Source organism: Polymorphobacter sp. (assembly GCF_051860865.1).
In the GTDB taxonomy this organism is placed as follows: domain Bacteria; phylum Pseudomonadota; class Alphaproteobacteria; order Sphingomonadales; family Sphingomonadaceae; genus Sandarakinorhabdus.
In genome coordinates, this window is the sequence record NZ_JBIMKZ010000008.1 from 1 (window position 1) to 54,333 (window position 54,333).

General features: G+C 68.4%; 60 protein-coding genes and 1 pseudogene (1 of these 61 only partly in view). 31 read left to right on the plus strand and 30 right to left on the minus strand.

What is annotated here, in order from left to right:
* On the minus strand, positions 1-456 hold a 456-nt coding region (locus ACTIFJ_RS02600), incomplete at its 3' end, for a cytochrome b/b6 domain-containing protein (RefSeq protein ID WP_439532525.1).
* Between the two features lie 146 nt (positions 457-602).
* Between ACTIFJ_RS02600 and gltX the strand changes: the two genes are divergently transcribed.
* The 9 genes and pseudogenes from gltX to ACTIFJ_RS02645 all read left to right on the plus strand — a co-directional run.
* Complete coding sequence (gene gltX, locus ACTIFJ_RS02605) at positions 603-1,937, plus strand: glutamate--tRNA ligase (RefSeq protein WP_439532526.1); 1,335 nt, start codon at positions 603-605, stop codon at positions 1,935-1,937.
* A gap of 93 nt (positions 1,938-2,030) precedes the next feature.
* Complete coding sequence (locus ACTIFJ_RS02610; RefSeq protein WP_439532527.1) at positions 2,031-2,402, plus strand: hypothetical protein; 372 nt, start codon at positions 2,031-2,033, stop codon at positions 2,400-2,402.
* Positions 2,399-3,331, plus strand: coding sequence for a bifunctional diaminohydroxyphosphoribosylaminopyrimidine deaminase/5-amino-6-(5-phosphoribosylamino)uracil reductase RibD (gene ribD / locus ACTIFJ_RS02615; RefSeq protein ID WP_439532528.1), 933 nt, complete (start codon positions 2,399-2,401; stop codon positions 3,329-3,331). The genes ACTIFJ_RS02610 and ribD overlap by 4 nt, the downstream gene beginning before the upstream one ends.
* Before the next feature lie 10 nt (positions 3,332-3,341).
* Entirely contained in the window at positions 3,342-3,944 is a 603-nt protein-coding gene (locus tag ACTIFJ_RS02620; protein WP_439532529.1) for a riboflavin synthase, read from the plus strand.
* Positions 3,945-3,998: 54 nt separating this feature from the next.
* Complete coding sequence (ribB, locus tag ACTIFJ_RS02625; RefSeq protein WP_439532530.1) at positions 3,999-5,276, plus strand: 3,4-dihydroxy-2-butanone-4-phosphate synthase; 1,278 nt, start codon at positions 3,999-4,001, stop codon at positions 5,274-5,276.
* A 32-nt stretch (positions 5,277-5,308) separates the two neighbouring features.
* Positions 5,309-5,728 (plus strand): 6,7-dimethyl-8-ribityllumazine synthase, encoded by a 420-nt coding sequence (locus tag ACTIFJ_RS02630; RefSeq protein ID WP_439532531.1) that lies wholly within the window; start codon positions 5,309-5,311, stop codon positions 5,726-5,728.
* An 88-nt stretch (positions 5,729-5,816) separates the two neighbouring features.
* Positions 5,817-8,012, plus strand: a complete 2,196-nt coding sequence (locus tag ACTIFJ_RS02635; RefSeq protein ID WP_439532532.1) for an ATP-binding protein — start codon at positions 5,817-5,819, stop codon at positions 8,010-8,012.
* Positions 8,013-8,081: 69 nt separating this feature from the next.
* Positions 8,082-8,726, plus strand: coding sequence for a response regulator (locus ACTIFJ_RS02640; protein WP_439532533.1), 645 nt, complete (start codon positions 8,082-8,084; stop codon positions 8,724-8,726).
* A gap of 516 nt (positions 8,727-9,242) precedes the next feature.
* A pseudogene (locus tag ACTIFJ_RS02645) lies at positions 9,243-9,353 on the plus strand (PEPxxWA-CTERM sorting domain-containing protein); the annotation flags it as partial.
* 17 nt (positions 9,354-9,370) lie between these two features.
* Here ACTIFJ_RS02645 and ACTIFJ_RS02650 read toward each other — a convergent pair.
* Entirely contained in the window at positions 9,371-10,045 is a 675-nt protein-coding gene (locus ACTIFJ_RS02650) for a hypothetical protein (RefSeq protein WP_439532534.1), read from the minus strand.
* Positions 10,046-10,152: 107 nt separating this feature from the next.
* On the opposite strand from ACTIFJ_RS02650, the gene ACTIFJ_RS02655 reads away from it, so the two are divergent.
* From ACTIFJ_RS02655 to mmsB, 6 genes are all read left to right on the plus strand, one after another.
* Complete coding sequence (locus tag ACTIFJ_RS02655; protein WP_439532535.1) at positions 10,153-10,941, plus strand: hypothetical protein; 789 nt, start codon at positions 10,153-10,155, stop codon at positions 10,939-10,941.
* 77 nt (positions 10,942-11,018) lie between these two features.
* A complete protein-coding gene (locus ACTIFJ_RS02660) occupies positions 11,019-11,549 on the plus strand; it encodes a methanogen output domain 1-containing protein (RefSeq protein WP_439532536.1) in 531 nt (176 codons plus the stop codon).
* Positions 11,546-12,565 carry a histidine kinase dimerization/phosphoacceptor domain -containing protein gene (locus ACTIFJ_RS02665; RefSeq protein ID WP_439532537.1) on the plus strand — a complete coding sequence of 340 codons (1,020 nt, stop codon included), beginning with the start codon at positions 11,546-11,548 and terminating at the stop codon, positions 12,563-12,565. The genes ACTIFJ_RS02660 and ACTIFJ_RS02665 overlap by 4 nt, the downstream gene beginning before the upstream one ends.
* A 107-nt stretch (positions 12,566-12,672) precedes the next feature.
* Positions 12,673-13,065, plus strand: coding sequence for a response regulator (locus ACTIFJ_RS02670; protein ID WP_439532538.1), 393 nt, complete (start codon positions 12,673-12,675; stop codon positions 13,063-13,065).
* Between the two features lie 138 nt (positions 13,066-13,203).
* Entirely contained in the window at positions 13,204-14,703 is a 1,500-nt protein-coding gene (locus ACTIFJ_RS02675) for a CoA-acylating methylmalonate-semialdehyde dehydrogenase (RefSeq protein ID WP_439532539.1), read from the plus strand.
* Between the two features lie 9 nt (positions 14,704-14,712).
* The gene (mmsB, locus tag ACTIFJ_RS02680) at positions 14,713-15,600 is read left to right on the plus strand and encodes a 3-hydroxyisobutyrate dehydrogenase (protein ID WP_439532540.1); all 888 of its coding nucleotides are present in this window, start codon (positions 14,713-14,715) and stop codon (positions 15,598-15,600) included.
* 43 nt (positions 15,601-15,643) lie between these two features.
* On the opposite strand, the gene ACTIFJ_RS02685 is transcribed toward mmsB, so the two are convergent.
* The 6 genes from ACTIFJ_RS02685 to ACTIFJ_RS02710 form a co-directional block, all read right to left on the minus strand.
* Complete coding sequence (locus ACTIFJ_RS02685) at positions 15,644-16,138, minus strand: fasciclin domain-containing protein (protein WP_439532585.1); 495 nt, start codon at positions 16,136-16,138, stop codon at positions 15,644-15,646.
* A gap of 275 nt (positions 16,139-16,413) precedes the next feature.
* Complete coding sequence (locus ACTIFJ_RS02690) at positions 16,414-17,217, minus strand: anti-sigma factor (RefSeq protein WP_439532541.1); 804 nt, start codon at positions 17,215-17,217, stop codon at positions 16,414-16,416.
* The gene (locus ACTIFJ_RS02695; RefSeq protein ID WP_439532542.1) at positions 17,217-17,759 is read right to left on the minus strand and encodes a sigma-70 family RNA polymerase sigma factor; all 543 of its coding nucleotides are present in this window, start codon (positions 17,757-17,759) and stop codon (positions 17,217-17,219) included. The genes ACTIFJ_RS02690 and ACTIFJ_RS02695 overlap by 1 nt, the downstream gene beginning before the upstream one ends.
* A gap of 10 nt (positions 17,760-17,769) precedes the next feature.
* Positions 17,770-18,528 (minus strand): ABC transporter ATP-binding protein, encoded by a 759-nt coding sequence (locus tag ACTIFJ_RS02700; RefSeq protein WP_439532543.1) that lies wholly within the window; start codon positions 18,526-18,528, stop codon positions 17,770-17,772.
* Complete coding sequence (locus tag ACTIFJ_RS02705; protein ID WP_439532544.1) at positions 18,528-19,319, minus strand: MlaE family ABC transporter permease; 792 nt, start codon at positions 19,317-19,319, stop codon at positions 18,528-18,530. Before ACTIFJ_RS02705 ends, ACTIFJ_RS02700 begins: the two co-directional genes overlap by 1 nt.
* A gap of 7 nt (positions 19,320-19,326) precedes the next feature.
* A complete protein-coding gene (locus ACTIFJ_RS02710) occupies positions 19,327-20,361 on the minus strand; it encodes an alanine racemase (RefSeq protein ID WP_439532545.1) in 1,035 nt (344 codons plus the stop codon).
* Positions 20,362-20,493: 132 nt separating this feature from the next.
* Between ACTIFJ_RS02710 and ACTIFJ_RS02715 the strand changes: the two genes are divergently transcribed.
* Positions 20,494-20,712: a hypothetical protein gene (locus tag ACTIFJ_RS02715; protein ID WP_439532546.1), complete on the plus strand. Its 219-nt coding sequence runs from the start codon at positions 20,494-20,496 to the stop codon at positions 20,710-20,712.
* A 6-nt stretch (positions 20,713-20,718) separates the two neighbouring features.
* Here the strand turns inward: ACTIFJ_RS02715 and ACTIFJ_RS02720 are convergent, their stop codons facing one another.
* The 4 genes from ACTIFJ_RS02720 to ACTIFJ_RS02735 are packed head-to-tail and all read right to left on the minus strand — an operon-like array spanning position 20,719 to position 25,425.
* Positions 20,719-21,654 (minus strand): ribose-phosphate pyrophosphokinase, encoded by a 936-nt coding sequence (locus ACTIFJ_RS02720; protein WP_439532547.1) that lies wholly within the window; start codon positions 21,652-21,654, stop codon positions 20,719-20,721.
* Between the two features lie 51 nt (positions 21,655-21,705).
* Entirely contained in the window at positions 21,706-22,134 is a 429-nt protein-coding gene (mutT, locus tag ACTIFJ_RS02725) for an 8-oxo-dGTP diphosphatase MutT (RefSeq protein WP_439532548.1), read from the minus strand.
* On the minus strand, positions 22,134-23,558 hold the full coding sequence (locus ACTIFJ_RS02730; protein ID WP_439532549.1) for a M48 family metalloprotease: 1,425 nt from the start codon (positions 23,556-23,558) through the stop codon (positions 22,134-22,136). Before ACTIFJ_RS02730 ends, mutT begins: the two co-directional genes overlap by 1 nt.
* Positions 23,559-23,580: 22 nt before the next feature.
* The gene (locus ACTIFJ_RS02735) at positions 23,581-25,425 is read right to left on the minus strand and encodes an ABCB family ABC transporter ATP-binding protein/permease (RefSeq protein WP_439532550.1); all 1,845 of its coding nucleotides are present in this window, start codon (positions 25,423-25,425) and stop codon (positions 23,581-23,583) included.
* Positions 25,426-25,526: 101 nt separating this feature from the next.
* Between ACTIFJ_RS02735 and ACTIFJ_RS02740 the strand changes: the two genes are divergently transcribed.
* Together ACTIFJ_RS02740 and ACTIFJ_RS02745 are read left to right on the plus strand one after the other, a co-directional pair.
* Positions 25,527-27,725 carry a ribonuclease R family protein gene (locus ACTIFJ_RS02740; RefSeq protein WP_439532551.1) on the plus strand — a complete coding sequence of 733 codons (2,199 nt, stop codon included), beginning with the start codon at positions 25,527-25,529 and terminating at the stop codon, positions 27,723-27,725.
* Positions 27,726-27,779: 54 nt separating this feature from the next.
* Positions 27,780-28,730 carry a glutathione S-transferase family protein gene (locus ACTIFJ_RS02745; protein ID WP_439532552.1) on the plus strand — a complete coding sequence of 317 codons (951 nt, stop codon included), beginning with the start codon at positions 27,780-27,782 and terminating at the stop codon, positions 28,728-28,730.
* 24 nt (positions 28,731-28,754) lie between these two features.
* On the opposite strand, the gene ACTIFJ_RS02750 is transcribed toward ACTIFJ_RS02745, so the two are convergent.
* Positions 28,755-29,159, minus strand: a complete 405-nt coding sequence (locus tag ACTIFJ_RS02750; protein WP_439532553.1) for a host attachment family protein — start codon at positions 29,157-29,159, stop codon at positions 28,755-28,757.
* Between the two features lie 166 nt (positions 29,160-29,325).
* Between ACTIFJ_RS02750 and ACTIFJ_RS02755 the strand changes: the two genes are divergently transcribed.
* Entirely contained in the window at positions 29,326-29,991 is a 666-nt protein-coding gene (locus tag ACTIFJ_RS02755) for a DUF2490 domain-containing protein (RefSeq protein WP_439532554.1), read from the plus strand.
* A gap of 10 nt (positions 29,992-30,001) precedes the next feature.
* Here the strand turns inward: ACTIFJ_RS02755 and ssb are convergent, their stop codons facing one another.
* The 4 genes from ssb to ACTIFJ_RS02775 all read right to left on the minus strand — a co-directional run bounded on the left by ssb (position 30,002) and on the right by ACTIFJ_RS02775 (position 33,578).
* Positions 30,002-30,499, minus strand: a complete 498-nt coding sequence (gene ssb / locus ACTIFJ_RS02760) for a single-stranded DNA-binding protein (protein ID WP_439532555.1) — start codon at positions 30,497-30,499, stop codon at positions 30,002-30,004.
* A 66-nt stretch (positions 30,500-30,565) separates the two neighbouring features.
* The gene (locus ACTIFJ_RS02765) at positions 30,566-31,930 is read right to left on the minus strand and encodes a DNA recombination protein RmuC (RefSeq protein WP_439532556.1); all 1,365 of its coding nucleotides are present in this window, start codon (positions 31,928-31,930) and stop codon (positions 30,566-30,568) included.
* A gap of 329 nt (positions 31,931-32,259) precedes the next feature.
* The gene (locus tag ACTIFJ_RS02770) at positions 32,260-32,718 is read right to left on the minus strand and encodes a nucleoside deaminase (protein WP_439532557.1); all 459 of its coding nucleotides are present in this window, start codon (positions 32,716-32,718) and stop codon (positions 32,260-32,262) included.
* The gene (locus ACTIFJ_RS02775) at positions 32,715-33,578 is read right to left on the minus strand and encodes a polysaccharide deacetylase family protein (RefSeq protein WP_439532558.1); all 864 of its coding nucleotides are present in this window, start codon (positions 33,576-33,578) and stop codon (positions 32,715-32,717) included. Before ACTIFJ_RS02775 ends, ACTIFJ_RS02770 begins: the two co-directional genes overlap by 4 nt.
* A gap of 66 nt (positions 33,579-33,644) precedes the next feature.
* On the opposite strand from ACTIFJ_RS02775, the gene ACTIFJ_RS02780 reads away from it, so the two are divergent.
* Positions 33,645-34,142, plus strand: a complete 498-nt coding sequence (locus tag ACTIFJ_RS02780) for an NUDIX hydrolase (protein WP_439532559.1) — start codon at positions 33,645-33,647, stop codon at positions 34,140-34,142.
* Positions 34,143-34,306: 164 nt separating this feature from the next.
* Here ACTIFJ_RS02780 and ACTIFJ_RS02785 read toward each other — a convergent pair whose 3' ends face one another.
* Together ACTIFJ_RS02785 and ACTIFJ_RS02790 are read right to left on the minus strand one after the other, a co-directional pair.
* Complete coding sequence (locus ACTIFJ_RS02785; RefSeq protein WP_439532560.1) at positions 34,307-34,846, minus strand: J domain-containing protein; 540 nt, start codon at positions 34,844-34,846, stop codon at positions 34,307-34,309.
* A gap of 50 nt (positions 34,847-34,896) precedes the next feature.
* Positions 34,897-35,247: a DUF4870 family protein gene (locus ACTIFJ_RS02790; protein WP_439532561.1), complete on the minus strand. Its 351-nt coding sequence runs from the start codon at positions 35,245-35,247 to the stop codon at positions 34,897-34,899.
* 93 nt (positions 35,248-35,340) lie between these two features.
* On the opposite strand from ACTIFJ_RS02790, the gene ACTIFJ_RS02795 reads away from it, so the two are divergent.
* The 3 genes from ACTIFJ_RS02795 (at position 35,341) to ACTIFJ_RS02805 (ending at position 38,683) form a co-directional block, all read left to right on the plus strand.
* Complete coding sequence (locus ACTIFJ_RS02795; RefSeq protein WP_439532562.1) at positions 35,341-36,582, plus strand: MFS transporter; 1,242 nt, start codon at positions 35,341-35,343, stop codon at positions 36,580-36,582.
* An 86-nt stretch (positions 36,583-36,668) separates the two neighbouring features.
* Complete coding sequence (gene gmd / locus ACTIFJ_RS02800; protein WP_439532563.1) at positions 36,669-37,748, plus strand: GDP-mannose 4,6-dehydratase; 1,080 nt, start codon at positions 36,669-36,671, stop codon at positions 37,746-37,748.
* Positions 37,748-38,683 (plus strand): GDP-L-fucose synthase family protein, encoded by a 936-nt coding sequence (locus tag ACTIFJ_RS02805; RefSeq protein ID WP_439532564.1) that lies wholly within the window; start codon positions 37,748-37,750, stop codon positions 38,681-38,683. Before gmd ends, ACTIFJ_RS02805 begins: the two co-directional genes overlap by 1 nt.
* Before the next feature lie 130 nt (positions 38,684-38,813).
* On the opposite strand, the gene ACTIFJ_RS02810 is transcribed toward ACTIFJ_RS02805, so the two are convergent.
* The 10 genes from ACTIFJ_RS02810 to ACTIFJ_RS02855 all read right to left on the minus strand — a co-directional run bounded on the left by ACTIFJ_RS02810 (position 38,814) and on the right by ACTIFJ_RS02855 (position 45,138).
* Complete coding sequence (locus ACTIFJ_RS02810) at positions 38,814-39,566, minus strand: glycosyltransferase family 2 protein (RefSeq protein WP_439532565.1); 753 nt, start codon at positions 39,564-39,566, stop codon at positions 38,814-38,816.
* Entirely contained in the window at positions 39,563-41,308 is a 1,746-nt protein-coding gene (locus ACTIFJ_RS02815; protein WP_439532566.1) for a carbamoyltransferase family protein, read from the minus strand. The genes ACTIFJ_RS02810 and ACTIFJ_RS02815 overlap by 4 nt, the downstream gene beginning before the upstream one ends.
* Before the next feature lie 15 nt (positions 41,309-41,323).
* A complete protein-coding gene (locus ACTIFJ_RS02820; protein WP_439532567.1) occupies positions 41,324-41,824 on the minus strand; it encodes a glycosyltransferase in 501 nt (166 codons plus the stop codon).
* On the minus strand, positions 41,821-42,261 hold the full coding sequence (pssD, locus tag ACTIFJ_RS02825) for a PssD/Cps14F family polysaccharide biosynthesis glycosyltransferase (protein WP_439532568.1): 441 nt from the start codon (positions 42,259-42,261) through the stop codon (positions 41,821-41,823). The genes ACTIFJ_RS02820 and pssD overlap by 4 nt, the downstream gene beginning before the upstream one ends.
* Positions 42,262-42,312: 51 nt before the next feature.
* Complete coding sequence (locus ACTIFJ_RS02830) at positions 42,313-42,456, minus strand: hypothetical protein (protein WP_439532569.1); 144 nt, start codon at positions 42,454-42,456, stop codon at positions 42,313-42,315.
* A gap of 61 nt (positions 42,457-42,517) precedes the next feature.
* The gene (locus ACTIFJ_RS02835; protein ID WP_439532570.1) at positions 42,518-43,015 is read right to left on the minus strand and encodes a glycosyltransferase; all 498 of its coding nucleotides are present in this window, start codon (positions 43,013-43,015) and stop codon (positions 42,518-42,520) included.
* Positions 43,012-43,458 carry a UDP-N-acetylglucosamine--LPS N-acetylglucosamine transferase gene (locus tag ACTIFJ_RS02840; protein WP_439532571.1) on the minus strand — a complete coding sequence of 149 codons (447 nt, stop codon included), beginning with the start codon at positions 43,456-43,458 and terminating at the stop codon, positions 43,012-43,014. The genes ACTIFJ_RS02835 and ACTIFJ_RS02840 overlap by 4 nt, the downstream gene beginning before the upstream one ends.
* Positions 43,455-43,670, minus strand: a complete 216-nt coding sequence (locus ACTIFJ_RS02845) for a DUF1289 domain-containing protein (RefSeq protein WP_439532572.1) — start codon at positions 43,668-43,670, stop codon at positions 43,455-43,457. Before ACTIFJ_RS02845 ends, ACTIFJ_RS02840 begins: the two co-directional genes overlap by 4 nt.
* A 46-nt stretch (positions 43,671-43,716) precedes the next feature.
* A complete protein-coding gene (locus ACTIFJ_RS02850) occupies positions 43,717-44,154 on the minus strand; it encodes an ABA4-like family protein (RefSeq protein WP_439532573.1) in 438 nt (145 codons plus the stop codon).
* A gap of 18 nt (positions 44,155-44,172) precedes the next feature.
* Positions 44,173-45,138, minus strand: coding sequence for a D-alanyl-D-alanine carboxypeptidase family protein (locus tag ACTIFJ_RS02855; protein ID WP_439532574.1), 966 nt, complete (start codon positions 45,136-45,138; stop codon positions 44,173-44,175).
* 140 nt (positions 45,139-45,278) lie between these two features.
* Between ACTIFJ_RS02855 and ACTIFJ_RS02860 the strand changes: the two genes are divergently transcribed.
* The 5 genes from ACTIFJ_RS02860 to ACTIFJ_RS02880 all read left to right on the plus strand — a co-directional run bounded on the left by ACTIFJ_RS02860 (position 45,279) and on the right by ACTIFJ_RS02880 (position 49,951).
* The gene (locus tag ACTIFJ_RS02860; protein ID WP_439532575.1) at positions 45,279-46,856 is read left to right on the plus strand and encodes a peptide chain release factor 3; all 1,578 of its coding nucleotides are present in this window, start codon (positions 45,279-45,281) and stop codon (positions 46,854-46,856) included.
* Between the two features lie 77 nt (positions 46,857-46,933).
* Complete coding sequence (locus ACTIFJ_RS02865) at positions 46,934-48,289, plus strand: S41 family peptidase (RefSeq protein WP_439532576.1); 1,356 nt, start codon at positions 46,934-46,936, stop codon at positions 48,287-48,289.
* Positions 48,290-48,379: 90 nt separating this feature from the next.
* A complete protein-coding gene (locus ACTIFJ_RS02870; RefSeq protein WP_439532577.1) occupies positions 48,380-48,961 on the plus strand; it encodes a YqaA family protein in 582 nt (193 codons plus the stop codon).
* Positions 48,951-49,418: a disulfide bond formation protein B gene (locus ACTIFJ_RS02875; RefSeq protein ID WP_439532578.1), complete on the plus strand. Its 468-nt coding sequence runs from the start codon at positions 48,951-48,953 to the stop codon at positions 49,416-49,418. Before ACTIFJ_RS02870 ends, ACTIFJ_RS02875 begins: the two co-directional genes overlap by 11 nt.
* Before the next feature lie 44 nt (positions 49,419-49,462).
* Complete coding sequence (locus tag ACTIFJ_RS02880) at positions 49,463-49,951, plus strand: demethoxyubiquinone hydroxylase family protein (protein WP_439532586.1); 489 nt, start codon at positions 49,463-49,465, stop codon at positions 49,949-49,951.
* 146 nt (positions 49,952-50,097) lie between these two features.
* Here ACTIFJ_RS02880 and ACTIFJ_RS02885 read toward each other — a convergent pair whose 3' ends face one another.
* Entirely contained in the window at positions 50,098-50,232 is a 135-nt protein-coding gene (locus ACTIFJ_RS02885; protein WP_439532579.1) for an entericidin A/B family lipoprotein, read from the minus strand.
* A gap of 97 nt (positions 50,233-50,329) precedes the next feature.
* Here ACTIFJ_RS02885 and ACTIFJ_RS02890 point away from each other — a divergent pair, with 97 nt between their 5' ends.
* The 3 genes from ACTIFJ_RS02890 to ACTIFJ_RS02900 all read left to right on the plus strand — a co-directional run.
* Positions 50,330-53,092: a bifunctional [glutamine synthetase] adenylyltransferase/[glutamine synthetase]-adenylyl-L-tyrosine phosphorylase gene (locus ACTIFJ_RS02890; RefSeq protein WP_439532580.1), complete on the plus strand. Its 2,763-nt coding sequence runs from the start codon at positions 50,330-50,332 to the stop codon at positions 53,090-53,092.
* An 11-nt stretch (positions 53,093-53,103) separates the two neighbouring features.
* Positions 53,104-53,574, plus strand: a complete 471-nt coding sequence (locus tag ACTIFJ_RS02895) for a peroxiredoxin (RefSeq protein WP_439532581.1) — start codon at positions 53,104-53,106, stop codon at positions 53,572-53,574.
* 411 nt (positions 53,575-53,985) lie between these two features.
* A protein-coding gene (locus ACTIFJ_RS02900) for a peptidoglycan DD-metalloendopeptidase family protein (protein ID WP_439532582.1) crosses the window boundary here: on the plus strand, positions 53,986-54,333 show its beginning. The gene runs 864 nt beyond the window's last position; the window shows 348 of its 1,212 coding nt (coding positions 1-348); its start codon is at positions 53,986-53,988; its stop codon lies beyond the right edge, outside the window.

Here is a 54,333-nt window from a genome sequence, read left to right on the forward strand (position 1 = left end):
CTCGCCCACCAGCCCCTCCTCGTCCTCGCCGTGCCGGTCGCCGTCGCGGTGTCGCCCACCGGCCCCGGCAATAACAGCCGCGTCCCCGCCGGTGACAGGCACCGCAAGCCCCGACACCGCCGCCGGCACCGCCTGCAACGTCGTGCCCCCGTCCATCAGCACGCCCGTCGTCGCCACGCCAACCAGGCACAGCCCGATGCCCAGCAGCAGCACGCGGCTGATCGCCGGATGGGTTGCGATCGTCCCCAGCTTCAGGTCGCGGAACTGCGGATAATAGCGCTGCAGTCCAAGCGGTCGCGCGCCCAGCAGCGCCATCAGCAGCCGCACGACGATCAGCGCCACCACAGTATAGCCGAGCAGCTGATGGATTGGTTCGAGGTCGTCGGTCAGGTAAGTCGCCGTCGCCAGCACGGCGGTTACCACATGCCAGAGCCGCAATTGCTTCATCGGTTGCATCAACCGGAGCCTTTATATCCTGCCGGATGGCTGCAGGCCCGCGTCGGCGAAAATTCGCCGCTCTCGGGACCATCGCGCCTGAACCTGTCGCGGGCCTGTCAGACGGCCCCCTTCTCCCCCGCGCCCATCCCGGCTAAGCCCGGCCGATGATCGTCACCAGGTTTGCCCCCAGCCCGACCGGCCGGCTCCATGCCGGCAATGTCCGCACCGCGCTGGTCAACTGGCTGCTGGCCAGGAAGGCGGGCGGCCGATTCCTGTTGCGGCTCGACGACACCGACATTGCCCGTTCCAGCGAGGCCGCTGCCGGGGCGATCCGGGACGATCTTGCCTGGCTCGGGCTGGTCCCGGACGGCGAGGCCCGCCAGTCGGACCGGTTCGACCGCTACGAGGCCGTGCTTGCCGGCCTTGCCGCCGAGGGCCGCGCCTACCGCGCCTATGAGACGCCCGAGGAGCTCGAACTCAAGCGCCGGGTCCAGCAGGCGCGCGGCCTGCCGCCGCTGTATGACCGCGCCGCGCTGGCGTTGACCGAGGCGGACCATGAGCAATTCGCCGCCGAGGGCCGCGCCCCGCACTGGCGGTTCCGGCTCGATCATCAGAGCCCGATCGAATGGAAGGACGGCGTCCGCGGCCCCTGTCGTTTCGATCCGGCCCAATTGTCGGATCCGGTCATCCGCCGCGCCGATGGCAGCTGGCTTTATATGCTGCCCTCGGTCATCGACGACCGGGACATGGGCGTTACCGACATCGTCCGCGGCGAGGATCATGTCACCAATTCGGCGGTGCAGTTGCAGATGTTCGCAGCACTGGGCGCTGCGCCACCGCGCCTCGCCCATCTGGCGCTGCTCACCGGCGCCGACGCGGCGCTGTCGAAGCGGATCGGCTCGGCCGGCGTCGGCGACTGGCAGGCGGACGGCATCGAGCCCCTGGCCGTCGCCGCGCTGCTCGCCCGCCTCGGCACCTCGCGGCCAGTCGAGCCGGTCGCCAGCCTCGACGCGCTGGTCGAGAGCTTCGACCTCGGAGATTTCGGCCGCGCCCCGGCCCGTTTCGATTCCGACGATCTCGCCAGCCTCAGCCAGCGCATCCTCCACATCCTGCCCTGGGACACGGTCGCCGACCGCCTGCCGAACGCCACCCCTGCCCTCTGGCACGCTGTCCAGGGCAATATTTTGCGCGTGTCGGACGTGGACATCTGGCAGCAGGTCATCGCCGGCCCCATCACATTGCAATGTGATGCCGATGACCAGGAGTATTTCGAAACTGCCCGAACGACCCTGGCCGGGCTGGACTGGGATGCAGAGATCTGGAGCCGTTGGATCGCCGCTTTGAAGCCGCTCACCGGCCGAAAGGGCAAGCCGCTGTTTCTGCCGCTCAGGCGGGCGCTGACCGGGCTCGATCATGGCCCGGAAATGGCGGCGCTGCTGCCGCTGATCGGCCGCGATGCGGCGCTTGACCGCCTGTCAACAATTGACCGGAAGTCGTAGGGAAAAGCCTGTCCAAAACTGTCCGATTCGTGTCCGAAATGCGCCGTCGCCGCACCGCTGGCGTCCCGCCGCGTGCCGATATAGGATCAAATCATGTCCTTTCTGAACCCCTCCGCTGCCGATCGACGCAGCCGCTACCTCAAGGTCGGCGGCGCCTCGATCGCCATCACCGCACTGGTCATCTATGGCTTCCTCACCGAGCACAAGACTGGCTATCTCGGCCCCGATCCCAAGCTGATCTACGCCGAAAGCTGGCCGGAAACCCGCACGAGGGAAGATGCCATCGCCGACACCCAGGCGACAATAAGGGCCCGAGAACAAAAGCTTGCGGAAGCCCGCGCCTATATCGCCACCCTGTCGGGCCAGGCCCGGATCGATGCCCAGGCGCAATATGATGCCTATGTCGATGGCGGCGGCGCCCGCAAGGAAATCCCCTATGTCCCCGCCGAACCGCCGGTGATGTGAGCAGCGATCATGCCCGCTGGATGGGCGCCGCCCTCGCGCTCGCCAGCCGCGCCGTCGGCAGCACCCACCCCAACCCCCCGGTCGGCTGCATAATCATCCAAAATAACAAGGTGATAGGTCGCGGCCACACCCAGCCCGGCGGCCGCCCCCACGCCGAAGCCATGGCCCTTCAAGGCATTAATGCCCAAGGCGCCACCGCCTATGTCACCCTCGAACCCTGCGCCCATCAAAGCCCCCGGGGGCCGGCCTGTACCGATGCGCTGATCGAAGCCGGGGTCGGCACCGTGGTGATCGCCTGCCAGGACCCCGATCCGCGAACCAATGGCGCCGGCATGGCGCGGATGCAAGCAGCTGGAATTACGGTGATTTCCGGCGTGCGCGCGGCCGAAGCGCGAGCTCTGATGCCGGGCTTCATGGCCAGTCGGCCGCACATCATCCTCAAGCTGGCGATGAGCCTCGATGGCAGCCTGGCGCTGGCCAACGGCACCAGCCAGTGGATCACCGGAAAACGCGCCCGAATTCATGCCCATATCGAGCGGGCAAGGGCCGATATGGTCCTCGTCGGCAGCGGCACGCTCGCCGCCGACCAACCCCGACTCGATGTCCGCATTCCCGGCCTCGACCGGCATCCGACGCCGGCCCTGCTCGGCAAGGGCCCGGCGCCTGATGGCTGGGCGCACTTCGAAAGCCTTGAAAAACTGGCACAATCCTCGGCCCATTCGATTCTCGTCGAAGGCGGCGCCGGGGTGGCGGCGAGCCTGTTGGCGGCCGACATGGTCGACCGGCTGCTAATCTATCGGGCGCCGATCCTGATGGGCGGCAGGGGAATTTCGCTCGGGCTAACGACGATTCCGCATGACCGCTGGATACCGGGCCGGATCATCGACCTGGGGCCGGATCGGCTTGAGACCTTCACCCGCAACCGCTAGGGCAGTCCGCATGGTCACCGGCATCATTACCGACATCGGCGAGATCACCGCCATCACCGATCGCGGCGATCTTCATATCGAAATTTCAACCGCTTACGACATGGATAGCGTGGCGGTCGGCGCCTCCATCGCCTGCTCCGGCGTCTGCCTGACCGTCGTGGAAAAAGCCCCCGGCCGCTTCCGCGTCGATGTGTCGGCCGAGACCTTGCGGCACACCGCCAAAGGCCAATGGGTGGTCGGCCGCCAGCTGAATCTCGAAAGGGCATTGAAAGTAGGCGATGAATTGGGCGGTCATATCGTCACCGGCCATGTCGATGCGGTGGGGGTGATCACCGATAAGTCGGCGGAAGGGGCGAGCACCCGATTCGGCATCCGGGTGCCAGCCAGCATCGCGCCGTTCATTGCGCCCAAGGGGTCGGTGGCGCTCGACGGGGTGTCGCTGACGGTCAATGATGTGGTGGATGCCATTGAAGGAACTGTGTTTTTCATCAATGTCATCCCGCACACCGGGCAATGGACGACCTTTGGTGCCAAGGCGGTCGGCGACGAGCTGAACATCGAGATCGATGTGCTGGCGCGCTATCTGGCACGGATGCGACAGCTGGTCGATTGACATTTTAATGTGACGAGGCGAGATGCGGATCACATTCTGATGTGAGACGACGTGATGACCTTGATCGAACGGGTACGGACATTGGTGGCGACGGGGGAGGAAACCCGCTCGGGGCTGGCGCGGGCGGCGGGGCTGCACGCCAATTCGCTGCGCGCCCTCGATGACCATGACTGGAACCCGACGGCCGAGACGCTGCGCAAGCTCGAGGACTATCTCGACAGCCGCGACCAGGGGCCGGCGCTGTCGCCGATCGAGGAGATCATCGACGAGGCGCGCAACGGCCGGATGTTCATCCTCGTTGACGACGAGGACCGCGAGAATGAGGGCGACCTGGTGATCCCGGCGCAAATGGCGACGCCCGATGCGGTCAACTTCATGGCCCGGCACGGGCGCGGGCTGATCTGCCTGTCGCTGTCCTCGGCGCGGGTGAAGCAGCTCGGCCTGCCGCTGATGGCGCAGCACAATGGCACCCGCCATGCGACGGCGTTCACCGTGTCGATCGAGGCAAAGGATGGCGTCACCACCGGGATTTCCGCCGCCGACCGGGCGCGGACGATCGCGGTCGCCATCGACGGCTCCAAGGGCGCCGAGGAAATCGTGTCGCCCGGCCATGTCTTCCCATTGGTGGCGCGCGACGGCGGCGTGCTGGTCCGCGCCGGCCATACCGAGGCTGCGGTCGATGTCTCGCGCCTCGCCGGGCTCAACCCGTCCGGCGTGATCTGCGAGATCATGAACGACGACGGCACCATGGCGCGGCTGCCCGACCTGATCCTGTTCGCGCGGCGCCACGGCATGAAGATCGGCACCATCCGCGACCTGATCGCCTACCGCCATGCCCATGACCGGCTGGTGAAGTGCATCGCCGAGGTCGACATCGAGAGTCATATCGGCGGGCGCTGGACGGCGCGGACCTATGTCAACACCGCCGAATATGCCGAGCATGTGGTGCTGCAGAAGGGCCATATCGAGCCGGGCACGCCGACGCTGGTGCGCGTCCATGCGATGTCGATTTTCTCCGACCTGTTCCTGGAGGCCAATGACCGGGCCGGGCAGTTGCAGCGCTCGATGCAGGCGATTGCCGATGCGGGCGCCGGGATCATCGTCATCATCCGCGACGGCGGCGTCGATGCCATCTCGCGGCGGATGCAGGCCGGGGCGCGCGGCGAGCCGATGGACCTGCGCGACTATGGGATCGGCGCCCAGATCCTCGTCGATCTTGGCGTGTCCGACATGATCCTGCTTTCCAACACCCACCGCAATCTTGTTGGGCTCAACGGCTATGGGCTGCGGGTGATTGGCGAACAGGCAATCCCGGCCTATGGGCAGGCCTGACCTTTCCCGCATCCGCAGAACGAGGCTTCGCCATGACCCATATTCTGATCGTTGAAGCCCGTTTCTATACCGAGATTGCCGATGCCCAGCTCGAAGGCGCGGTCGCCGTGCTCAAGGCCGCCGGCGCCAGCCATGAGCGGATCAGCGTGCCGGGCGCACTGGAAATTCCCGCCGCCATCTCGCTGGCGCACGAGACCGAGCGCTTCGACGGCTATGTGGCGCTGGGCTGCGTGATCCGCGGCGAGACCTACCATTTCGAGGTGGTCGCCGGCGAAAGCGCGCGCGGGCTGATGGCGCTGTCCCTCGACGGGATGGCGATCGGCAACGGCATCCTGACCGTGGAAAACGAGGCGCAGGCCTGGGCGCGGGCGCGCCGCAGCGAGAAGGACAAGGGCGGCGAGGCGGCAACGGCAGCGCTGGCGATGATCGCGCTGCGCGAGACGCTCGGCTGAGACCTGCAGCCGCCGGCGGGGGCCGGCGGCGAGGTTCGGGTGGTGGGCGCGACGGCGCGCCACCGATGTGTCCGAGCAGGGGGTGGGTGTGACCGGTCGACCGACGATCGCCTTTGTGGTGGGCCTGCTGACGCTGGTGCTGCTGCTGGTCGGCACCGCGCAGCTGGCGCGCCGGCTGCCGAGCCATGGCCTGTCATTCCGGTCCGAGGCCGCGGGCCCGCTGTTCATCGACCAGGTGGCGGGGCGCGACGACCTCCGCGTTCCGCTGCAAGTGATCGCCATCGGCGCGCCGGCGACCGGCGGCGAGATTGTGCCGACCGGCCGCGTCGACGCCGTGCGCCGCGGCGAGCGGCTGATCACCGCCGATGCGCTGGCCAGCCAGGACCGGCTTGCCGCCATGGCCGAGACCGGCCCGCTGGGCTTCCGGCTGCGCGACGCCGACGGCCGGCCGGTGTTCCTGCTGCGCGACCGCACGCCGACGCCGCTGGGCTGGCCGTTCTGGACGGCGGCGCTGGCCGGGCTGGCCGGCGCGCTGACCGCGCTGTGGGTGCTGGTGCTGCGGCCGCGCGACCCGGCGGCGCGGGCCATTGCCCTGGCGGGGATGGCGCTGTGCATCGCCGCGCTGCCGTTCGCCGTGCTGCAGAATGGCGAGATGATCGTCGGCGGCCGGCTGTGGCGGGCGCTGGTGACGACCAACTGGGTCGGCGCCCATGCCTTCGGGGCGGGGCTGATCGGATTCTTCGCCTGGTTTCCCCAGCCTTTGGGCAGCGCCGGGGGGCGGCGCGCGGGGCTGGCCGGGCTGGCCGGAGTGGGGCTGCTGGTGCTGGTGGCCGGCCAGCGCGGCTGGCTCGACTATGCCGGTATGGGGGTTCTGGTGTTCGCGGACTTCCTGGCCATCGTCGCGCTGGTGGCGGTGCAGTGGCGGCGGTCTCGCGGCAACCCGCTCGGCCGGGCGGCGTTGCGGTTGGTCGGCAGCGCGACGGTGGCCAGCCTGGCGCTGTTCGTGCTGATCACCTATCTGCCGCCGTTGGTGGGGGCCTCGGCGACATGGGCCGATCCGCTGGCGTTCGTGCTGATGCTGCCGCCGTTCGGGGCGATCGCCATCGGCGTCACCCGCGGCTGGATGCTCGACCTCGACCGCTGGGCCTGGCGGCTGCTGGCGTCGGCGCTGTCCCTGTTCCTGATCATCGGCGTCGACCTGGTGCTGGTGATGGCCGCACGGCTGGCGCCGGACACCGCGACGACCATTGCCATCGTGCTCGGCGCGGCGCTGTGGATCGTCATGCGGCAGGCGCTGATCGAGCGGTTCTTCACCCGCGGCCGCCGCGACGGGGCGGCGCTGCTGGCGCAGAGCGGCGAGATTGCGCTGGGCGCCACCGATGCCGAGCGCTTCGACCGCTGGACGCGGGCGCTGGAGCGCTGGTTCCGGCCCTTGTCCATCCTGCCGGTGGCGCATGCCGGGCCGGCGCGGCTGGAGGAGGCCGGGGTGTCGATGCTGGTGGGGGCGCCGCCGTTCGGCGGGGCGCTGAGGCTCTATGCCGCCGACCAGGGCCGCAGCCTGTTCCGGCGCGGCGACGTGGCACTGGTCGATGCGCTGGGCCATCTGTGCGCGCAGACCGATGCGGCGCGGCAGGCCTATGACCGGGGCATGGACGAGGAGCGCGAGCGGATCGCTCGCGACCTGCACGACGATGTCGGCGGGCGGCTGGTGACCAGCCTGCACCGCAGCGCGCTCGACGAGGCGCAGCGCGACGTGCGCGGCGCCATCGGCGAGATGCGGCAGCTGCTGGCCGGGCTGCGCGGCGGCGGGCGGCTGCTCTCCGAGGTGATCGCCACCTGCCGGATCGATGCCGGCGACCGGCTGGCGGCGGCGGGGATCGTGCTCGACTGGCCGACGGCGGCGCCGACGGCCGACCACCAGCTGCGCTATTCGGTGTTCCGCGCCGTGGAGGCGACGCTGCGCGAGGCGATCACCAATGTGCTGCGCCATGCCGAGGCGGGGCGCGTCGCGGTGGCCATCGAGGTGAGGCAGGAGGCGGGGGCACCGATGCTGTGCATGACCTTCGGCGATGACGGGATCGGGCTGGCGGGGGCGCAGGCCGAGGCGCGAGCACAGGGAGGCGAGCAAGCGGGGGGACGCGGGCTGGCCAACATGCGCAAGCGGATCGGCGAGGTGGGCGGCGAGATTGCGCTGGACAGCGGCCACGGCACACGGATCCTGGTGCGGGTGCCGCTGGAGCCGCCCCCAAAATTGGGGGAAGCGGGCCGTCGGCAATGGGGATAGCAATCAGGCCATGACCGCGATGACCCCGACAGCCGGGATCCCCGATGCCCCCGGGGCGCGGCGGCGATGATGTCGGTTCTGATTGTCGAGGATATCCCACCGACGCGGGCCTGGCTGGAGGCGCTGGTGCAGCGCCTGTATCCCGACGCGCCGGTGGCCTGCTGCGGCTCGCTGCGCGCCGGGCTGGCATGGCTGGCCGGCCAGCCGGCGGACGGGGACTTTCTCTGCCTGATCGACCTCGGGCTGCCGGACGGTTCCGGCATCGAGCTGATCCGGCGGATCGGCCAGGCGCTGCCCGGCGCGCGGATCGTGGTTTCGACGCTCTACGACGACGATGCCAATGTCCTCGCGGCGCTGGCGGCCGGGGCGACCGGCTATCTGCTCAAGGATGAGGAAGGCGAGGCGATCGAAGCCCGGCTGCGCGGGCTGGGGCGCGGCGAGGTGGCGATGACGCCGAGCATCTCGCGACGCATCCTCGAGCATTTCCGCCGCCATGCCGGCTTCTTCGCCGTGGACAGCGCCGTGGCGCTGTCGCCGCGCGAGGTGGACGTGCTGCGGCTGATCGGGCGGGGGCTGACGGCCGCCGAGGCGGCCGGGATGTTGGGGATCAGCGCCCAGACGACGGCGGGCTACATCAAGGCGATCTACCGCAAGCTCGATGTAAACAACCGCGCCGAGGCGGCGCTGGAGGCGGCGAAGCGCGGGCTGGTCTGAGGCCCCCCTTGTCCCCCGATTCAGGGGGATGTGCGCTGCGGCAATCACGGTAGGGCTGGCCGGACCGACGCCGCCGGCCTGCTGCCGGAGGCCGGGGCGCGAAGGGGCTTTCCGATAATGCCGATCAAGGGATGCACGATGATGAAAAGACTGGCCATCGGGGTGGCGATGGCCTCAACGGCGATGGCCGCGCAGCCCGCGCAGGCAATGTTGTCCTATGTATTCAATGCCGATGAGGGGCTGTTCGCATTCGAGACCCCCGGGTTCGTCACCCATGACACCGATATCGACGCCAGCGCGATGATCTACTGCGTGACCGGCTATGTCCAATATGTCTGCGAGCGGGCGATGTTTCGCGCGACGCCGACCGGCGATTCGCTGGTACTGAGCATCCGCCATGCGGTGAACGGAGATGTCTTCCAGCGGCGGAATGTCTTTCCTGCAGGCGGGTTCTTGAAGGTGGGGATGGTGGCGGACCCCAATACGCGGGCCAACCTCTATATCTCGGGGACGCCGGAAGCGGCAGCCGCCGTGCCGGAGCCGGCGACCTGGGCGATGTTGATCGGCGGGTTCGGGATGGTGGGGGCGGCGATGCGGCGGCGCGGGGCAGGGCTCGTGCGCGCCTGACCTGCAGGTGACCGGGACTAGAGCGCGCCGGCGATGGCCAGGGCTGCGAGGATGAAGGTGATCACCGCCTCCACATAGGCGCGGATGGCGAGGCCGGCGGCGCGCAGCGTGGTGATGCCGAGGCTGAGGCGGAACTGGCGGGTCTGGACGACCAGATACCAGAGGGTGGCGAGGAAGGCGAAGGCCTCCGCGCCGCCCTTGAAGCCGATGACAGGCTCGCGGCCGAAGGTGATGGCGAGGGCGATCATCAGCGTATAGACGGCGGCGAGGTAGCATTGGCCGTAGAAAACCGGGCGGAGATATTTGCGCTCCACCGGATGGCCGCTGGCGACGACATGGCGCCAGGCGGCGAACAGCGGCAGCAGCGCGAACAGCACCGAGCGGGCGACGATGAGATTCTCGTCCGACGCGGTGATGGCGCGGGCGATGGCGGTGTTGCGGGCGATGCCGGGGCCGCCGGTGGCAAGCTCGATGAGATGCATCAGCGCGATGGTGATCAGCAGGAATAGGGGGGGGCTGAGCGTGTCGGTGTACCGCTCCTTGGCTGATTCGGTTTGCTCATGGTTCGAATATCGGATCATTTTGAGCGGGCGGGTGATGACACGCCACAGGGTGAGCGGATAATATATGATCCAGGACAACAGCTCGAACAGCAGGTCCTCGAAGGATTGCAGCAGTTTCAGCAGGTCCATGAGGGAGGGGTACGCTTTTTGCCGCAGGTGGCCAAGAGGGCAGGAACAACGGGTGGACCCCCTGATTTGACAGAATTATTTACTGAATATTGAAAATGGAGCTGACGATGTACTTGATGCGGACGGGCATGGTGGCGATGGCGATGGTCTCTCAGGCGCCGGTGGTGGCGCAGGAGACGCCGGCAGGGCTGAAGGACATGGTCGGCGCCCGCGCCGGACAGGCCGAGGATGAGCTGGGGCGGCGCGGCTACCGGTTCGTGCGGACGCAGGAAGGCGACGACCGGAAATGGAGCTTCTGGTTCGATGCGACCTATGGCCGCTGCGTGTCGATCACCACCGCCGACGGGCGCTACCAGTCGATCGTCGAGGCGCCCGTGGCGGACTGCCAGGGCGGCGGGGCGGCGGCGACGGCCCAGAGCGGAAGCGGCGCGGCCGGCGATGGGCCGAACGGACCGCGCTATACCGTCGACGGGCGGCCGGTCGAGCTGGGGCTGGTCTGCTTCGGCGAGGGGCAGAAGCCATCGTTCGCCAACCGGCCGGGCTGGACCTGGAACTGGGACACCGACCGCTATGACATGGGCACGCGGATGGAGATGAGCCCGCAGGCGTTCGACGCCTCGGTGACCGTGCAGCTGTGGGAGAGTGGCGGGCGAATCCGGCTGCCGAAATCGCTGGTGCCGCCGCTGCATTCGGGCGGCAATTACGGCTGGTGGGCGCTGAACGACGTCGTCGCGCTACCGGACAAGATCACTGCCAGCTACCGGCTGAACGGGCTGAACAAGCCGAAGGTTTCGGTCGACCGGCGGGCCGGGCGGATCACCATCCTCGGCCTGGAGCCCTATGCGTTCCGGGGGCAGTGCGATGTCATCGACGGCGAGGACCATCGCCGGTTCTGACTGTCACTTGCGGCGCATTTGCGTTGGCATCGGTGATTTCCTAAGAAGACTGCCTCCTTTCATTCTGGAATCATGAAATGGCTGATCCGGCGCCGGCTGCTGCCGCCTCTGACCTTGATATTGCGCTCGAACGGGACGGATTTGCCCGCGGGCTGATCCGTGAGCTGGCCGGGACGCTGGAGGATGTGGTCGGCGTGCAGGAGGCCTCGGGCTATATCAGCGTGGTCGGCATGGCGATCGGCGAGCAGATCGATAGCGCCTATCGGCGGGGCTTTGCCGTCGAGCGGCTGTCCCGGGCGCAGGTCGCCGAGGTGCTCGTCGACCTGAAGCGGCGGATCCAGGGCGATTTCTACATCATCGAGGAGACCGAGGACCGGATCGTGCTCGGCAACCGGACGTGTCCGTTCGGCGAAATGGTGTACGACCGGCCGTCCCTGTGCATGATGACGTCCAACGTCTTTGGCCATGTGTCAGCGCAGAACCTCGGCTATGCAGCGATCGACCTTGAGCGGACGATCGCCAGGGGCGACGGCGAATGCCGGGTGGTCGTGTATCTGCGGCCGAGCGAGGAGACGCCGGTGCGGGCGCGCGAGTATTTCGAGCGTTGAGCGTATCGGCCCTCGATGCGGCGGCGGTGCTCGAGGGCCTGGCCGAGGTGGCGCTGCTGGTCGATGAGGCCGGGACCATCGTCCATGGCAACCGTGCAGGGCTGCTGCTGCTGGGCGAGGGCGTGGTGGGCCAGCCGATCCTGTCCATCGAGGCGCAGTCGCCGCAGCGGCTGGCGCAGTTCGTGCAACGCTGCCGGGGCTCTCGCCAGCCGATCGTCGGGACGATCGGGCTGAGCGCTGCCCATGGTGGCAAATGCCCGTGCCGGGGCAGCGTGGTGGGCTATGGGGCCGACCGGCTGGTGTTGCTGCGGCTGAACCGGGCGGACGAGGCGAAATTCGCGCTGCTGGCGCGCAAGCTGGCCGAGCTGACTGCCGAAGTGCGCGCGCATCAGCGGACCGGGGCGATCCTGCGTGAGACGGTCAGCGAGCGCGAGCTGCTGCTGCGCGAACTGCAGCACCGGGTGAGCAACAACATGCAGATGCTGTCCGGCATCCTCTATGGCGCCGAGCGCGAGGCGAGCAGCGACGAGGCGAAGATGGCGCTGCGGGAAGCGGCGACCCGGTTCGGGGCGATCAGCGCCGTGCAGCAGCTGCTCTACCAGTCCAACCATCTCGACAGTGTCAGCGCGCCGGCGTTCGTGGAGGCCCTGGGCAGGGCGGTGACGGGGATGGGACCGGACGTGATCGAACTGCAGGTGGAGGCCGACCCAGTACAGCTCCCGATCGGGGTGGCGCCGTCGCTGGCGCTGATCCTCAACGAGCTGCTGACCAACGCGGTGAAATATGGGCATCCGGCGACCGGCATGCAGCAGATCAGCGCCAGCCTGAAGGCGGAGGCCGGCGCGCTGATGCTGGTGGTGGCCGACAATGGCCCGGGGTTCAGCTCTGACCTGGGACAGCGGCGGGCCTCCGGATTGGGGCTCGTGCGGGGGCTGCTGCGGCAGCTTGGCGGAACGTTGTCGATCCATTATGACGCCGGTGCGCGTTGCGTAGTGCGGGTGCCCGATTCAAGATAAAGATACTGAGAGGTTGCAATCGCACGATGCCCGCATTCACTGCATCCGCGTCGCTCGCTGCCGGAGCGAAACCGCCGGAATTGCCCGTTACCGGCGAGGACGTCACATTGACTGACACCGGCCCGGCGCGAAGACGCATCCTGATCGTCGAGGACGAATATTTCGTCGCGCTGACGATGGAAGATGCGCTGACCGATGCGGGCTATGAGGTGATCGGCGTCGAGGTCTCCGGCGAGGAGGCGGTGGTGCGCGTGCAGGCCGAGCGGCCGGACCTGATCCTGATGGACATAAGGCTGGCCGGGACGATGGACGGCATCGATGCGGCGCTGCAGCTACGGCCGATCGGCTCGCGCGTGCTGTTTTCCAGCGCCCATTCGGACGGGGCGACACGGGCGCGGGGCCAGGAAGCGCAGCCGGTGGGCTGGCTGACCAAGCCGTTCACGACGACCTCGCTGCTCGCCGCCGTGGCGCGGGCGTTGCAGGAGCCGATGGCCAACTGATCCCGCCGATGCAGGGCCACGGCGCGGCATCAATGCAAAAATGCACTGTTTGGTTGCGATTTTGCTGGATTGCGGCCGGCGCCCCGACATGAAAGAGCCCATGCAGCTTGGCGGAACGCCATTTGCGGGGAGAGAGACGTGCGCGACATCGATCATTTCATTGGCGGCGCCAGTGTGCGCGGGACATCCGGGCGGTTTGCGCCGGTCTACAACCCGAACACCGGGCTGGAACAGGCGCGGGTGCAGCTGGCCACGGTCGAGGAAATGCAGGCGGCCATCGCCAATTCGGTCGAGGCGCAGCGCAGCTGGCGCGAGGTCAATCCGCAGCGCCGCGCGCGGGTGATGTTCGAGTTCAAGCGGCTGATCGAGCGTGACATGAATGCGCTGGCCGAGCTGCTATCCTCCGAGCATGGCAAGGTCGTCGCCGACAGCAAGGGCGACATCCAGCGCGGACTCGAGGTGGTGGAATTCGCCTGCGGCATCCCGCATTTGCTGAAGGGCGACTACACGATGGGTGCCGGGCCGGGGATCGATGTCTATTCGATGCGCCAGCCGCTCGGCGTGGTGGCCGGCATCACCCCGTTCAACTTCCCGGCGATGATCCCGATGTGGATGTTCGCGGTCGGCATCGCCTGCGGTAACTCGTTCATTCTGAAGCCTTCCGAGCGCGATCCCTCGGTGCCGGTGCGGCTGGCCGAGCTGATGATGGAGGCCGGGCTGCCGGCCGGCGTGCTCAATGTCGTCCACGGCGACAAGGTGTCGGTAGATGCGATCCTCGATGCGCCCGAGATCAAGGCGGTGAGCTTCGTCGGCTCCTCCGACATCGCGCATTATGTCTATTCGCGCGGCACGGCCGCCGGCAAGCGCGTCCAAGCGATGGGCGGGGCGAAGAACCATGGCGTGGTGATGCCCGATGCCGACATGGACCAGACCATCGCCGACCTGATGGGCGCGGCCTTCGGCTCGGCCGGCGAGCGCTGCATGGCATTGCCGGTGGTGGTGCCGGTGGGTGCGGAGACCGCCAACAAGCTGCGCGAGGCGCTGGTGCCGGCAATCGAGGCGCTGCAGGTCGGCGTCTCCAACGATACGGCCGCGCATTATGGCCCGGTGGTGTCGGCGGCGCACAAGGCCAAGATCGAGAGCTATATCGAGATGGGCGTGTCCGAAGGCGCCGAGCTGGTGGTCGATGGCCGCGGGCTGGTGCTGCAGGGTCATGAGAAGGGCTTTTTCGTCGGGCCGAGCCTGTTCGACCATGTCAAGCCGCACCACCAGTCCTATCAGGAGGAGATCTTCGGGCCGGTGCTGCAGATGGTTCGCGCCGAGACGCTCGGCGAGGCGCTGAAGCTGCCGTCCGAGCATCAATATGGCAATGGCGTGGCGATCTTCACCCGCAACGGTGCGGCGGCGCGGGCTTTTGCCGCCAATGTCGAGGTCGGCATGGTCGGCATCAATGTGCCGATCCCGGTGCCGGTGGCCTATCACACCTTCGGCGGCTGGAAGCGGTCGGCGTTCGGCGACAGCAACGTCCATGGCCCGGAGGGCGTGCGCTTCTACACCAAGATCAAGACGGTGACGCAGCGCTGGCCGACGGGTGAGGCGGTGGTCGATTCGAGCTTCGTCATCCCGACGATGAAGTAAGGACGAGCTATGCGTATCGGGATCATCGGACTCGGCAACATGGGCGGCGGCATGGCCGCCAATCTGGCCAAGGCCGGCCATGAGGTGATGGCATTCGACCTGTCCGCCGACGCGCTGGGACGCGCGGTGACGGCGGGCTGCACGGCGGCGACCAGCGCCGCCGAGGCAGCGACCGGCGCCGAGGCGGTGGTGACGATGCTGCCGGCCGGCACCCATGTTCGCGATGTCTATCAGAATTCGGTGTTCGGCGCGGCGACGCCCGGCACGCTGCTGCTGGACTGCTCGACGATCGATGTCGACAGCGCGCGGGCGGTGGCGGCGGCCGCCGAGGCGGCGGGCTTCGTGATGTGCGACGCGCCGGTATCGGGCGGGATCGCCGCGGCCAATGGCGGCACGCTGACCTTCATGGTCGGCGGCAGTGCCGAGGCCTTTGCCCGGGCCGAGCCGGTGCTCGGCGCGATGGGCAAGGCGATTCTCCATGCCGGCGGCGTGGGCGCCGGGCAGGCAGCGAAGATCTGCAACAACATGCTGCTCGGCGCCTCGATGATCGCGACTGCGGAAGCGTTCGTGCTGGCGCAGAAGCTGGGGCTCGATGCCCAGACCTTCTTCGACATCAGCTCGAAGGCCAGCGGGCAGAACTGGTCGATGACCAGCTATTGCCCGGTGCCGGGGCCGGTGCCGACGGCGCCGTCCAACCGCGATTACCAGGGCGGGTTCGCCTCGGCGCTGATGCTGAAGGACCTGAAGCTGGCGGTGGCCGCGGCGCAGTCGGCCGGGGCCAGCGTGCCGATGGGCGCCAATGCCGAGGCACTCTACCAGCTCTTTGCCGGGATGGGCGGCGCGGGGCTCGATTTCTCGGGGATCATCAAGCTGCTCGATGGCAGCTGGCGCAGCTGAAAACAAAAGGGGCGGGCCGGTGACGGCCCGCCCCTGATCGGCTTTACGGCATCACGACCGTATCGATGACATGGATGATGCCGTTGGTCTGCGCCAGATCGGTGGCGACGACCGTGGCCTTGCCGCCCTTGGCGTCGGTGAGGATAACCTTGCCGTTCTCGATCGAACCCGTGAGCTTGCCGCCCTGAACGGTGGTCAGCACGGCCTTGCCGCCGCCAGCCTTGATGGCGGCGAGGACATCGGCGGCGGCGAGCCGGCCGGGGACGACGTGATAGGTGAGGATGGAGGTCAGCGTTGCCTTGTTCTCGGGCTTGACCAGCGTCTCGACGGTGCCGGCCGGCAGCTTGGCAAATGCGGCATTGGTGGGAGCGAACACGGTGAACGGACCGGGGCCGGAAAGGGTGTCGACAAGGCCGGCGGCCTTGACGGCGGTGACCAGCGTGGTGTGATCGGCCGAGGCGACCGCGCCATCGACGATGGTGGCCGAAGCCGGAACGGTGACAGTGATGGCGAGGGCCGCGAGGCCGGCGCGAAGCATGGTCTTCGAAATCATCGTGGAAACTCCTGCTGTTTCAGTTCTGGCATCCATCGGGATACGCCGCTGTTCTTGCGGATGCTTTGGCGCCAGTCAGATCAGCAAAGAGCCGCAGGGTCTTTTGTCGCAGGATGGTGCTGATGACCTGTGGCAACGGCGCGACGGAACGATTTTTTTCCTGCATTATCGGCCTTGGGCAGCCGACAGACTGGCTGGCTGCCCAAGGCCGACGCCGACGATTGTCGACACCGATTGCGCTCGCGCCTGTCTGCGGTCGGTCAGACGGCGCTGAGCTTTCCGGTGGCAATCACGGGACCTGTTGGCAGGCCCGTGGGGCTGCCGCCGGTCGGTTCAATGGAAATGGCCAGCACGGCGCCCGGTTGCAACCCCGATATGCGCTGCGACGATATGGCATGGGCGTTTGGCGCATCGATGCTGATGACGCCAAGCGAGCGCGGCGGGGCGTCGCCTTCGATCACCCAGAGCTCTGGCACGCTGTCGCCGTCGCTGCGGGTGGTGGCGGGGGTGAGGACGACGGTGCCGCGCAGCGGATCGAAGGTGGCGGCGAGTAGCGGCTTGCCATCGGCATCGGCGAGGCTGGCGGCGAGCAGGGCCGGGGTCGCCGGCGAGGCAGAGGCCGGCGGGGTCGAGGCCGGGGTGCGGATCATTACCGGCGGCGTATTCGGATTGGCGATGACCAGCGCCAGCGCCGCCAGTGCCGGGGCGCCGAGGCCGAGACCGCGCCACAGCGGCAGGCTGTTCCACAGGCCGGGGCGGCGAATCGGCGCGGGGGCGGCGACCGGACCACGGGGCGCTGCCGGGGTGATCTCGCCGAGCACACCCTGCCAGACGCTGGCCGGCGGCAGCACCGGCGCGGTCTCCCCGTCGAGCGCGCCGAGCACGGACTGCCAGTGCTCGACCTCGGCGCGGAATTTTTCGTCCGAGCGCAGCCGCAGCTGGGAGGCCTGACGGTCCTCGCGGCTGAGGGCGCCGAGCGCATAGTCCATCGCCAATGCCTGATCGGGCGACAGCTCGGCGGTCTCGGCCGGTGGCCGGGGCTGGTCAGGAGGCATGGCGCTCATCACGTGGTCAGAGAATCGCGCATGCGCAGGATGCCGCGGCGGACCCAGCTCTTGAGGGTGCCGACCGGCACGCCTTCGCGCGCGGCCAGCGCCTCATAGGTCAGGCCTTCGAAATAGCAGCTGCGGATGATAGCGGCGTGGCGCGGATCGAGGCCGGCCAGTGCCGCCTCGACGGTGGTCGCGGCCTGGGCGGTCTCGATCATCGCGTCGGCGGTGGGGGCCTCATCGGCGATCTCGGCGGCGGCATCGAGCGCCGCGGTGGGGCGGATCTTGCGGGCGCGAATCCGGTCGATCGCCCGGTTGCGGGCGATGGTGGCGGTCCAGGTAATGGCGCTGGCGCGGGTGGAATCGAATTCCGCCGCCTTTCTCCAGATCGTCACATAAACCTCCTGCAGCACGTCCTCGGCTTCCGCTCGCTCAATGACTATACGAAGGATTACGGCAAACAGCTTCGCCGATGTGCGGTCATAAAAGTCACGGAACGCCGATTGGTCGCCGTCGGCGGCGCGGGACAGCAGCGAGGCGAGCTCGGCGGCGCTCATGCGGGGCGGCTCAAAGCGGCCTCAGCCGCATCTGGATGGGACCGTCGGCGCGGCCATGGACGAACTGGTCGACAAAGTCATTGTCCGGCTGGTCGATCTGCGAAACCGGGCCGTGCCAGATGATCCGGCCTTCGTAAAGCATGGCGATATTGTCGGCGATATGACGGGCGCTGGCCATGTCGTGGGTGATGGTCAGTGCGGTCAGGCCGAGGTCGGTAACCTGCTGGCGGATCAGGCGATTGATGACATCGGCCATGATCGGATCGAGGCCGGTGGTCGGCTCGTCGAAGAAGATGATCTCGGGCTGCATGGCGATGGCGCGGGCCAGCGCGACGCGCTTCTGCATGCCGCCGGACAGCTCGTTGGGCTTGAGATCGGCGACTTCGGACCCGAGGCCGACGCGGGCCAGCGTGTCGATCGCCTTCGCTCGCTGTTCGCGCGCCGGACCTTCCAGCGCGAAGCTGACATTGCGCCAGATCGGCAGCGAATCAAACAGGGCGCCACCCTGGAACAGCATGGCGAAGCGGGCGCGGTGGCGGGCCAGCGCATTGCCCCTGAGGCCCACGGTTTCCTCGTCGTCGATGCGGATGCTGCCCGAATCGGGGCGGAGCAGGCCGAGGATGCACTTGAGCAGCACCGACTTGCCGGTGCCCGAGCCGCCGATGATGACGGTCGATTCGCCGCGCGCGACGTCGAGATCGATGCCGGTCAGCACCTGCTTGGCGCCGAAGGCCTTGGTGACACCGGAGAGGCTGATGCGAGAGACCATCAGCCGAACACGATCACGGTGATAATGAGGTTGGAGAGCAGGATCAGGATGAAGGCCGAGACCACGGCGTTGGTGGTGGCGCGGCCGACGCCGGCGGCGCCGCCCGAGCTGTGATAGCCATGGTAGCAGCCGGTCAGCGCGATGAAGAAGCCGAAAACGGCGGCTTTGACCATCGAGGAGATGATGTCGTCGGCCTCCAGATACTGGGCGGTGGTCTTGAGATAGCTCGCGGAATTGAAGCCGAGGCGGGTGGTGGCGAGCAGCCAGCCGCCCATGACGCCGAGCGCGTTGGAGACCAGCACCAGCAGCGGCATGACGAGGACGGCGGCGAGCAGGCGCGGCGCGACCAGATAGCGCAGCGGATCGGTGCGCAGCGTGGCCAGCGCATCGATCTGCTCGGTGACGCGCATGGTGCCGAGCTCGGCTGCCATGGCGCTGGCGACGCGGCCGGCGACCATCAGGCCGCCGAGCACCGGGCCGAGCTCGCGGACGATGCCGATGACGGTGACGGCGGGGACGGTGCTGGCGGCGTTGAAGCGGCTGCCGCCGATGAAGATCTGCTGGGCCAGCGCCGAGCCGGTGAACAGCGCGGTGAGGCCGACGACGGGGAGCGAGAACCAGCCGATGACCAGCATCTGCTGGAACAGCTGCGATGGATACCAGCGCGGGGTGACAACACGGGTGACGACCTGGCCGGCGAAGCGCGCCAGCCGGCCGATGGCAGCGAGGAGGCCGATGACGAGCTGGCCGAGCGCGACCAGCGCGTGAACAAGGGGGGCAAGAACGCGCATTGACCGACTACCGATAGGACCGCGTGTAGCGCGCGCCAAGCCCTGTCAGCATTTCATAGTCGGTTCGGCCGGCGGCCCGGGCGGCGGCGGGGATGTCGAAGGCGATCTCCAGAGGATCGCCTTCGGCGACGGCGGGGGCATGGGTGACGTCGATGACGAGGAGATCCATCGAGACGCGGCCGAGCACGGGGTGGCGGCGCCCCTCGATCAGCGCATGGCCCCACGAATGATCCTGGCCGGCGAGCGCGCGCGGATAGCCATCGGCATAGCCCAGCGCGACGGTGGCGGTGCGCAGCGGGCGCGGGGCGATGAAGCTGGCGCCGTAGCCGATGGCGGCGCCGGCAGGGACATCCCGCAGCTGGAGGACGGGGGCGACGAGGTGCAGCACCGGGTGGAAGCCGGCGGCCGAGGGGCCGCCGCCGTAAAGGCCGATGCCGGGGCGGGTGAGGCCGAAGTGAAAGGCCGGGCCGAGACCGATGCCGGCGGAATTGGCGAGCGCGGCGCGGGCGGAAGGGAAATGGGCGAGGGCCTGCTGGAAGCGGTCGCGCTGGGCAGCGTTCTGCGGATGGGCGGGTTCGTCGGCGCAGGCGAGGTGGCTGTGCAGCGTGTGGAGGGGGATGCCGTCCAGCGCGGCGAGATCGGCGGCGGCGAGGCCGAGGCGGTTGATGCCGGTGTCGACCATGGCGTCGGCCGGGCAGCCGGTCTGGCGCCAGAGCGCGGCCTGGGCCGGGGTGTTGAGGATCGGCGCGAAGGCGGGGCCGAGCGCGGCGGCCTGGTCCATCTCGGGCGGCGTGATGCCATGGAGGACGGCGACGCGGACGTTGGCGGGCAGCGGGCCGAGCGCGGCGGCCTCGGCCCAGGAAGCCACGAAGACATCGCGGCAGCCGGCGTCGGCGAGGGCAGCGAGCAGCGGGCGGGCGCCGAGGCCATAGCCATCGGCCTTGAGGGCGGCACCGCAGGTGGCGGCGCCGCTGGCGGTAGCCAGGGCGCGCCAGTTGGCGACGACGGCGCCGGTATCGACGATCAGGCGCGGTTGCGACATGGCCACCGCTTAGCTTCCATGCCGGCGCCTGTCACTCTATGCTCCCCACGCTATGGTGAGTTCATGCCGTGGAAAGCCGTTGGTGCGTAAAAGAATTTTGAAGCAGCCTGTGCTGCCGATGGGATGACGATAATGAAGACGCTGACCAAAGCCCTGATTGCCCTGTTCGCCGTTGGCGGCATCGCAGCCGGCGTGGCCATGGCGCAGCCGCAGCCGCGGCCGGACACCGAATTCTGTGCCAAGATGCGCGCCCAGAACCCCGGCGGCATCTGCAGCCCCAAGGGCGAATATGTGACGCCCGACAAGGTCTATCTGCCCGATGGCCGGGTCGTCAGCCGCAATACCGGCTGATCGGTCCTAGTCGAACAGCGACGAGACCGAGCTTTCCTCGCTGGTGCGGCGCATCGCTTCGGCGAGCAGCGGCGCGATGGTGATGTGGCGGATGCGCGAGGCGGCGCGCACCGCCGGCACGGCGGCGATCGAATCGGTGATGACCAGTTCGGTCAGCGCCGAGCCCTCGACACGGGCGACGGCGCCGCCGGACAGCACGCCGTGCGTGATATAGGCGGTGGCGCCGCGGGCGCCGGCCTCGATGAGGGCGGCGGCGGCGTTGCATAGCGTGCCGCCTGAATCGACGATGTCGTCGACGAGGACGCAATAGCGGTCCCGGACGTCACCGATGATGTTCATGACTTCCGATTCACCGGCACGCTCGCGGCGCTTGTCGACGATTGCCAGCGGCGCGTTGCCGAGGCGCTTGGCCAGGGCGCGGGCGCGGACGACGCCGCCGACATCGGGCGAAACAACGGTGATATTGTCCTTGGGCAGCCGCGAATTGATGTCCGACGCCATCACCGGGGCGGCATAGAGATTGTCGACCGGGATATCGAAGAAGCCCTGGATCTGGCCGGCGTGAAGATCGACCGACAACACGCGGTCGGCGCCGGCGGTGGTGATCAGATTGGCGACGAGCTTGGCCGAGATCGGGGTGCGGGGGCCGGGCTTGCGGTCCTGCCGGGCGTAGCCGAAATAGGGGACGACGGCGGTGATGCGGCGCGCCGATGACCGTTTGAGGGCATCGATGCAGATCAGCAGTTCCATGAGGTTGTCATTGGCCGGGGCGGCGGTGGGCTGGACGACGAAGACGTCCTCGCCGCGGACATTCTCGTGGATTTCGACGAAAATCTCTTCATCGGCGAAGCGACGGACCGAGGCGTGGGTCAGTTCCATGTCCAGATAGCGGGCGATGGCCTGCGCCAGCTCCGGATTGCCATTGCCTGCGAGAATTTTCATTGGGCTGCCCCTGATTGGTTGAGCGGCACATAGCCGGCAGGAACGGGCCTGTCACCCGTTGGAAACATGCCTTGCCGGAAAGTTTCTGTTAACGAAATCCGTGATCGCCGGAATCAGCGGATAGTCGGCCGGCGGCATCGCCAGCGCCGCCAGCCGATCGACAGCCACCCAGCGCAGTGGCTGGCCCTGGCGGCCATGCGGCATGCCGGTCCAGGCGCGGACGGCGAACAGCTGCATGTGGAGGTGGAAATCCGGATAGGCGTGGTCGATAGCGGCGAGCGGCTGCACGTCGGCGATATGGATGCCGAGTTCCTCCTCCAGCTCGCGGCGGAGCGCGGCTTCGGCGGTTTCGGTGGCCTCGATCTTGCCGCCGGGGAACTCCCAGAGGCCGGCGAGCGGCTTGCCGGGCGGGCGCTCGGCGACGAGGACGGCGCCGGCGGCATCGAACAGCGCGCCGGCAGCGACGGCGACGATGCGCATCAGCCGCGCAGGATCAGCTTGACGCGCTGGCCGGGCTGGAGCCGGGCATTATTCTCGAGGCCGTTGAGGATGAGGAAGCGGGACAGCCGGTCATCGTCATAGGCCATGCGGTTGGCGAGGCTCTGGACGGTGTCCCCGGCGGCGACGCGGACGACGCTGACCCGGCGGCCCTTGACGGCGCCGGCCTCCTGCGCGGTCAGCCGGCGGACCGAATTGGCGAGCTGGTTGAAGCCCGGGTCCCGGCCGGCGGGGGCAATCATCAGCAGATGGTACCAGGCGTCGTTCGACCAGCGGTAGACGACGAGCGTGGCATCGACCTGGGCATTGCCGGTGCGGGTGCGGAGCTGCGAGGTGGCGACATCGATGCCGTTGATGCGGCCCTGCTGGACCGGCGGCGCGGCCTGGGCGCCGGCGGCCTGCCAGACGCGGGCCGAATAGCCGGCGAGCGATTCGCCTTGCTGCGGCTGGCCGCCCGAGAACTGGAAGCGGCCCTGATTGCCGCGCGCGCCGGTGACCGCCGTTGGCGTGTTCTGCAGGACGAAGCCCTGCGGGGCGGTGAAGGCGAGGCGCAGGCCGGAATGGCGGAAGCTGGTGCCCTCGATGGTGCCCTGATTGACGTCATCGTCATAGGGCATGCCGTCGATGGCATTGAGGAAGGCGTCGCGGTTGGTGGTGCGGGCGCCGGCGCGGGGGACAAAACTCTGCGCCTCGCGGCGAATACGGGTGACGCGCTCGTCATTGGCCGGATGAGTGGAGAGCCAGCCCGGGGGGGCACTGCTGGTGCCGGCGAGCCGGGCTTCCAGGCTGGTCTGGGCGCCGAGCGAGGACAGGATGTCGGCCGACGCCATCGGGTCATAGCCGGCCTGGGTGAGATACCGCACGCCGAGGCTGTCGGCCTGGCGCTCCTGATCGCGGCTGAAGCCGAGCGTGTAGAGCTGGGCGCCGGTGTTGGCGAGGCCGCCGATGATGTTGGAGCCGGTGACGGCGCCAAGGATGGCAGCGCCGAGCCCCGTCAGCGCCGAACGGTTCTGGCGCTTCTGCGAATGCTGGGCGGCGACATGGGCGACCTCATGGCCGAGGACGAAGGCCAGCTCGGCCTCGTCGTTCATCAGCGCCAGCAGCTGGCGCGAAATATAGACATAGCCGCCGGGGATGGCGAAGGCGTTGTTGGTGTTCGAATTGAGCAGCGTCACCGTATAGGCTTGGCCCGAGGCGGCCATGCCTGACTGGGCGGCGATCTTCTGGCCGACCTGGCGGACATAGGCGGCCTGCGGGCCCTGATAGGCGCCCCCGAACTGCTGGAGCAGCTGGGGGTGGGCCTCGGCGCCCTGGCGGCGCTCGGATTCGGAGAAGCCCGGCGCCTGGGCGGCGGAGGCCGAGGCGAGGAGCGCGAGCGGCAGCAGGGCGAGGCTGAGTTTCTTCATGAGCCGATCTCTACCGTTGCGACTATTCGGCGGCAAGAACGCTGCCGGCGTCGGCGTCCACCGCGCGCGCCGGGGCTTCGGCGGCCTGCAACGACCAGATTTCGGCATAGCGGCCGCCGCGCGCCAGCAGTGCCTCGTGGCGGCCGCGCTCGATGATGCGGCCCTTGTCCATGACCAGAATTTCATCGGCGTTGGTGACGGTGCTGAGGCGGTGGGCGATGGTCAGTGTGGTGCGGTTACGGGCGACGGCGTTGAGGGCCAGCTGGATCTCGGCCTCGGTGGCGGAATCGAGCGCGCTGGTCGCCTCGTCGAGGATCAGGATCGGCGGGTCCTTGAGCAGGGTGCGGGCGATGGCGACGCGCTGCTTCTCGCCGCCCGACAGCTTGAGGCCGCGCTCGCCGACCTGCGTCTCATAGCCCTGCGGCAGCGAAAGGATGAAATCATGGATGGAGGCGCCGCGGGCGGCGGCCTCGATCTCCTCGCGGCTGGCGCTGGGGCGGCCATAGGCGATGTTGTAGGCAATGCTGTCGTTGAACAGTACCGTATCCTGGGGGACGATGCCGATGTTGGCGCGCAGGCTGGACTGGCTCACGGCGCGGATATCCTGCCCGTCGATGGTGACGCGGCCGGCGCTGATATCGTAGAATCGGTAGAGGATGCGCGACAGCGTCGACTTGCCGGCACCCGAATGACCGACGACGGCGAGCGTGTGGCCGGCGGGGATCTCGAAGCTGATGCCGTGGAGGATCTGGCGGCTGGGCTCATAGGCAAATTCGACATTGTCGAAGCGCACGGCGCCGCCGGCGACCTGTAGCGCCGGGGCGTTCGGGGCGTCGCTGACCTCCTGCGGCGTGTCGATCAGGCTGAACATCGCCTCCATGTCGATCAGCCCCTGCTTGATCTCGCGGTAGACCATGCCCAGCATGTCCAGCGGGCGGAACAGCTGGATCAGCAGGGTGTTGATGAGGACGACGTCACCGGGGGTGAAGCGGCCGGTGGCCCAGCCCTGGACGGTGAAGGCCATGGCGGCAGCGAGCATCAGATTGGTGATCAGCGACTGGCCGACATTGAGCCAGGCCAGCGACTGTTCGGAGCGGGTGGCGGCGACCGCATAGCGGCGGATGGCGAGGCCGTAATTGTCGCGCTCATGGGTCTCGGCGTTGAAATACTTCACCGTCTCATAGTTGAGCAGCGAATCGACGGCGCGGGACGAGGCGCGATTGTCCGAATCGACCATCTCGCGGCGGAGCTTGGTGCGCCACTGGGTGACCTTCTGGGTGAAGCCGACATAGGCGAGCATCATGCCGAGCACGGCGGCGACCATCGCCGGGCCGAGCTTGAACCAGAAGATGATGCACACCGCCGTCAGCTCGAAGATGGTCGGCACGATGTTGAACAGCAGGAAATAGAGCATGGTGTCGATGCTCTTGGTGCCGCGCTCGATGATCCGGGTCAGCGCGCCGGTGCGGCGCTCCAGATGGAAGCGCAAGCTGAGCTGGTGGATATGGGTGAAGACATCGAGCGCCAGCCGGCGCGCGGCCTCCTGGCCGACCTTCTCGAAGACGGCGTTGCGGACATTGTCGAACAAGACGCCGCCGAACCGGGCCAGCGCATAGGCGACGACCAGCGCCAGCGCGATGTCGACGCCGGGCTCGAGGCCCGGGGCCATGCGGTCGACGATGCCCTTGAAGGCGAATGGCATGACCAGCAGCGTGGACTTGGCCGTGAGCACCAGCAGCATCGCCACGACGACGCGCAGGCGCAGGCCCGGGCGGCCCGCCGGCCACAGATAGGGCAGGAAGCGCTTGAGCGTGGCGAGATCCGCCGTACCGGTGGCCGGCGGCGCCGAGGACATCATCGATTGCATTGCCCCTGACAATGGGGGTGATCGGCGGCGGCGGCAAGTGCGGCCGGTTGCGGCATGACGAGATGGTTGCGGGATGGATGGGGCCGGTCCAGAGTCGGGGGATGGCCGATCTTCCCACACCACAGGCGATCCTCGACTGGATCAGGGCGCAGCCGACGGGCGTCGGCAAACGCGAGATCGGCAAGGCCTTCGGGCTGCACGGCGCCGACAAGATCGCGCTGAAGGCGCTGCTGCGCGACATGCAGGACCAGGGGCTGCTCGACACCGGGCCGGGGCGGAGTCTGCACAAGGCGGGCGGGCTGCCCAAGGTGACGGTGCTGCGGATCGTCGACGCCGACGGCGAGGGGCTGTTCGCCAGCCCGGAGCGCTGGGAGCATCCGGGGCCGCCGCCGCGGGTGCGGGTGATCGAGAGTCGCAAGCGCTCGGCGCTGGGGATCGGCGACCGGATATTGGCGCGGATCGAGGAGCGCGGCGGCGGCCAGGCGGCGTTTCCGATGAAGGCGCTGGCGAAATCGGCCGAGTTCGTGCTCGGCATCGTCCGCAAGGACGGCACCGGCTTCCGGCTGGTGCCGGTCGACAAGAAGGCGCGCTACGACCTCGCCATCTCCGAGGTCAGCACCGCCGAGCCGGGCGACCTGGTGCTGGCCGAGCCGCATGGGCGGGGCAGCTTGCAGCAGGCGCGGATCGTGGAGGTGCTGGGCGATCCGTTCCTGCCGCGGGCGTTCTCGCTGATCGCGATCCACGCCAAGGGGATTCCGCATGTGTTCGACGAGCCGACGCGGGCCGAGGCCGATGCGGTTGCCGAGGACCGTGACCTCGGGCGGCGCGAGGACTTGCGGGCGCTGCCGTTCCTGACCATCGACCCGGCCGATGCGCGCGACCATGACGATGCGATCTGGGCGGCGCCGGACCCGGACAAGGACGGGCATTGGCGGGCGATCGTGGCGATTGCCGATGTCAGCTGGTTCGTGCGGCCCGGCGGCGCGCTCGACCGTTCCGCGCGCGCGCGCGGCAACAGCGTGTATTTTCCCGACCGGGTGGTGCCGATGCTGCCCGAGCGGCTGTCTGCCGATGTCTGCTCGCTGGTCGAGGGGCAGGACCGGGCGGTGCTGGCCTGCCATCTGTCGATCGCGCCCGATGGCAAGATCCTGTCGCAGCGGTTCGCGCGCGGGCTGATCCGCTGCATCACCAACATTTCGTACGAGGATGCGCAGGCCAGCCATGACAGTGGCAAGGGCGAATTCCATGCCGTGCTCGCCGATCTGTGGGGGGCCTGGGGCGCGCTGAAGGCGGCGCGGGACCGGCGCGAGCCGCTGGCGCTGGAGTTGCCCGAGCGGCGTGTGCTGCTCGACGAGGCCGGGCGGATCGCCCGGATCGAGCTGCGCCAGCCGATCCCGGCCAACCAGTTGATCGAGGACTTCATGATCGCCGCCAATGTGGCCGCCGCCAAGGCACTGGAGGCGAAGAAGGCGCCGTGTCTCTACCGCGACCATGAGCCGCCGAGCCGCGAGAAGCTGGTGACGCTGAAGGAGTTTCTCGAGACCTATGACATGCCGCTGGCGCTGGGGCAGGTGATCAAGCCGGCCACCTTCAACCGGATCCTGCTCAAGGTGAAGGGCGAGGACCATGCCCAGATGGTTTCCGAACAGGTGCTGCGGACGCAGACCCAGGCCTATTATTCGCCCGACAATGTCGGCCATTTCGGGCTGTCGCTGGGCAGCTATGCGCATTTCACCTCGCCGATCCGGCGCTATGCCGACCTGATCGTACACCGCTCGCTGGTCGAGGCGTGGAAGCTGGGCGAGGGCGGGCTGGACGAGGCCGGCAAGGCAGCGATGGGACGGACGGCCGAGCATGTCTCGATGACCGAGCGGCGGGCAATGGAGGCCGAGCGCGACACGCTCGACCGCTATGTGGCGGCCTATCTGTCCGAGCGGGTGGGCGAGGTGATCCGGGCGCGGATCACCGGCGTGCAGAAGTTCGGCTTCTTCGCCCAGGTCGACGGGCTGGGCGGTGACGGGCTGGTGCCAGTGTCGACGCTGGGCGCCGAGCGCTTCGTCTATGACGAGGACAGCCGGGTGCTGGAGGGGATCGAGAGCGGCACCCGCTATGTGGCCGGGCAGCGGCTCGATTTGCGGCTGGTCGAGGCCAATCCGATTACCGGATCTCTCCGCTTCGAGCTGCCGTTCGGCGAGGGCGATTTCACCGGCGTCGAGCGGCCACGCGGCGACCGGGTGCGGCTGGGGCGGCGGGCCGGGCAGTCCCGCGTGCCGCGCGGGGTGAAGCGCGGGCGGCGATAGGAGGAACCATCGGGCGGGGGCAGGCTTGTCCTTGTATCGAAAAAGGAGATCGACGTGGGAATGTTGCAGGACGGCGTGTGGAGCAATGAAAAGCCGGTGGCGCCGACCGACGAGTCCGGCAACTTCCAGCGCGCAGATAGCGGGTTCCGTGACTGGCTGACCGCCGATGGCGGCCCCGCGCCGGACGGGCAGCGCGGCTTCAAGGCCGAGGCCGGGCGTTATCACCTTTATGTCAGCCTCGCCTGCCCCTGGGCGCACCGGACGCTGGTGGTGCGGGCGCTGAAGGGGCTGGAGGCCCTGCTGCCGGTGACCGTGGTCGGGCCGGTGATGGGCAAGCACGGCTGGAGCTTTTCGGAAGAATTCGGCGGCAGCGGCGATCCACTCAACGGCAAAACCCATCTGCACGAAGTCTATTCCATCGCCGACCCGAAGATGACCGGCAAGGTGACGGTGCCGGTGCTATGGGACACGCAGGAGCGGACGGTCGTCAACAATGAGTCGTCCGAGATCATCCGGATGCTGAACAGTGCCTTCGACGGGCTGGGCGCCACGCCGGGCGACTATTATCCCGAGGCGCTGCGCGGCGAGATCGATGCGATCAACGCCCGCGTCTATGATCGGGTCAACAACGGCGTCTACAAGGCCGGCTTTGCAACGAAGCAGCATGCCTATGACGAGGCGGTGGCGGCGCTGTTCGAAACGCTCGACGCGCTGGAAGCGGGGCTGGAGGCTGACTGGCTGGTCGGTGGGCAGCTGACCGAAGCGGACATCAGGCTGTTCACCACGCTGGTGCGCTTCGACCCGGTTTACCACGGTCATTTCAAGTGCAATATCCGGCGGCTGATCGACTATCCGCGGCTGCGGGGCCTGGCCGAGCGGGTGGCGGCGTTGCCCGGCGTGGCCGAGACGATCGACTTCTACCACATCAAGAACCATTATTATCGCAGCCATCCCGACATCAATCCGAGCGGGATCGTGCCGGCCGGGCCGGCGGTCTGCTTCTGAGCAGCCGCCGGCCGACAGGATCGGTCAGTTCTTGCCGAGGGCTGCTTCAATGTCGGCGACCGAATGGCCGGTCAGGTCCTTGGACAGTTCGCCGGCGAGCTTTGCTTCGAGCGCCTTGTGCCAGTGCTTGCGCAGCTCGCCGAGCGTCTTGGGGGCAGCGATGACGACAAGCTGGTCAAACTTGTTCTCCAGCGCCTGCTTGTTGAGCATCGCAGCGGCGGCGGCGGCGAAACTGTCTTCCTCGAGCCGGCTGGCGTCCGGATTGGCCGAGCTGCTCTGGTGGCGGCTGCCGGCGCTCTTGTTGTCGCCGCTCGGGTCAACGGCAGGCAATGCGGCCAGCTTGAGGTCGGCTTCGGTGCCGGTGTTGCGATAGAGGTTGAGGATTTCACCATCAACGACGGCGACGACGGCGCCATGAGCGAGTTGCATAAGAGATCCATTCCAGATTGGGGCAATCGCGGTGCGCGATGTCCTCGGGCGGGTGAACCGGTAACCCGCCGATGAGGAACAGGTTCCGGCGGAGGGCATAATCGGCTTCAATTTGGCGGCTGAGATCCCTAGACCGGGGACGACCATGCTGTTTCCGGGGATTACCGTGTTCAGATTTCTGTTGATGCTGCTGATTGCGGCGCCCGCCGTGACACCGGCATCGGCCGATGAGCAGGTCTGGGTGGCCGGCATCGCCCAGGGGCCGGTCAGCGGCCGGCTCATCACCTGGCTCGAGGTGCAGCCGCGCTTCACCGGCGGCGCCGGGCGGCTGGGGCAGACGATCCTGCGGCCGGCACTCGGCTATCAGGTCGATCCCGGCACCACGCTGCTGGCCGGCTATGCCTATATCGAGAGCAACCCCGAGGGGCTGCCGGACATCCGCGAGCACCGGACCTGGCAGCAGCTGCAGACGCGGCTGGCCGGGACACCGGGCAAGGCGGTGCTGGTCTCCCGCACCCGGCTCGAACAGCGGTTCGTCGAAGGGCAAGACGACGACGCCATGCGGCTCCGCCAGTTCCTGCGCGGCCAGGTGTGGGTCGGCGACGCCGGCTGGTCGCTGATCGGGGTCAGCGAGGCCTTTATCGGGCTCGAATCGACACCTTGGGGGCAACGCGCCGGACTGGAACAGATCCGCAACTTTGCCGGCGTCGGCATTCCGCTGTCTGACCGGCTGACGCTGGAGGCCGGCTATCTGAACCAGCGGTTGGTGCGCGCCGGGCCGGACGCCACCAACCATGTGCTGAACCTCAACCTGTTCTTCCGGCTGGGATAAGGCCAGTCGCTCAGAACGGCACGTCGTCGTTCAAATCGTCATCGAAGGCCGAGGGGCGGGCGTTGTTGCTGCTCGCCCCGCCGCCGCCGCCGCTGCGGCCCATCGGCGCGCCATAATCATCGCCGCCGCCGCCACCTGCGCCGCCGCCACTGCCGCCGTCACGGCCATCGAGCAGGGTCAGCTCGCCGCGGAAGGCCTTGAGCACCACCTCGGTGGTGTAGCGGTCCTGGCCCTGCTGATCCTGCCATTTGCGGGTTTCGAGGCTGCCCTCGACATAGACCTTCGAGCCCTTGCGCAGATACTGGCTGGCGATCTTTCCGAGATTCTCGTTGAAGATGGCGACATTGTGCCATTCGGTCTTTTCCTTGCGCTCGCCGGTCTGGCGGTCCCGCCAGGTCTCCGAAGTGGCGAGCGGAAAGCGCACCACCGAGCCGCCGTTGGCGAAGCTCTTGCTCTCGGGATCCTTGCCGAGGTTGCCGATCAGGATCACCTTGTTCACGCCTGCCATTCATTCTCTCCCTTTGGCGCGCACCCTAGCCATGGGCCCGTCACCGGGCAATCAGGGTGCAGCGGATTATTCAGCGGCATCGGACGCCGGCAGCGCCCGCAGCTCGGGGATCGACGCGGTCGCCGGCAGCGTCGCCACCGGCGGCAGCTCGACGATATCGTCCAGCCCCGTCGCCGCGCCGAGATCGCGGAACCGCCGCGCCCGGCTGACCACCCGGTTCTCGGCCTGGCTGACCAGCTTGTTCCAATGCCCGACCGTCGATTCGAGCGACTTCTGCACGGCGGCGAAATTGGTCGCCATGATCCGGATCGAATCATACAGATCGCGCCCCAGCTTGGCGATCTCGGCCGCCTCCTTGGCCAGCCGCGCCTGGTCACGCAGCGCGGCCACCGTCCGCGCCACCGCCACCAGATTCACCGGCCCGGCCAGCACGATCTGGCGCTTGAAGAAATCGTTCATCAACGCCCGGTCCTGCTCCAGCGCGGCGCCGAGGAAGTTCTCGCCCGGCACGAACAGCACCACGAACTCCACCGCATTGCCGATTGCCTTGGCATAATCCTTCCGCGCCAGCCCGTCGGCATGGGTGCGCACCGCCCGGGCATGCGCCTTCAGATAGGTCGCCCGCACCTCGGCATCATCGGCCTCAGCCGCCGAGACATAGCTGTCGATCGAGCATTTGACGTCGATCACCAGCGCCCGGCCGCCCGGCAGCATCAGCTTGAAGTCCGGCCGCTGGCGGTTGCCCTCCTCGCCATCGACCGAGAACTGCGCCTCGAAGTCGATGCCCTCCACCAGGCCCGCCGCCTCCAGCACGTTGCGGCACTGCTCCTCGCCCCAGCGCCCCGCCACCTTGCCCGAAGACCGCAGCGCCGTTTCCAGCTTGGCGGCCGCGCCGCTGACCTGCGCCTGGCCCAGCACCACCTGCTCCAGCTGCTGCTTCAGCTGGCCATAACTCTCGGCCCGCACCGCCTCGACTTCGCCAAGCCGGGTCTCATATTTCCGCAGCGTCTCCGCCACCGGCTGCAACAGCTGCTTCAAGCTCGCCTCGGACGTCGTCGCCTGCTCACTGAACCGCGCCTGCGCCCGCTCCAGGAACTGCTTCTGCGCCCCATCCAGCGCCTTGGCGGCCAGCGCCTCGAACCGTTCGGTCGTCCGCCGCACTTCCTCGGCAAACGCCGCCTCGCGCGCTGCCAGCGTCGCCCGCAACCCCGCCAGCTCGCCCGCCAGCCGCTGCCGCTCCCCATCTACCGTCGACAACTCGTCCAGGCGGTTGCGCAGCATCACGACCTCAGTGGCATTCGCCGCCCGCTCGCGCTGCTCCTCATGCACCTTCGACCGCGCCTCGCCCAGCGGCCGCGCCCAGAACAACCAGCCGAGCCCCAGCCCGGCAACCAGCGCCGCGCCCATGGCCGCGATCAGTTCAATGCCCATGTTCCGCCTTCACTAGAACGAGACGGGAACATAAGGGCAATGGCTGTGTAAGGGAAGGGGCCTCCGGCCGGAACAAGATGCCTCCGGCGGCTGGGGCCGCAGGCCCCAGACCCCAATCATTGGGTTGATGCACAAGACCCTTCTGCCTTCGTCGTGCGGAGACCGCGTTATCGGGGTCTGCGACCTGCGGCCCCAGCCGCCGGAGGCACATCGTTCCTGCCGGAGGCGCACTTCGGCTAAATGAGGTTCGCACCTCAACAACGGCCGTCATTGCCTGCGCAACGACGCCCCGCTTGGGGTCCGGGGCCCGAGGCCCCAGCCGCCGGAGGCTACCGCCGCTCCCGAAAAAAGCCCGTCAGCAGTGCCGCGCATTCGGCCTCGGCGATGCCGGTAACGATCTCGGGCGCGTGGTGGCTCTGCGGGTGGGAGAATATCCGTGCCCCGTGCGCGACGCCGCCGCTTTTCGGGTCGGCGGCGCCATAGACGAGCCGGGCGATGCGGGCGGCGGCGGTGGTGGCGGCGCACATGGCGCAGGGTTCGAGGGTGACGGTGAGGGTGTGGCCGGGCAGGCGTTCGCTGCCGAGCGCGGCGCAGGCGTCTCGGATGGCGAGCATTTCGGCGTGGGCGCTGGGGTCGTGGCGCTCGCGGGTGCGGTTGCCGGCGCGGGCGATGATGCGGCCGTCGGGGGCGGTGATGGCGGCGCCGATCGGCACCTCGCCGCGCGCGGCGGCGGCGCGGGCTTCGGCGAGCGCGGCGGCCATGGCCGGGGAGGCGGGAAAGCCGGTCATGCCAGCTGGGTGCGGGCGTGCTCGGCGATGGCGGCGCGGGTGGTGATCCAGACGCGGTCATGCCGGCCGACATGATCGAGGAAGGCGGCGAGCGCGCCGATACGGCCGGGTTGCCCGATGATGCGCAGGTGCAGCCCGATGTTGAGCAGACGCGGGTGGCCGGCGAGCCCCTCGGCATAGAGCCAGTCGAAGCTGTCCCGCGCATAATCGAGCCATTGGCGCGGGGTCAGCGCCGGGCTGGTCCACATCTTCATGTCGTTGGTATCGAGCGCATAGGGCAGCACGACGATCGGCCGGCCGGGCACGGTCTCGGTATCCAGGAACGGCACGTCGCCCGAATAATCGTCCATGTGATAGCGGTAGCCGGCCTCGATCAGCAGCCGTCGGGTGTTGTCGGTATGGAGGTAGCGGCTCAGCCAGCCCTGCGGGCGGGCGCCGGTGCTGCGGGCCAGGCTGTCGGTAGCGCGGGCGATGAAATCCCGCTCCTCGGCTTCGTCCATCTGATATTGCGGCACCCAGCGCCAGCCATGGCTGAGCACCTCGTCGCCGCGCTGGACGATCGCCTCGGCGAGATCGGGTGCCGCCTCGAGGCTCAGCGCAGCGGCGGCCCAACTGGCCTGCACCTCGTGGCGGTCGAGCAGGTCGATGACCCGCGGCGCCCCGGCCTTGAGGCCGTAGAGATAGTTGCTCTCATTGCCATGGCCGCGCGCGCCGCCCTTCACCGACAGCCGCAGCTCGTCGACCGGCTCCATGCCGGCGTCGCCGCGCAGCGGACTCAGCTCAGAGCCCTCCTCGACATTGACGACCAGCGACAGCGCGCAGACCGCCCCGCCCGGCCAGTCCATCCGTTCCTGTCGCATTCCGCTCCCCTGATCGATCCGGCTACATTAAGGCCGGGCGCAACCGGACTTGGCAAGGAGAAGCTGATGACCATCCAGTGGCAGGGCAAATACATCGAGGTCCATGTCGACGGCCAATGGGAATATGTCGCCCGCGCCGCGCGGATCGGCGCGGCGGTGATCCTGGCGGTGACCGACGCACGCGAGATCGTCCTCGTCGAGCAGCCGCGCCGGGCGCTCGGCGTGCGCACCATCGAGCTGCCGGCCGGCCTCGTCGGCGACACTCTGGACGGCGACGACCCCGCCGCCGCCGCGGCCCGCGAGCTGGAAGAGGAAGCCGGCTGGCAGGCCGCGCACTGGGAGCGGATCGGCGATTTCGCCACCTCGCCCGGCATGTCGAGCGAGATGTTCACCCTGTTCCGCGCCACCGGCCTGACCCGCAAGGGACCCGGCGGCGGCGTCGACGACGAGGACATCACCCCGCACCTGGTGCCGATCGCCGATCTCCCGACCTTCCTCGCCGCTCGCCGGGCAGAAGGGCTGGTGATCGATTGCCGGCTGATGGTGGCGCTGGGGCTGGTTTAGAGAACGAAGGGCCTCCGGCGTTAGCAAGATGCCTCCGGCGGCTGGGGCCGCAGGCCCCAGACCCCATAAATCGGCCGGTCCCGCAATGCCGGCCGTCGTCGCATAGCGATGGCCCCTTCAGGGGGCCTGGGGCCTTCGGCCCCAGCCGCCGGAGGCTCCTCTCCTTACTTCTCGGCCGCCGCCACCCGCGCCGCGTCGGCAACGGTGAGCACTTCGAATGCCGCCTGCACGGCGCGGAAGCGGTCGGCGGCTTCGGGGCTGTTGCCGGCGACATCGGGGTGGCTGGTCTTGGCGGCGGTGCGCCAGGCGGCCTTTACCGCGTCCATATCGGCGTCCGACTCGAGGCCGAGCACGGCGAGGGCGTCCATTTCGGCGCGGCTGCGGGTGCCGTCGCCGGGGCCGCCCCATTGCCAGTGCTGGCTGCGACTGTAGCTGCGCTGGGCGTTCTCGTCGGCGGCGCGGGCGGCGGCCTCGGCGTCGGAGAGGCCGGCGAAATAATCCCAGTTGGCGTTGTATTCGGCGGCGTGTTTTTCGCAGAAATACCAGCGTTCGGGGCGGTTGGGGGCCTTGGGGGCGGGACGGTCGCCGGGGGCCGAGCAGCCTTCGCGGTCGCACAGCCGCACGCGGGCGGCGGCATTGCTGCCGCTGCCGTAGGGCCGCCACCGGGGGAAACCCCAGTCATCCGTGCGCTTCGATCGAGACATGGGTCAGGGATAGGGCAGCCGGCCGGCCGGCGCCACCCGTTGCCGCATCATCAGAGCAGCCAGCTTTCGACGCCGGGGACCGGCTCGCGCTTCTGCGCGGCGAGCAGGGCCTTGATGGTGCGCACGGCGAACCAGATGGCGACGACGATATAGAGCAGCGCGCCGATCAGGATGAAGACCAGCAGCGTGCAGATCAGCGAATAGACGAGGCCGATCCAGAAGGTGCGGATATGCCAGCGATAATGGCTGTCCTCCCAGGGCTCCATCGGCTCGTTCTTCCACATATAGGCGAGCACCAGCCCGATCAGCACGGTCAGGCCGGTGATGAAGCCGCCGAGGTAGAGCAGCGCCACCATGGTCGGGCGGTTGAGCTGGAAGCCAGTCTGGGCGGGCGCGGTCATGGAGGGTGTCCTTTTGTCCCATGGTGCCGGTGTTCGGCATGCAGCGCAACACGCATATGGACGGCGGGGGCGGGCTTCGCCAAGCTGCCCGCCGTGCTCGCCCTGCTCACTGCCCGCCGCTTCGGCCCGTTGTTCGCGACGCAATTTCTCGGGGCCTTCAACGACAATCTGTTCAAGACCGCGTTCATCTTCGCGGTGGCCTTTCGCCTGCGCGCCGACGATCCCGCCGGCGCCGCGACGATGGCGACGGTGGCGGTGGGCATCTTCATCCTGCCCTATTTCTTCCTGTCCGGGCTGGCCGGCGAACTGTCGGACGCATGCGACAAGGCGGCCATCACGCGCGCGGTCAAGCTGGCGGAGATTGCCTTCATGCTGGTCGGCGCGCTGGCGCTGTGGTCGGGGTCCGAGGCGCTGTCGCTGGTGGTGATCTTCCTGATGGGCGTGCATTCGACGATCTTCGGGCCGGTGAAATACGCCATCCTCCCCCAGCATCTGGCGCGGCAGGAACTGCTGCTCGGCACCGGGCTGGTGGAGGGGGCGACATTCGTGGCGATTCTGCTCGGCCAGATCGCCGGCGGGCTGCTGCCGGTGGCGCAGGTCGGCCCGGTGGCGATCGGCGTCGCGCTGCTCGGCTGGGCGACATCACGGTTCATCCCGCCGGCGCTGCCGGTGGAGGCCAACCGCCGGCTGGTCTGGAACCCCTGGACCGGGTCGCGCGCGGCGCTGGCCGGGGCTTTTTCCAGCCGCACGCTGGCCATCGCCACGCTGGCGATCAGCTGGTTCTGGGCGCTGGGAGCGATCTATACCAGCCAGTTCGTGGCGCTGGCCCGCAACAATCTCGGCGGCAACGAGGGGCTGGCGACGCTGTTTCTCGCGGTTTTCTCCATCGGCATCGCCATCGGCTCGGCCGGGGCCTCGCGCCTCCTCAAGGGCCGGGTCTCGGCGCGGCTCGCCGCCCCGGCCGGGCTGGTGATGGCGCTGGCCGGCGTCGATCTCTATTTCGCCGAGAGCGCCTTCTTCGCCGCGCCGGCCGGCGATGTGATTGGCTTCCTGGCCCGGCCGGAGGGCTGGCGTGTGATGATCGACCTGCTGCTGCTGTCGACCGCCGGCGGCATCTTCTCGGTGCCGCTCTACGGCATATTGCAGACCGCGGGGCCCGCCGGATCGACCTCGCGGGCGATCGCCGCGAACAATATCGTCAATTCCGCCTTCCAGGTGGCCGGGGTGCTGGCGATCGGCATGGCGCTCAATGTCGGCGCCCCGGTGCCGGCGGTGCTGGCTGGCGCCGGGCTGACGATATTGCTGCTGCTACCCTTCCTGCGGAAGCTCGACTGAGCGCCCCGCCCCTGCTTCCGGGCTTTTGCTTTTGCGGGCCAGCGGCTAGGACCGGGGGCTTGTGAAGGCTTTTCCGTTGGAGTGTCATGTCAAAAACAGCGTTGATCACCGGCGTCACCGGCCAGGACGGCGCCTATCTGTCGGAATTGCTGCTGGCCAATGGCTATACCGTCCATGGCATCAAGCGCCGGGCGTCCAGCTTCAACACCGCCCGCATCGACCATCTCTACACTGATCCGCATGAAGGCCCGACCCGCTTTCATCTCCACCATGGCGATATGACCGATGCCACCAACCTGATCCGCATCGTCCAGGAGACCCAGCCGGACGAGATCTACAATCTCGCCGCCCAGAGCCATGTCCAGGTCAGCTTCGAGACCCCGGAATATACCGCCAATGCCGATGGCATCGGCACGCTGCGGCTGCTCGAGGCGATCCGCATCCTCGGCCGCGAGAAGATCACGCGCTTCTACCAGGCCAGCACGTCGGAGCTCTACGGGCTGGTGCAGGAGACACCGCAGCGCGAGACCACGCCTTTCTATCCGCGCAGCCCCTATGCGGCAGCCAAGATGTACGCCTACTGGATCACAGTGAACTACCGCGAGGCCTATGGCATCCACGCCAGCAACGGCATCCTGTTCAACCATGAGAGCCCGCTGCGCGGCGAGACCTTCGTCACCCGCAAGATCACCCGCGCCGTCGCCGCCATCGAATGCGGCACCCAGTCGACGCTCTACCTCGGCAACCTCGACGCCAAGCGGGACTGGGGCCACGCCCGCGACTATGTCGAGGGCATGTGGCGGATCGTCCAGCATGACAGCGCCGAGGACTGGGTGCTGGCCACCGGCACCACCACCAGCGTCCGCCGCTTCGTCGAGCTGGCCTTTGCCGAGACCGGCCGCGACCTGAGTTGGCAGGGGGAAGGCGTCGACGAGGTCGGCCGTTGCACCCGCACCGGCGCCACGCTGGTGGCGATCGACCCGCGCTATTTCCGCCCCACCGAGGTGGACCTGTTGCTCGGCGACCCCTCCAAGGCCCGTCAGAAGCTCGGCTGGGAACACACCTCCACCATGGAGGACCTGGTCCGCGAGATGGTCGCCGCCGACCTCGCCACCGCGCGCGCCAACGGCCGCGCAGGGATCACCGCGTCGCAGGGAGCCGGTTGATGTTCGCGCTGTCGGGCCGCCGGATCTGGGTGGCCGGGCATCGCGGCATGGTCGGCGCCGCCCTCGTCCGCCGCCTTGAGCGCGACGGCCATCAGGTGCTGACCGCCGGCCGCGGCATGCTCGACCTGACCCGCCAGCAGGACGTCGAGGCCTGGGTGGCGACCGAGCGCCCGGACGTCGCCATTATCGCCGCCGCCCGCGTCGGCGGGATCGCTGCCAATGCCGCCCGCCCGGTCGATTTCCTTGAGGACAATCTCCTCATCCAGACCAACATCATGCGCGCCTGCGCTGCCCGGCCGGTCGACAAGCTGCTGTTCCTCGGCTCGTCATGCATCTACCCGCGCCTCGCCCCCCAGCCGATGGCCGAGGATGCGCTGCTCACCGGCCCGCTCGAACCCACCAACCAATGGTACGCCATCGCCAAGATCGCCGGCATCATGCTCGCCCAGGCCTATCGCCAGCAGCACGGCCTCGATTTCATCAGCGCCATGCCGACCAACCTCTATGGCCCCGGCGACAATTACGACCTCGAATCGAGCCATGTCATCCCGGCGCTGATCCGCAAGGCCGTCGCCGCACGCGATTCCGGCAACACAACAATGACCGTCTGGGGCACCGGCACCCCGCTGCGCGAGTTCATGCACGTCGATGACCTCGCCGACGCGCTCGTCTTCCTGCTCGAAACCTATTCCGACGCTCCGCACGTCAACGTCGGCACCGGCCAGGAAGTCACCATCGCCGAGGTGGCGGCCCAGGTCTGCGCCGCCGTCGGCTTCCACGGCGACCTGACCTTCGACACCAGCCGCCCGGACGGCACCCCGCGCAAGCTGATGGATTCGAGCCGCCTGCTCGCCATGGGCTGGTCCCCGCGCATCGGCCTGGCCGAGGGGCTACAGGATGCCTATCGGGCGTTCCTGACGAGCGAGAGGAAGTAGAGGCCTCCGGCGGCTGGGGGCTCAGCCCCCAGACCCCTTCATGGGCCTATCCCGCACGATGACCGATCTCGGCCTGACGAAAGCCCCTCAATGGGGTCTGGGGGCGTCGCCCCCAGACGCCGGAGGCCCCTTACTTCTTCAGAAACTGCGGAATCTTGGACAGGTTCTTCGCCGCCAGCGTCCCCAGCCCGCCGATGCCGTGGCGGCGCATGGCGGTCAGATCCTCCCGGCTTTTGCGGAGGATGCGGGCCAGCGACCGGTTGCTGGCGCCGCCGGTGCGCATCTTGACGAGCACGCGCGGCAGATAGGCGGTGCGCATCCCGGCCGAGAACCAGCGCAGCATCGCCTCATAGTCGGCGGCGATGCGCAGGCGGGTATCATAGGGCCGACCGCCGGGGCTGTGACGTTCGAGGAAGCTACGGCGGACGAACAGCGTCGGGTGTGGCGGCATCCAGCCCTGTTTCAGCCGGGCATGGCTATACGGGCCGGCCTGCCAATGGCGGACGATGCGGGTCGGGTCCTTGTCCGAGACATATTCGAGGTCGCCGTAGACAGCATCGATGCCCGGCGTGAAGGCGCGGGCGACATCGGCGAGGACGTCATTGTCGGCAAGCCAGTCGTCGGAGTGGAGCAGGCCGACCACCTCGCCGGTGGCGCGCGCCATGCCCTTGTTGATCGCGTCATAGATGCCGCCATCGGGCTCGGAGACGAGACGGGCGTCGGCCGCCAGCGTCCGGCGCAGCACGTCGAGCGTGCCGTCGGTCGAGCCGCCGTCGATGATGATGTGCTCGACCTTGGCATGGGTCTGGCGGCGAAGGCTGTCCACGGCGTCGGCGATCGTGCGTTCGCGGTTGTAGACGGCGGTAACGACCGACAGCTTCATGCCCGCTCGATCAGCCAGTCACCCAGCACCAGCACGTCCATCTTCGTCCGCAGGAAGCAGTCGAGCGCTTCTTCGGGCGTGCAGACGACGGGTTCGTTCTCGTTGAAGCTGGTGTTGAGCAGCATCGGCACGCCGGTCTGCGCCTCGAAGGCCGAGATCAGCCGGTGATAGCGCGGGTTGGTCTCGGCACGCACGGTCTGCAGCCGGCCGGAGCCGTCGACATGGCAGACCGCCGGGATGCGCTCCCGCTTGTCGGCCCGGATCGGATAGACCTGCATCATGAACGGCACGTCGTCGGTTTCCTCGAACCACGCGGGCACCGCCTCGGCGAGCACCGAGGGGGCGAAGGGCCGGAAGCTCTCGCGCCGCTTGATCTTGAGGTTGAGGATATCCTTCATGTCGGCGCGGCGCGGATCGCCGAGGATCGAGCGGTTGCCGAGCGCGCGCGGCCCCCACTCCATCCGCCCCTGGAACCAGCCGATCACCTTGCCCTCGGCGATGGCGGTGGCGGTGCGGGTGCAGAGTTCGTCTTCGTCGGCGATGGCGGTGACCGTGCAGCCGGCGGCGTCGAGCGCCGGCTTGTGGGCGTCGAGCAGGCTGGCCAGTTCGGGCGCGGTGGCGTGCGGCCCCCAATAGGCATGGTCCATCACGAAGCCGCGCGCCCCGCCCAGCTGATGCCAGACGACAAATGCCGCGCCGATCGCGCCGCCGGCATCGCCGGCCGCCGACTGGACATAGAGGCGCTTGTAGGGGGACCGGGCATAGACCTTGCCATTGGCGACCGAATTGGCGGCGCAACCGCCGGACAGGCACAGGGCATCGCCGCCGTGGCGGGCATGGACGCTGGCGAGTAGATGGAAAAAGGCCTCTTCGTACATCGCCTGTATCGAGCGGGCGATATCCTTGTGGCGCTGGGTCAGCTCATCCCCGGCCTGGCGCGCCGGCCCGAGCAGTTTCTCCAGCTCGGGCGAAAACAGGTTGCTGGCGGAGACGGGCGCCCCGTCCTCCCATTCGTAGCTGACCTTCTCGGTATCGTGGCGGAAATAGTCGAGATCGAGCTTGAAGCTGCCGTCCGGCTGCAGCAGCACGATCCGCCGCATCTCGTCGAGGAAATGCGGGGTGCCATAGGGCGCCAGCCCCATCACCTTGTACTCGTCGCCATAATGCGGGAAGCCCAGCCACTTGGTCAGCGCCTCGTAGAAGATGCCGAGCGAGTGCGGGAAATAGACCTTGTCGTCGATGTCGATCTTGCTGCCATGGCCATGGCCCCAGGCGGCGCTGGCGAAATCGCCGAAGCCGTCGACACTGACCACGCTCGCCTCCTCGAACGGCGACACATGGAAGGCCGAGGACAGATGGGCGAGGTGATGCTCGACCGGATGGACGCGGCCGGCGAAGCCCGGCCCGATGGTCTTCGCCAGTTGGTCGGCGACGCTGCTGCGCTCACGCTTGTTGCGGATGCGGTCGCTGATCAGCGCCAGGCTGGGACGCTTGCGCGCCGCATAGCCGATCTTGCGGACCAGATTGGCCGAGCTGTCCTGGTTGAGCGCGACATGGTCGACATCGGCCAGCGTCACCCCCGCTTCGGCCAGGCACCAGCGGATCGATTCGGAGGGGAAGCCCGCCCAGTGCTTGACCCGGCGGAACCGCTCCTCCTCGGCGGCGGCGACCAGCTGGCCATCGCGGACGAGGCAGGCGGCACTGTCGCCGTGATAGGCATTGATGCCGATGATGATGCTCATGAAATATCCTGCACGCTACTGACGTTGCCCCATATGACGCGCCAGCGTGGCCGTGACCATCTGGAGCATGGGGCTTTGTGAATCGTTCTGGCTGGCGCCGGCGGGCGCGGCAAGCGCGGCGGCGATGGCGTCCGGCAGATCGCCCTCGGTCTCGGCCAGGATGACATGGCCGCTGGCCGACAGCGCGCGGGCGAATTCAAGCTGATGGTCATCGACATGCTCGCCCAGATGCTGGCGGCGCGGCATCACCACCGGCCGCTTGCCGGCGCGCACAGCATGGATCACCGAGCCAGCACCGGCATGGAGGATCAACAGCCGAGCCCGCGCCACCTCCGCCTCGAACGCCGCCATCGACAGGAAGGGCACCCCGCCCGGCAGCGGACCCAGCAGCGAACCGGGCGTCGAGCCATGCTGGACGACCAGCGGCAGGGGCAGCAGCACGGCGTGCTTCATCACCGCCGCGATCAGCCGCGGAAAGGGCTGGGTGGCATTGCCGACCGAAACAAAGCTGCTCACAGCAGCGGCCCGCCGAGCTGGCCGCGCGGGAAGAAACGGGCCAGTTGCGGCCATTGATAGAAGAAGTCATGCGCCAGCCGGTGCATCAGCTTGCCGGTCATCGACGGCGCGGTGATCCGCGTCACCGATTCCACAAAGACGATCCGGCAGCCGAGCAGCCGCCCGACGAGCGCGAAGGGCACGGCCGGCCCGGCGCCGGTGGACAGGATGATCCGCGGTCGCTCGGCGCGCAGGATGCGCCACGCCTCCCAGAGGTTGACGAGGAACTTCCAGTCGCGTTCGCTATGGGTGATGAAATGGGTGCGGCCGATCATGTCCTCGGGCAGCAGCGCCCGGTCGTTCAGCACATAATAATGGCGGTAATCCTGGTACGCCGGGAGCAGCGCCCGGACCTCGGTCAGGTGGCCGCCGCACGAGGAGACGATGCAGATTGTCACACGGCCTTCTAGGCTGGCGCACCCGGCCTGACAATCCTCGGCGGCCGCCGCTCAGCCGCGCTGCGGCTCGGGCTGGCGGATGATGATGAATTTCGGGCGATTGAGCTTCGGCAGTTCGGGCAGACCGACGATCATCAGATACTCGGGCGTCAGCGTCAGCGCATCGGCCATCAGGGCCTCGACCAGTGTCAGCATCGCATCCCCATCTTCTTGCCTTTCGACGATGTTTAGCGCCTCGCGCGCTCCAAATCCAGCCTCAACCGGCCTCGATGAAGCCGCGGATGCGGTCGGTCAGCGCCGGCTCGGCGAACGGCGCGATTGGCTGCGGGGCGGCGCCGCCGGCGGCGAGCAGCCGCTCGGCGCGGATCACCAGATCCGCCTCGTCGGTGGCCACGTGCAGCCCCGGGCGGTTGCCGATGCTCTGCGCGGTGGCACGCTGGTGCTCGGTATTGTGCTCGCCCAGCGCCTGGCGGCGCGGCAGCATCAGCAGCGGCTTGCCGGCCTCGATCGCCGCGATGATCGAGCCCATGCCGGCATGCGCCACGAACAGCCGACAGCCGGCGACCATCGCCTTGTACTCGGCCGGCGGCATCAGCCGGACAAAGCGGGCATGGCGCGGCTCGGTCTTGCCGCGCCCGATCTGGATCAGCACGTCGAGATCCGGCCGCCGCAGCGCAAAGCCGTCCATCGCCCGCACCAGCCGCTCGAACGGCATCATCGAGCCGACCGAGACATAGACGTCCGGCGTCTTCACAGCACGCTGCCCCAATGCTGGACGTCAGGCTCGGCCAGCGCCGGCCACTGGGTGATGGTCCGGCTGGCGATCCGACGCGCCAGCTGGCCCGAACCGCTGAGCACCTCCGAATTGGCAATCGAATCGACCCACAGGGTCCGCACCCCGAACGGCTTGACCAGCAGTAGCGCCAGCAGCGGCGGCAGCGCGCCGGTGGTGACGATGACCTGCGGCCGCACCTTGAGCAGCAGCCGAGCGATGTCGAACAGCGCCAGCGGCAGCCGCCACCAGTCGGCGCGGGACACGTCGCGGAAGACATGGAAGGGCGCGCCGCCCACCTCTGATTCGGACGCCCGGTGGACGGTGGCGAAATGCACCTCATGGCCCTCGAACGCCGGCCGCAGCCGCAGCAGCTGGACGAAATGCCCGCCGCCTGACGCCATTGCCAGCACCCGCTTGCTCACCGGGGTATCCCCTTGCGGCCCCACGACCTGCCGACACTGCGCAGCGGCAGCGCCGCCAGGATCGCCCGCTTGCGCTCGTCGCTGGCGGTCGGCCAGGCCATGATCTCGTCGACATTGCGCTTGCAGCCCTCGCACAGGCCGCTCCGCCGCTCGATCCGGCAGATGTTGATGCACGGCGAGCGCAGCGCGGGGCTGGAGGGAGACGCGGTCATCCCCGCCTCATGCCGTAACCGCCGCAGCCTGTCACGCCCGCCCCTTTCACGCCCGCCCGCGTTCACCCCGCCAGCGCAGCCGCAGCAGCAGATAGAGCAGCAGCCCGGTCGGCCCGGCGAGAAAGGTCAGCAGCAGGCACGGCAGCACCGCCCAGTGCGGCACCCGGTGGTTGCCGGCGTCGCCCACCATCCAGCTCCCCACCCAGAGGTCGAAGGCCAGATAATGCACCCAGCCGGCCAGCAGCGCCGCCTCGCTGGTCATCAGCAGTCGCACGCCTTCCAGCGAGGTGAAGCCGGCGCCGGCGGGCGGTCCGGCGCCGGCCAGCCCGGTGACCAGCAATGTCAGGTAGAAGCCAGCGAGCAGCGCGCCGATCCAGCGCGCGATGGCAATCGACCGGCGCCGCCAGAAGGGCGCGGTGGCGAGCGCCAGCCAGCCGGGCAGCACGGCGGCGCTGGCCAGCCCGAACAGCTGCTCGTTCGTCAATGCCGGAACGCCCGCGGCCTAGCGGACCACGCCGGCGCTGTCCGAATCCATCAGCACCAGGCCATCCGAGGCCATGCCGCGCCCGGCCAGCCGCTCCATCACCGCATCGGGCAGGTCATCGGGCTCGGAGAAATTGGCGGAGACGGTGGTGAACTGGCCGCGCGACCTTTTGGTCAGCACCGAAAAGCCGGTCTCCAGCAGATCGGCGACATTGCCGTCGCGGCTCATCACATTCGGACCGCCGAGCACCACGGCGATCAGCCGCACGCCGTCATGTACCGATGAGGCGGCCAGCGTGAAGCCGGCGGCATTGGTGAAACCGGTCTTGATCCCGTCGACGCCGGGCAGCGTCTTCAGCAGCTTGTTGTGGCCGGTGATGATCTGGCCCTCATATTCATGCTCGACCTTGCTGAACACCGGATAGCGATCGGGGAAGTCGCGGATCAGCGCGCGGGACAAGGTCGCGATGTCCCGGGCCGTGGTATAATGCTTGGCGTTGGGCAGGCCATGCGGGTTCATGAACTGGCTGTGCGTCATGCCCAGCCGCCGCGCCGTTGCCGTCATCCGCGCCGCAAAAGCCGCCTCGCTGCCGCTGATATGCTCGGCCAGCGCCACCGAAATATCGTTGGCCGACCGCGTCGCCATCACGCCGATCGCATCACGGACGCTGATCGTCTGGCCGGGCTTGAGCCCGAGCTTGGTCGGCGGCTGGCGCGCCGCATAGGCGGAGATCGAGATGCGGTCATCGTCCTTCAGCCGCCCGGCCTTCAGCTCCTCGAAGGCGACATAGATCGACATCACCTTGGTGATCGAGGCCGGAAAGCGCTGCTCGTCCGCCTTGCGCGCATACATGATCTCGCCGGTGTCGGCGTTGATCAGCACGGCGGCATATTTGGGCAGGTCATAGAGGCTGCCGGCCGCGGCGGGTGCGATCGCCGTCAGCGCCAGTGCCACCCCGGCGATGATGCGTGCGAATGTTTTCATTCTATCATCCTCTTGGCCCCGAGTGATGAAACAATACATCAAAAGCGATTCCTCCGTAACCCCTTGTGACAGTTTCGCTTCGGTCGCCGGTCCTGCACGGCGGTTGCATCGCCGCCGCCACCCTGCCATTGCGCGTGGCCATGACCCCCGACATGGCCAGTTCCGAGCGGCGCACCTTCGCCATCATCTCGCATCCCGATGCCGGCAAGACGACGCTGACCGAGAAGCTGCTACTGTTCGGCGGCGCCATCCATCTGGCCGGCGAGGTCCGCGCCCGCGGCCAGAACCGCCGCGCGCGGTCCGACTGGATGAAGATCGAGCAGGCGCGCGGCATCTCGGTCACCAGCTCGGTGATGACCTTCCAGCGCGGCAACACCGTCTTCAACCTGCTCGACACGCCGGGCCACGAGGACTTTTCCGAAGACACCTACCGCACGCTCACCGCCGTCGATTCGGCCGTGATGGTCATCGACGCGGCGCGCGGCATCGAGGCGCAGACCCGCAAGCTGTTCGAGGTCTGCCGGCTGCGCGACGTGCCGATCCTTACCTTCATCAACAAGGTCGACCGCGAGGGCCGCGACCCGTTCGACCTGCTCGACGAGATCGCCGATGTGCTGGCGCTCGATGTCGCGCCATTGAACTGGCCGGCCGGCATGGGCGGCGAATTCAAGGGCCTTTACGACCTGCGCACGGGGGCCTTCCTCAAGCCGGACGGTACGGCCACCGGCGGCGCCGGCGAGACGGTGCAGACCGACGGCCTCGACGATCCCCGCATCGATGCGCTCTGCGGCCCGATCGCCGCCCGGCTGCGCGAACAGGCCGAGCTGGCCCAGGGCGGCTATGCGACGCTCGATCCGGAACTTTATCGCAAGGGCGCGCTGACCCCGGTGCTGTTCGGCTCGGCGCTCAAGGATTTCGGCGTCGAGGCGCTGATCGACGCGCTCACCGAATTCGCCCCCAGCCCGCGCCCGCAGCCGGCGCTGCCCGCCGCCGTCGCCCCCGATGACGGCCAGGTCTCCGGCTTCGTCTTCAAGGTGCAGGCCAACATGAACCCCCAGCACCGCGACCGGATCGCCTTTCTGCGCATCGCCTCGGGGCGCTTCCGGCGCGGCATGAAGCTGCGCCAGGTCGCCACCGGCAAGGCGATCGCCATCAACTCGCCGATCTTCTTCTTCGCCCAGGACCGCGAGATCGCCGACGAGGCCTTCCCCGGCGACATCATCGGCATCCCCAACCATGGCGTGCTCCGCGTCGGTGATTCGCTGGTCGAGAAGACCGACGTCACCTTCACCGGCATCCCCAATTTCGCCCCCGAGATCCTGCGCCGGGTGGCGCTGAAGGACCCGACCAAGTCGAAGCAGCTGCGCACCGCGCTCACCGACATGGCCGAGGAGGGGGTCACCCAGCTGTTCAAGCCGCTGATCGGCAGCCAGTGGATCGTCGGCGTCGTCGGCCAGCTCCAGCTCGAGGTGCTGATCAGCCGGCTGGAGGCCGAATATCGCGTGGCCGCCGCCTTCGAACCCAGCCCCTATGAGACGGCACGCTGGATCGGCGGTGATCCGGCCGCGCTCAAGCGCTTCGCCGACGAGCATCGCGGCGCCATGGCCGAGGACCGCGACGGGGCGCCGGTGTTCATGGCGCGGGACAGCTGGGAGCTGAACTATGTCAGCCAGCGGGAAACCGACATCCGCTTCAGCGCGACACGAGAGCGCGCGTAGCCGCGCGCGCCCGGCAACGCTGGCCACGGGCCGGGTTTGTGCTATCGTGGGCGGATGAGTGGTGTGAGGAAACAGGCATGACCTTGTCGCCGAGGACGAAGATCGGTCTGGCCGGCGCGGCCGTGATGCTGGTGGCCGGCGGCGCCGGCGTGCGCGCGGCGGTGGAGAGCGACACCTACAAGCAGCTCGACGCGCTGATGGACGTGTTCGAGCGGGTCCGCGTCGATTATGTCGACAAGGTCGATGACAAGACGCTGATCCAGGGCGCCATCAACGGCATGCTGACCAGCCTCGATCCGCACAGCTCCTATCTCGATGCCCGCGATTTCCAGAACATGCGCCAGACCACCGATGGCGAATATGGCGGCCTCGGCCTGACCGTCACCACCGAGGACGGCGCGGTCAAGGTCGTCTCGCCGACAGACGACACGCCGGCGGCACGCGCCGGCATCAAGTCCGGCGACTATATCACCCATATCGACGGCGAACTGATCTACGGCACCGCGCTCAACGACGCCGTCGACAAGATGCGCGGCGCCGCCGGCAGCCCGATCAAGCTGACCGTGGTCCGCGAGGGCGCGACCAAGCCGCTCGACTTCTCGCTGGTCCGCGAGGTCATCCAGATCAAGCCGGTGAAATGGGAGACGCGCGGCAATGTCGGCGTCGTCCGCATCTCCACCTTCAACAAGCAGACCGGCGAGGCCACCCGCGCCGCCGTCACCGCCATCGACAAGAAGCTCGGCGCCAATCTCGCCGGCTATGTTGTCGATTTGCGTTCGAACCCCGGCGGGTTGCTCGACCAGGCGATCGAGGTCACTGACGTGTTTCTCGACAAGGGTGAGATCGTCTCGCAGCGCGGCCGCAGCAAGAACGACATCCAGCGCTACTATGCCAAGGCCGGCGACCTGACGCGCGGCAAGCCGGTCGTCGTCATCGTCGATGCCGGCTCGGCCTCGGCGGCCGAGATCGTCGCCGGCGCCCTGCAGGACCAGCGCCGCGCCGTCGTCCTCGGCCAGAAGAGCTTTGGCAAGGGCTCGGTGCAGACATTGATCCCGCTGTCGCAGGAGACTGCGTTGCGGCTGACCACGGCACGCTACTTCACCCCCTCGGGCCGCAGCGTCCAGGAGGCCGGCATCGATCCGGACGTCACCGTGCCCCAGCTGACCGACGCCGCCGAGGAGCGTCCGCGCCTGCGCGAGGCCGATCTGCGCCGCCACCTGATCAACGAGATCAAGGACGGCGCCGACAAGCTGGTCGAGACCGACATCAAGCCCGATCCGCGCTTCACCGCCACCGCCGAGGAGCTGAAGAAGCAGGGCGTGCTCGATTTCCAGCTCGATTATGCGCTGAAGATGCTCGGCCGGCTCGGTCCGTCCGCGCCGACGCAGATGGCCGCCACCCCCGCCAGCCCGGAATCGGTCGAGCAGCGCTAGCGGCGCGATGGTGCGTTGCACCACGCAATTGCGCGCCGCGCCGCCGCAGCCTATGAGGCAGGCCTCCCCGGCTAGCTGACAGGAATTCCCGTGCTCCGTCGCCTGTATGACTGGACGCTGGCCCGCGCCACCGGCCCCCAGGCCGAGAAGTGGCTGGCCGGCATCAGCTTTGCCGACTCGTCCTTCTTCCCGGTGCCGCCGGACGTCATGCAGATCCCGATGTCGATCGCCCGGCCCGAGCGGTCGATCCGCTATGCGGCGGTGTCGACCGTCGCCTCGGTCGCCGGCGCCTTCCTCGGCTATCTGATCGGCTCGGTGCTCTACAAGGCGGTCGGCGTGCCGCTGCTGCAATTCTATGGCTATGAGGAACGTTTCGGCGAGTTCGCCGCCAGCATCGCCGCCAACGGCTTCCTGTGGATGCTCGCCTTCGCCTTCCTGCCAATCCCGTACAAGGTGGCGACCATCGCCGCCGGCAGCATCGGCCTGTCGCTGCCGGTGCTGGCCGTGGCCTCGATCCTCGGGCGCGGCGGGCGCTTCTTCCTGGTGGCGCTGATCCTGCGCCGCTACGGCGCCGCCGCCCAGCGGCTGATCGACCGCTATTTCAACCAGCTGGCGCTGGCGGCGACGGTGCTGTTCGTTGGTGGCTTCCTTGTTGTCCGCTATGCCTTCTAGGGCGCGCGTCGCCGTTCCGGCGGCGATCGTGCTGACCGGCGGCAGCGCCCTGCTCGGCGGCGCGCTGGCCTTTCAATATTGGGGTGGGCTGGCGCCGTGCGAGATGTGCCTGTGGCAGCGCTGGGCGCTGGCGGCGGCGTTGACACTCGCGGCACTCGGCTGGGCGCTGGGCCAGCGCGCGGTGGTCGCGCTGGCAGCGCTCTCGGTCTGGGCGGGGGCGGCCATCGCCGCCTTCCATGCCGGTGTCGAGCAGAAATGGTGGCAGGGCATCACCACCTGCGCCGCCGCCCCGGCCGGCGGCTCCACCGCCGACGTCATCGGCTCAATCCTCGCCGCCCCGCTGGTGCGCTGCGACGCCATTCCCTGGTCCCTTTTCGGGCTTTCCATGGCAGGATGGAACGTCGTTCTGTCAACGCTCATCGGAGGCATCGCATTGTGGCAGCTGAAACGATCGTGAGGCACCTGCCCGGCGACAGCCGTGATCCGATCGACCATGCCGCCATGGTCCGCGTCGACCAGGCCGGCGAATATGGCGCCGCCCGGATCTATGCCGGCCAGCTGGCGGTGATGGGTCAGCGCTCGCGCGTGTCGCGGGAGATCGCCCATATGGCGGCGCAGGAGCAGCGCCATCTCGAGGGCTTTGACGCGCTGATGATCCGACGCGGCGTCCGCCCGACCATTCTGGCGCCGGTCTGGCATGTCGCCGGCTATGCGCTCGGCGCCGTCACCGCGCTGATCGGCCCCAAGGCGGCCATGGCCGCCACCGTCGCCGTCGAGACGGTGATCGACGAGCATTACGGCGCCCAGTCCGACGCGCTGGCGGATGGCAGCGATCCCGAGCTCAAAGCCATGGTCGATGATTACCGCGCCGACGAGGCCGATCATCGCCAGACAGCATCAAACCATGGCGGCGAAAGCAGCCATGGCTTGATGCAGACGGTCATCCGCGCCGGCTGCCGGATCGCCATCCGGGTGGCCGAGCGCATTTGAAGGGCAGGACGCCTCCGGCGGCTGGGGCCGACGGCCCCAGACCCCGATAATCAGACCTCGGCCATGCAACGGCAGACGACGCTGCGGAACCAACCTGATAATTGGGGTCTGGGGCCCAAGGCCACAGCCGCCGGAGGCATTCTTACCTAGTTCTTCACGTCGTCCGAGGTCTTGGTGATCGCCTTGCCGGCGGAGCTGAGATCCTCACCGGCCCCGCCGACGGTGTTGCAGGCGGCGAGAGCGATGCTGGCGGCGAATACGAGAGCGAAAGTCTTGCGCATGATCAGTTATCCTTGCAGTCGGTTTGCCGCAGAACTCTGACGCCGCGCAGATGAACGCACGCTTGCCAGCGCCGCCCCGCCGGGGCACGGCTGACCGATGAAATTCGTGTTGCCTGCCCTCGATCCCCCGGCCGATCTCGCCGCGCTGCTGCCGCCGCTGGCCCCGGACCTCCGCACCGCCGCCGCCGCCGCCTGGGCACATGCGCCGTTTCTCAAGGGCCTGATGCCCAGCCGCGCCGCGCTGTTCCAGCAGCTCGCCGACGAGGGCGCCGAATCGGTGCTGGTCACGGCGCTGGCGCTGGTCCGCAGCGACGCTGACTCGCCGCCGCTCGCCAGCCGCCTGCGCCGGGCGCGCGGCGATGTCGCCTTGCTGGTGGCGCTCGCCGATCTCGCCGGCCGCTGGCCGCTGGAGACGGTCACCGCCGCGCTCTCCGACTTTGCCGATGCCGCCATCGATGCCGCGATTGCCGCCGCGCTGGCCGAGCGTGGTGCGCCGAATCGCGGGCTGGTGGCGCTGGCGCTCGGCAAGCTCGGCAGCCGCGAGCTCAACTATTCCTCCGATGTCGACCTGATCCTGCTCCATGACCCGGCGCTGATTCCCTGCCGCGCCCATGAGGAGCCGGAGGAAGCCGCGGTCCGCATCGCGCGGCGCGCCGTGGCGCTGCTCGCCGATCGCCAGGCCGATGGCTATGTCGCCCGTGTCGACCTGCGCCTGCGCCCGTCCAGCGAGGTGACGCCGATCAGCATGGGGTTGGGCGCCGCCGAACATTATTACCAGTCCGAGGCCGAGACCTGGGAGCGGCTGGCCTTTGTCCGTTCGCGCGCGGTGGGCGGCGATGTGGCGATGGGCGAGGCCTTTCTCGATCGGCTGCGGCCGTTCGTCTGGCGCCGCAGCCTCGACTTTACCGCCGTCCGTGATGTCCAGTCGGTAAGCTTGCGCATCCGCGATCATTTCGAGGGCGGTCAGGCGCTGGGGCCGGGTTTCGACATCAAGCGCGGCCGCGGCGGCATCCGCGAGGTCGAGTTCTACACCCAGATCCACCAGCTGATCTGGGGCGGGCGCGATGTCTCGCTGCGCGTCCCCGCCACGCTGGAGGCGCTCGACGCGCTGGTCGCTGCGGGCCGCATCGGCGCCGACGAGGCCGAGGCGCTGGCCGCCAGCTACCGCGCCTTCCGCACCATCGAACACAGGCTGCAGATGCACCGGGACGAGCAGACCCATGCCGTCCCCAGGCTGGCCGCCGACCGCGCCGCCGTCGCCGCGCTCTGCGGCGCGAAAGACTGGGCGGTCGTCGAGCGCGCGCTGGCGCGGCTGACGGCGCCCGTCGCCGCCGCCTATGACCGGCTGATTGCCGCCGCCACCCCGCCGGCGACGCCGGTGCCCGCCGATGCCGGGCCCTGGCTGAAGGCCGAGCATCCGAAGCTGGCGAAGATGCTGCTGCCGCTGATCGAGCGCTGGCGCGGCAACAGCCTGCGGGCGCTGCGCAGCGAGACGGCGCGCAGCGCGTTCGAGCGCGTGCTGCCCGGCCTGATCGCCGGCATCGCCGAGGCCGCCGATCCGCCGCGCGCCGCCGTGCGGCTGGACAGTTTCCTCGAACAGCTGCCGCCGGCCGCCCAGTTCCTCGCGCTGCTGGAGGCCAATCCCCGGCTGGTCGGGCTGCTCGCCCATCTGCTCGGTGTCGCCCCGGTGCTCGCCGATGCGCTGGCCCGCACGCCGGCCCTGTTCGATGTCATGCTGGGGCCGGACGCCCTGGCCCCGCCGCCGCTCCCGGGCCTGCTGGCCGCCGAACTGGCGGTGCTGGTCGGCCACGCCGCCAGCTTCGAGGAAAAGCTGGACCGGGTGCGCCGCTGGACCAGCGAGCGCCGCTTCCAGATCGGCGCCCAGCTGATCGAGGGCCATGTCCATCCGCTGGTCGCCGCCCGCGCGCTGGCCGGCCTCGCCGATGCGGCGCTGCTGGTGCTGCTGCCGGCGGTCACCGCCATGCTCGCCGAAACCCAGGGCCGCATTCCTGGCGCCGAGCCGCTGGTGGTGGCGATGGGACGCTATGGCGGCGGCATGCTCACCCATGCCTCGGACCTCGATCTCATCTATCTCTATGTCGGCGATGCCGCCGCCCAGTCGGACGGACCCCGACCGATCTCGGCGGCGCTCTGGTTCAACCGGCTCGGCACCCGGCTGTCGACGGCGCTGTCGGTGCCCACCGCCGAGGGCGGGCTGTATGAAGTCGATACACGGCTGCGGCCCTGGGGCGCCAAGGGCATGCTGTCGGTCAGCCTGGACAGTTTCGCCCGCTACGAGGCCGAGGAGGCCGAGCCCTGGGAGCATATGGCGCTGACCCGCGCCCGCGTCATCGGCGGCAGCCCGGCCGCCCGCGCTGCTGCCGAGGCGATCATCAAGGCCCAGCTCTCGGTGCCGCGCGACCCGCAGGCGCTGCGCGAGGCGGTCGTCGGCATGCGCGCCGACATCGCCAAGGCCAAGCCGGGGCAGGGCATGTTCGATGCCAAGCTGGCGCCGGGCGGCCTCGTCGATCTGGAGTTCATCATCCACTATCTCCAGCTGCTCACCCCCGAGGCGCTGACCCCGGACATGCGTGAGGCGCTGGACCGGCTCGCCGCCACCGGCCGCCTCGCCCCCGATCAGGCCGAGGCGCTGGCCGGCGCGCTGGACCTGCTGACCAGCTGGCTGGTGCTGCTGCGGCTGGTGGTGCCCGGGACCAAAGTCCCCGACCATTTCTCCCCCGCCGTCGAAGCGGTGCTGACGCGCGGGCTGGGTGCGGCAAATTTCGCCGATGCCGTCGCTGCGCTGGGGCTGGCCAGGCAGCAGGTCCGGCTGGCATGGGAGAGCATCCTCAACGCCTGAAGGGAGAGACGATGACCACGGAACTGAAGGCCGGCGACCCCGCCCCCGATTTCACGCTGGAAACCGATGACGCCGGCACGCTGCGGCTCGCCGATTTCGCCGGCCGCAAGCTGCTGCTCTATTTCTACCCGAAGGACGACACGCCCGGCTGCACCAACGAGGCCAAGGGCTTTTCGGCACTGCTCGATGACTTCGCCGCCGCCGACACCGCGATCATCGGCGTCTCGCGGGACAGCCTGGCGGCGCACGCCAAGTTCCGCGCCAAATACGGCCTGCGGCTGCCGCTTGGCGCCGATGATAGCGGCAAGGTCACCGAGGACTACGGCGTCTGGGTGTCCAAATCCATGTACGGCAAGACCTATATGGGCATCGAGCGCGCCAGCTTCCTGATCGGCCGCGACGGCTGCATCGCCAGCGTCTGGCGCAAGGTCAAGGTGCCCGGCCATGCCGAGGCCGTGCTCGAAGCCGCCCGCGCCATCTGAGTCCGCCACGATTCGACCATGATTCCCCCCGCGCGGGGTTGCAGAAACGTTGACCGGGCCGAAAGGTTTCATCGACCGGCCGATTTATTTTCAATTCATCGTGCCATGACAACGGCTGAACCGTGCCTTCGCCGGCCGGGGTTGTCGGCGACCGGCGCGGCTGGTTCAAAGGCGTTGTCGCACGGAATTGCGGAACAGCAGCCGAGGTTGCGGAACCCAGTCACCAGGCGGCGGCCAGTCCTCCGGTCACGAGATCCGGGTCGTACGGGGCAGGTGAATCGAGGAATCGGTAGCAAGTCCGGGGGTCCAGATATCGTGCCTAGACTGGCAAAGGCCTTCAGCGGCCTCAATGACAGCGTTGCGCGTCATCTGCCCGAACATTGCTTCACATGGCACCGTGCCCATGGCGCGATGACCATAAAAGTTGGGAGCTGGCAGCAGATCATGGCAATCGGATCGGCAGTACTCGTCGCAGGTTGGCTCGGCATCGCCACCACCTCCCTCATCAGCGGTAATGTCGGCACTGACACCATGCTCTCGGCTAAGCAGAAGGAGCTCGCCCGGCTCGAGCAGCAGCTCGCCGCCGCCCGGCTCGAAGCCTCGCTGGTCAAGGCCGATGTCAGCCAGCGCACCCAGGCGCTCGAAACCCGCCAGGCCTTTCTCACCGCACTGATGGCCGGCAAGGCCGATTCGAAGACGCTCGCCGGCCTGCTGCCGCGCGAAGACAAGAAAAACGGCCTCGACACCGTCCGTGCCCTC

Excerpts from the sequence above, each read along its gene's own strand:
- ACTIFJ_RS02860 (WP_439532575.1), top strand. The coding sequence starts at position 45,279 with ATGACCCCCGACATGGCCAGTTCCGAGCGGCGCACCTTCGCCATCATC.
- ACTIFJ_RS02770 (WP_439532557.1), bottom strand. The coding sequence starts at position 32,718 with ATGACCGGCTTTCCCGCCTCCCCGGCCATGGCCGCCGCGCTCGCCGAA.
- ACTIFJ_RS02855 (WP_439532574.1), bottom strand. The coding sequence starts at position 45,138 with ATGAAAACATTCGCACGCATCATCGCCGGGGTGGCACTGGCGCTGACG.
- ACTIFJ_RS02780 (WP_439532559.1), top strand. The coding sequence starts at position 33,645 with ATGACCATCCAGTGGCAGGGCAAATACATCGAGGTCCATGTCGACGGC.
- ACTIFJ_RS02805 (WP_439532564.1), top strand. The coding sequence starts at position 37,748 with ATGTTCGCGCTGTCGGGCCGCCGGATCTGGGTGGCCGGGCATCGCGGC.
- ACTIFJ_RS02740 (WP_439532551.1), top strand. The coding sequence starts at position 25,527 with ATGGCCGATCTTCCCACACCACAGGCGATCCTCGACTGGATCAGGGCG.
- ACTIFJ_RS02695 (WP_439532542.1), bottom strand. The coding sequence starts at position 17,759 with ATGAGCGCCGCCGAGCTCGCCTCGCTGCTGTCCCGCGCCGCCGACGGC.
- gltX (WP_439532526.1), top strand. The coding sequence starts at position 603 with ATGATCGTCACCAGGTTTGCCCCCAGCCCGACCGGCCGGCTCCATGCC.
- ACTIFJ_RS02610 (WP_439532527.1), top strand. The coding sequence starts at position 2,031 with ATGTCCTTTCTGAACCCCTCCGCTGCCGATCGACGCAGCCGCTACCTC.
- ACTIFJ_RS02785 (WP_439532560.1), bottom strand. The coding sequence starts at position 34,846 with ATGTCTCGATCGAAGCGCACGGATGACTGGGGTTTCCCCCGGTGGCGG.
- ACTIFJ_RS02885 (WP_439532579.1), bottom strand. The coding sequence starts at position 50,232 with ATGCGCAAGACTTTCGCTCTCGTATTCGCCGCCAGCATCGCTCTCGCC.
- ACTIFJ_RS02775 (WP_439532558.1), bottom strand. The coding sequence starts at position 33,578 with ATGCGACAGGAACGGATGGACTGGCCGGGCGGGGCGGTCTGCGCGCTG.
- ACTIFJ_RS02705 (WP_439532544.1), bottom strand. The coding sequence starts at position 19,319 with ATGCGCGTTCTTGCCCCCCTTGTTCACGCGCTGGTCGCGCTCGGCCAG.
- ACTIFJ_RS02830 (WP_439532569.1), bottom strand. The coding sequence starts at position 42,456 with ATGCTGACACTGGTCGAGGCCCTGATGGCCGATGCGCTGACGCTGACG.
- ACTIFJ_RS02875 (WP_439532578.1), top strand. The coding sequence starts at position 48,951 with ATGCCTTCTAGGGCGCGCGTCGCCGTTCCGGCGGCGATCGTGCTGACC.
- ACTIFJ_RS02815 (WP_439532566.1), bottom strand. The coding sequence starts at position 41,308 with ATGAGCATCATCATCGGCATCAATGCCTATCACGGCGACAGTGCCGCC.
- ACTIFJ_RS02790 (WP_439532561.1), bottom strand. The coding sequence starts at position 35,247 with ATGACCGCGCCCGCCCAGACTGGCTTCCAGCTCAACCGCCCGACCATG.
- ACTIFJ_RS02720 (WP_439532547.1), bottom strand. The coding sequence starts at position 21,654 with ATGAAAATTCTCGCAGGCAATGGCAATCCGGAGCTGGCGCAGGCCATC.
- ACTIFJ_RS02865 (WP_439532576.1), top strand. The coding sequence starts at position 46,934 with ATGACCTTGTCGCCGAGGACGAAGATCGGTCTGGCCGGCGCGGCCGTG.
- ACTIFJ_RS02845 (WP_439532572.1), bottom strand. The coding sequence starts at position 43,670 with ATGACCGCGTCTCCCTCCAGCCCCGCGCTGCGCTCGCCGTGCATCAAC.
- ACTIFJ_RS02715 (WP_439532546.1), top strand. The coding sequence starts at position 20,494 with ATGAAGACGCTGACCAAAGCCCTGATTGCCCTGTTCGCCGTTGGCGGC.
- ACTIFJ_RS02655 (WP_439532535.1), top strand. The coding sequence starts at position 10,153 with ATGTACTTGATGCGGACGGGCATGGTGGCGATGGCGATGGTCTCTCAG.
- ACTIFJ_RS02630 (WP_439532531.1), top strand. The coding sequence starts at position 5,309 with ATGACCCATATTCTGATCGTTGAAGCCCGTTTCTATACCGAGATTGCC.
- ACTIFJ_RS02735 (WP_439532550.1), bottom strand. The coding sequence starts at position 25,425 with ATGCAATCGATGATGTCCTCGGCGCCGCCGGCCACCGGTACGGCGGAT.
- mmsB (WP_439532540.1), top strand. The coding sequence starts at position 14,713 with ATGCGTATCGGGATCATCGGACTCGGCAACATGGGCGGCGGCATGGCC.
- ACTIFJ_RS02660 (WP_439532536.1), top strand. The coding sequence starts at position 11,019 with ATGGCTGATCCGGCGCCGGCTGCTGCCGCCTCTGACCTTGATATTGCG.
- ACTIFJ_RS02690 (WP_439532541.1), bottom strand. The coding sequence starts at position 17,217 with ATGAGCGCCATGCCTCCTGACCAGCCCCGGCCACCGGCCGAGACCGCC.
- ACTIFJ_RS02685 (WP_439532585.1), bottom strand. The coding sequence starts at position 16,138 with ATGCTTCGCGCCGGCCTCGCGGCCCTCGCCATCACTGTCACCGTTCCG.
- ACTIFJ_RS02765 (WP_439532556.1), bottom strand. The coding sequence starts at position 31,930 with ATGGGCATTGAACTGATCGCGGCCATGGGCGCGGCGCTGGTTGCCGGG.
- ACTIFJ_RS02810 (WP_439532565.1), bottom strand. The coding sequence starts at position 39,566 with ATGAAGCTGTCGGTCGTTACCGCCGTCTACAACCGCGAACGCACGATC.
- ACTIFJ_RS02880 (WP_439532586.1), top strand. The coding sequence starts at position 49,463 with ATGGTCCGCGTCGACCAGGCCGGCGAATATGGCGCCGCCCGGATCTAT.
- ACTIFJ_RS02700 (WP_439532543.1), bottom strand. The coding sequence starts at position 18,528 with ATGGTCTCTCGCATCAGCCTCTCCGGTGTCACCAAGGCCTTCGGCGCC.
- ACTIFJ_RS02750 (WP_439532553.1), bottom strand. The coding sequence starts at position 29,159 with ATGCAACTCGCTCATGGCGCCGTCGTCGCCGTCGTTGATGGTGAAATC.
- mutT (WP_439532548.1), bottom strand. The coding sequence starts at position 22,134 with ATGCGCATCGTCGCCGTCGCTGCCGGCGCGCTGTTCGATGCCGCCGGC.
- ACTIFJ_RS02640 (WP_439532533.1), top strand. The coding sequence starts at position 8,082 with ATGTCGGTTCTGATTGTCGAGGATATCCCACCGACGCGGGCCTGGCTG.
- ACTIFJ_RS02890 (WP_439532580.1), top strand. The coding sequence starts at position 50,330 with ATGAAATTCGTGTTGCCTGCCCTCGATCCCCCGGCCGATCTCGCCGCG.
- ribB (WP_439532530.1), top strand. The coding sequence starts at position 3,999 with ATGACCTTGATCGAACGGGTACGGACATTGGTGGCGACGGGGGAGGAA.
- ACTIFJ_RS02620 (WP_439532529.1), top strand. The coding sequence starts at position 3,342 with ATGGTCACCGGCATCATTACCGACATCGGCGAGATCACCGCCATCACC.
- gmd (WP_439532563.1), top strand. The coding sequence starts at position 36,669 with ATGTCAAAAACAGCGTTGATCACCGGCGTCACCGGCCAGGACGGCGCC.
- ACTIFJ_RS02895 (WP_439532581.1), top strand. The coding sequence starts at position 53,104 with ATGACCACGGAACTGAAGGCCGGCGACCCCGCCCCCGATTTCACGCTG.
- ACTIFJ_RS02730 (WP_439532549.1), bottom strand. The coding sequence starts at position 23,558 with ATGAAGAAACTCAGCCTCGCCCTGCTGCCGCTCGCGCTCCTCGCCTCG.
- ssb (WP_439532555.1), bottom strand. The coding sequence starts at position 30,499 with ATGGCAGGCGTGAACAAGGTGATCCTGATCGGCAACCTCGGCAAGGAT.
- ACTIFJ_RS02650 (WP_439532534.1), bottom strand. The coding sequence starts at position 10,045 with ATGGACCTGCTGAAACTGCTGCAATCCTTCGAGGACCTGCTGTTCGAG.
- ACTIFJ_RS02710 (WP_439532545.1), bottom strand. The coding sequence starts at position 20,361 with ATGTCGCAACCGCGCCTGATCGTCGATACCGGCGCCGTCGTCGCCAAC.